46 protein-coding genes and 2 pseudogenes (2 of these 48 cut by a window edge) are annotated in these 57671 nt (G+C 67.5%); 20 read left to right on the top strand and 28 right to left on the bottom strand.

What is annotated here, in order from left to right; all coding sequences use genetic code 11:
• Positions 1–743 carry the 5' portion of a GGDEF domain-containing protein gene (locus LAJ19_RS16235; protein ID WP_225523908.1) on the bottom strand. Its footprint begins 163 nt before the window's first position, so 743 of the gene's 906 nt are visible here — the first part of the coding sequence; the start codon lies at positions 741–743; its stop codon lies off the left edge, out of view.
• A 536-nt stretch (positions 744–1279) separates the two neighbouring features.
• Here LAJ19_RS16235 and LAJ19_RS16230 point away from each other — a divergent pair.
• The 6 genes and pseudogenes from LAJ19_RS16230 to LAJ19_RS16205 all read left to right on the top strand — a co-directional run.
• Positions 1280–2641: a S8 family peptidase gene (locus LAJ19_RS16230; RefSeq protein ID WP_225523907.1), complete on the top strand. Its 1362-nt coding sequence runs from the start codon at positions 1280–1282 to the stop codon at positions 2639–2641.
• Between the two features lie 249 nt (positions 2642–2890).
• Complete coding sequence (locus LAJ19_RS16225) at positions 2891–3625, top strand: hypothetical protein (protein ID WP_225523906.1); 735 nt, start codon at positions 2891–2893, stop codon at positions 3623–3625.
• A 319-nt stretch (positions 3626–3944) separates the two neighbouring features.
• Positions 3945–4466 carry a hypothetical protein gene (locus LAJ19_RS16220; protein ID WP_225523905.1) on the top strand — a complete coding sequence of 174 codons (522 nt, stop codon included), beginning with the start codon at positions 3945–3947 and terminating at the stop codon, positions 4464–4466.
• On the top strand, positions 4463–4624 hold the full coding sequence (locus LAJ19_RS16215; RefSeq protein WP_225523904.1) for a hypothetical protein: 162 nt from the start codon (positions 4463–4465) through the stop codon (positions 4622–4624). The genes LAJ19_RS16220 and LAJ19_RS16215 overlap by 4 nt, the downstream gene beginning before the upstream one ends.
• Before the next feature lie 11 nt (positions 4625–4635).
• Positions 4636–4857, top strand: a complete 222-nt coding sequence (locus tag LAJ19_RS16210; RefSeq protein WP_225523903.1) for a hypothetical protein — start codon at positions 4636–4638, stop codon at positions 4855–4857.
• A gap of 81 nt (positions 4858–4938) precedes the next feature.
• Positions 4939–5190: pseudogene (locus tag LAJ19_RS16205) on the top strand (IS6 family transposase); the annotation flags it as partial.
• 615 nt (positions 5191–5805) lie between these two features.
• Here the strand turns inward: LAJ19_RS16205 and LAJ19_RS16200 are convergent.
• The gene (locus LAJ19_RS16200) at positions 5806–6444 is read right to left on the bottom strand and encodes a hypothetical protein (RefSeq protein WP_225523902.1); all 639 of its coding nucleotides are present in this window, start codon (positions 6442–6444) and stop codon (positions 5806–5808) included.
• Positions 6445–6536: 92 nt separating this feature from the next.
• Positions 6537–9848, bottom strand: coding sequence for an ATP-binding protein (locus LAJ19_RS16195; RefSeq protein ID WP_225523901.1), 3312 nt, complete (start codon positions 9846–9848; stop codon positions 6537–6539).
• A 69-nt stretch (positions 9849–9917) separates the two neighbouring features.
• Between LAJ19_RS16195 and LAJ19_RS16190 the strand changes: the two genes are divergently transcribed.
• The 4 genes from LAJ19_RS16190 to LAJ19_RS16175 all read left to right on the top strand — a co-directional run bounded on the left by LAJ19_RS16190 (position 9918) and on the right by LAJ19_RS16175 (position 15851).
• Positions 9918–10112, top strand: coding sequence for a hypothetical protein (locus LAJ19_RS16190; RefSeq protein WP_225523900.1), 195 nt, complete (start codon positions 9918–9920; stop codon positions 10110–10112).
• 78 nt (positions 10113–10190) lie between these two features.
• The gene (locus tag LAJ19_RS16185) at positions 10191–11879 is read left to right on the top strand and encodes a thiol-activated cytolysin family protein (RefSeq protein ID WP_225523899.1); all 1689 of its coding nucleotides are present in this window, start codon (positions 10191–10193) and stop codon (positions 11877–11879) included.
• A 1763-nt stretch (positions 11880–13642) separates the two neighbouring features.
• Positions 13643–15571 (top strand): hypothetical protein, encoded by a 1929-nt coding sequence (locus LAJ19_RS16180; RefSeq protein ID WP_225523898.1) that lies wholly within the window; start codon positions 13643–13645, stop codon positions 15569–15571.
• Positions 15572–15710: 139 nt separating this feature from the next.
• Positions 15711–15851 (top strand): hypothetical protein, encoded by a 141-nt coding sequence (locus tag LAJ19_RS16175; protein WP_225523897.1) that lies wholly within the window; start codon positions 15711–15713, stop codon positions 15849–15851.
• 494 nt (positions 15852–16345) lie between these two features.
• Here the strand turns inward: LAJ19_RS16175 and LAJ19_RS16170 are convergent, their stop codons facing one another.
• From LAJ19_RS16170 to LAJ19_RS16100, 14 genes are all read right to left on the bottom strand, one after another.
• Entirely contained in the window at positions 16346–16891 is a 546-nt protein-coding gene (locus LAJ19_RS16170) for a DUF2087 domain-containing protein (protein ID WP_225523896.1), read from the bottom strand.
• Positions 16892–17538: 647 nt separating this feature from the next.
• Positions 17539–17877, bottom strand: coding sequence for a hypothetical protein (locus LAJ19_RS16165; protein ID WP_225523895.1), 339 nt, complete (start codon positions 17875–17877; stop codon positions 17539–17541).
• 567 nt (positions 17878–18444) lie between these two features.
• Positions 18445–18918 carry an ATP-grasp domain-containing protein gene (locus tag LAJ19_RS16160; protein ID WP_349774853.1) on the bottom strand — a complete coding sequence of 158 codons (474 nt, stop codon included), beginning with the start codon at positions 18916–18918 and terminating at the stop codon, positions 18445–18447.
• 130 nt (positions 18919–19048) lie between these two features.
• Positions 19049–19444 carry a GNAT family N-acetyltransferase gene (locus LAJ19_RS16155; protein WP_225523893.1) on the bottom strand — a complete coding sequence of 132 codons (396 nt, stop codon included), beginning with the start codon at positions 19442–19444 and terminating at the stop codon, positions 19049–19051.
• 177 nt (positions 19445–19621) lie between these two features.
• On the bottom strand, positions 19622–19972 hold the full coding sequence (locus LAJ19_RS16150) for a GNAT family N-acetyltransferase (RefSeq protein ID WP_225523892.1): 351 nt from the start codon (positions 19970–19972) through the stop codon (positions 19622–19624).
• A 523-nt stretch (positions 19973–20495) separates the two neighbouring features.
• On the bottom strand, positions 20496–21866 hold the full coding sequence (locus tag LAJ19_RS16145) for an RtcB family protein (RefSeq protein ID WP_225523891.1): 1371 nt from the start codon (positions 21864–21866) through the stop codon (positions 20496–20498).
• 503 nt (positions 21867–22369) lie between these two features.
• Entirely contained in the window at positions 22370–22939 is a 570-nt protein-coding gene (locus LAJ19_RS16140; protein WP_225523890.1) for a hypothetical protein, read from the bottom strand.
• A 522-nt stretch (positions 22940–23461) separates the two neighbouring features.
• Complete coding sequence (locus LAJ19_RS16135; protein WP_225523995.1) at positions 23462–24307, bottom strand: proline iminopeptidase-family hydrolase; 846 nt, start codon at positions 24305–24307, stop codon at positions 23462–23464.
• Positions 24308–24535: 228 nt separating this feature from the next.
• A complete protein-coding gene (locus LAJ19_RS21860) occupies positions 24536–26419 on the bottom strand; it encodes a M14 family zinc carboxypeptidase (protein ID WP_285892311.1) in 1884 nt (627 codons plus the stop codon).
• 80 nt (positions 26420–26499) lie between these two features.
• Positions 26500–27369: an ABC transporter permease gene (locus LAJ19_RS16120; RefSeq protein WP_225523888.1), complete on the bottom strand. Its 870-nt coding sequence runs from the start codon at positions 27367–27369 to the stop codon at positions 26500–26502.
• Position 27370: 1 nt separating this feature from the next.
• Positions 27371–28294 carry an ABC transporter permease gene (locus tag LAJ19_RS16115; RefSeq protein ID WP_225523887.1) on the bottom strand — a complete coding sequence of 308 codons (924 nt, stop codon included), beginning with the start codon at positions 28292–28294 and terminating at the stop codon, positions 27371–27373.
• A gap of 6 nt (positions 28295–28300) precedes the next feature.
• A complete protein-coding gene (locus LAJ19_RS16110) occupies positions 28301–29809 on the bottom strand; it encodes an ABC transporter substrate-binding protein (protein ID WP_225523886.1) in 1509 nt (502 codons plus the stop codon).
• 891 nt (positions 29810–30700) lie between these two features.
• Positions 30701–32080 (bottom strand): APC family permease, encoded by a 1380-nt coding sequence (locus LAJ19_RS16105; protein ID WP_225523885.1) that lies wholly within the window; start codon positions 32078–32080, stop codon positions 30701–30703.
• Positions 32077–32991 carry an acetamidase/formamidase family protein gene (locus LAJ19_RS16100; protein WP_225523884.1) on the bottom strand — a complete coding sequence of 305 codons (915 nt, stop codon included), beginning with the start codon at positions 32989–32991 and terminating at the stop codon, positions 32077–32079. The genes LAJ19_RS16105 and LAJ19_RS16100 overlap by 4 nt, the downstream gene beginning before the upstream one ends.
• Positions 32992–33350: 359 nt before the next feature.
• Here LAJ19_RS16100 and LAJ19_RS16095 point away from each other — a divergent pair, with 359 nt between their 5' ends.
• From LAJ19_RS16095 to LAJ19_RS16085, 3 genes are all read left to right on the top strand, one after another.
• Positions 33351–33818, top strand: coding sequence for an Lrp/AsnC family transcriptional regulator (locus tag LAJ19_RS16095; RefSeq protein WP_225523883.1), 468 nt, complete (start codon positions 33351–33353; stop codon positions 33816–33818).
• Between the two features lie 219 nt (positions 33819–34037).
• Positions 34038–35357: a glutamine synthetase family protein gene (locus tag LAJ19_RS16090; protein ID WP_225523882.1), complete on the top strand. Its 1320-nt coding sequence runs from the start codon at positions 34038–34040 to the stop codon at positions 35355–35357.
• A gap of 1 nt (position 35358) precedes the next feature.
• Positions 35359–36495, top strand: coding sequence for an amidohydrolase family protein (locus tag LAJ19_RS16085; protein WP_225523881.1), 1137 nt, complete (start codon positions 35359–35361; stop codon positions 36493–36495).
• Positions 36496–36671: 176 nt separating this feature from the next.
• Here LAJ19_RS16085 and LAJ19_RS16080 read toward each other — a convergent pair whose 3' ends face one another.
• Positions 36672–37067 (bottom strand): OsmC family protein, encoded by a 396-nt coding sequence (locus LAJ19_RS16080; RefSeq protein WP_225523880.1) that lies wholly within the window; start codon positions 37065–37067, stop codon positions 36672–36674.
• Between the two features lie 513 nt (positions 37068–37580).
• On the opposite strand from LAJ19_RS16080, the gene LAJ19_RS16075 reads away from it, so the two are divergent.
• Positions 37581–38327: an IS5 family transposase gene (locus LAJ19_RS16075; RefSeq protein ID WP_225523993.1), complete on the top strand. Its 747-nt coding sequence runs from the start codon at positions 37581–37583 to the stop codon at positions 38325–38327.
• Positions 38328–38382: 55 nt separating this feature from the next.
• Positions 38383–39554: pseudogene (locus LAJ19_RS16065) on the top strand (IS3 family transposase).
• 95 nt (positions 39555–39649) lie between these two features.
• Here the strand turns inward: LAJ19_RS16065 and LAJ19_RS16060 are convergent.
• Positions 39650–39946 (bottom strand): immunity protein TriTu family protein, encoded by a 297-nt coding sequence (locus tag LAJ19_RS16060; protein ID WP_225523879.1) that lies wholly within the window; start codon positions 39944–39946, stop codon positions 39650–39652.
• A 551-nt stretch (positions 39947–40497) separates the two neighbouring features.
• Complete coding sequence (locus tag LAJ19_RS16055; protein WP_225523878.1) at positions 40498–41067, bottom strand: GNAT family N-acetyltransferase; 570 nt, start codon at positions 41065–41067, stop codon at positions 40498–40500.
• A 924-nt stretch (positions 41068–41991) separates the two neighbouring features.
• Between LAJ19_RS16055 and LAJ19_RS16050 the strand changes: the two genes are divergently transcribed.
• From LAJ19_RS16050 to LAJ19_RS16040, 3 genes are read left to right on the top strand one after another with little or no spacing between them, the layout of a single operon-like run.
• Positions 41992–43044, top strand: coding sequence for a hypothetical protein (locus tag LAJ19_RS16050; RefSeq protein WP_225523877.1), 1053 nt, complete (start codon positions 41992–41994; stop codon positions 43042–43044).
• The gene (locus tag LAJ19_RS16045) at positions 43041–44573 is read left to right on the top strand and encodes a vWA domain-containing protein (RefSeq protein WP_225523876.1); all 1533 of its coding nucleotides are present in this window, start codon (positions 43041–43043) and stop codon (positions 44571–44573) included. Before LAJ19_RS16050 ends, LAJ19_RS16045 begins: the two co-directional genes overlap by 4 nt.
• Positions 44560–45198, top strand: coding sequence for a hypothetical protein (locus tag LAJ19_RS16040; protein ID WP_225523875.1), 639 nt, complete (start codon positions 44560–44562; stop codon positions 45196–45198). Before LAJ19_RS16045 ends, LAJ19_RS16040 begins: the two co-directional genes overlap by 14 nt.
• Positions 45199–45251: 53 nt before the next feature.
• Here the strand turns inward: LAJ19_RS16040 and LAJ19_RS16035 are convergent, their stop codons facing one another.
• From LAJ19_RS16035 to LAJ19_RS16010, 6 genes are all read right to left on the bottom strand, one after another.
• Positions 45252–47774 carry a WG repeat-containing protein gene (locus tag LAJ19_RS16035; RefSeq protein ID WP_225523874.1) on the bottom strand — a complete coding sequence of 841 codons (2523 nt, stop codon included), beginning with the start codon at positions 47772–47774 and terminating at the stop codon, positions 45252–45254.
• A gap of 548 nt (positions 47775–48322) precedes the next feature.
• A complete protein-coding gene (locus tag LAJ19_RS16030; protein WP_225523873.1) occupies positions 48323–49579 on the bottom strand; it encodes a DUF945 family protein in 1257 nt (418 codons plus the stop codon).
• 610 nt (positions 49580–50189) lie between these two features.
• A complete protein-coding gene (locus tag LAJ19_RS16025; protein ID WP_225523872.1) occupies positions 50190–51059 on the bottom strand; it encodes an MBT domain-containing protein in 870 nt (289 codons plus the stop codon).
• Positions 51060–51162: 103 nt separating this feature from the next.
• Positions 51163–51717, bottom strand: a complete 555-nt coding sequence (locus LAJ19_RS16020) for a hypothetical protein (protein ID WP_225523871.1) — start codon at positions 51715–51717, stop codon at positions 51163–51165.
• Positions 51674–52837: a diaminopropionate ammonia-lyase gene (locus tag LAJ19_RS16015; protein ID WP_225523870.1), complete on the bottom strand. Its 1164-nt coding sequence runs from the start codon at positions 52835–52837 to the stop codon at positions 51674–51676. The genes LAJ19_RS16020 and LAJ19_RS16015 overlap by 44 nt, the downstream gene beginning before the upstream one ends.
• 10 nt (positions 52838–52847) lie before the next feature.
• Positions 52848–53981, bottom strand: coding sequence for an ArgE/DapE family deacylase (locus LAJ19_RS16010; RefSeq protein ID WP_225523869.1), 1134 nt, complete (start codon positions 53979–53981; stop codon positions 52848–52850).
• 48 nt (positions 53982–54029) lie between these two features.
• On the opposite strand from LAJ19_RS16010, the gene LAJ19_RS16005 reads away from it, so the two are divergent.
• Both LAJ19_RS16005 and LAJ19_RS16000 read left to right on the top strand, forming a co-directional pair.
• A complete protein-coding gene (locus LAJ19_RS16005; protein WP_225523868.1) occupies positions 54030–54698 on the top strand; it encodes a GntR family transcriptional regulator in 669 nt (222 codons plus the stop codon).
• Positions 54699–54710: 12 nt separating this feature from the next.
• Positions 54711–55190: a sensor histidine kinase gene (locus LAJ19_RS16000; RefSeq protein WP_349774852.1), complete on the top strand. Its 480-nt coding sequence runs from the start codon at positions 54711–54713 to the stop codon at positions 55188–55190.
• A gap of 504 nt (positions 55191–55694) precedes the next feature.
• On the opposite strand, the gene LAJ19_RS15995 is transcribed toward LAJ19_RS16000, so the two are convergent.
• Both LAJ19_RS15995 and LAJ19_RS15990 read right to left on the bottom strand, forming a co-directional pair.
• The gene (locus LAJ19_RS15995; protein WP_225523866.1) at positions 55695–56969 is read right to left on the bottom strand and encodes a VWA domain-containing protein; all 1275 of its coding nucleotides are present in this window, start codon (positions 56967–56969) and stop codon (positions 55695–55697) included.
• Positions 56970–57285: 316 nt separating this feature from the next.
• On the bottom strand, positions 57286–57671 hold the final stretch of the coding sequence (locus tag LAJ19_RS15990) for a DUF5682 family protein (RefSeq protein WP_225523865.1). Its footprint extends 1849 nt past the window's final position; only the last 386 of its 2235 coding nucleotides appear in the window; the start codon falls outside the window, past its right edge — the gene reads right to left on this strand; the stop codon is at positions 57286–57288.

Below are 57671 nucleotides of genomic sequence, written 5' to 3'. Positions count from 1 at the left end.
ATGTGAACCGGGCGTTCCAGGGCCTGGAGGAGCCTCGGCGCGAGGGTGTCCAGGGTGTGATCCTCAATAGTCCGGATAAGCACGACAAATTCGTCACCGGCCAGGCGCGCCACCACGTCTCCTTTCCGGACGCACTGGCGCAGCCGCCGGCCCACCTCCCGCAGCAGCTCGTCGCCCGCCTCATGGCCGAAGGCGTCATTCACCGCCTTGAAATCATCGAGGTCCGCGAAACCCACCGCGAACAGGGCCCCGGTCTCCAGGCCCCGGACCGCGGCGTGCAGCGCCTGCATGAAGTGCGCGCGGTTGCGCAGCCCGGTCAGGTCGTCCGTGTACACCTGCTCTTCCAGGCTGCGCTGAAGTTCAATGCGCTGCGTGACGTCCGTCTGGATGCCGACGTAGTGGGTGAGACGGCCCTGCGCGTCACGGATCGGCGCGAGGTTCAGCGCGTTCCAGAAAGGCGTGCCGTCCTTGCGGTAGTTCAGAAGGATCACGTCGGCCGCTTCGCCTGCGTTCACGGCCCGGCGCAGGTGCGCCCGGGTGTCCAGATCGGTGTCCTTGCCCTGCAGGAAACGGCAGTTGCGCCCAAGGATCTCGCTGGAAGCGTACCCGGTCAGCTGTTCAAAGGCCGGGTTGCAGTACACGATGGACAGGTCGCCCTCACTGCGGGTGATGACGATACCGTTGGTGGCCGCCTGCACCGCGCGCATCAGGACGTCAGGCAGTTCGTGCTGATCGAGGGGCATACTGCCCATTTTGATTGACCGGCGGACCCGGCGCCACCAGGGCGTGCCGGACGGTCAGGGAGCGGGCTGCGCAGACTGCCCCGCGTGCCCTCACGGGCTGTGCCGACCAGTCCGGTTACGGGACGTAGCCAACAGCTGACATGGCGTTCCCTGAACACCGGGTATTGGCGTGACCACGACCTCCTACCACCTCCACTCGCGCGCACCCCGGGGTCTCAAGGGCAGGCCACGCATTCACGGAGGGGGAGGTTCTTGGAGACGCGCGGCTGTGCACCTCCAGCGCCGCCGCGGTCGGTTCCACTGAGAGGAGCGGGCCACGTCGGCGGGCTTGAGTTTCCGTTCCGTGCCCAGGGCAGGGTGAGGCAAGCTCACCTCGGCTTACCGCCGGGGTTCCCCGCCCTGCCGGAGGAGGGCGCCCCGCCTGGCCAGTGCTGGCGGATGATCAACGTAGGGTTCTTCACAAAGCCGGGGGGACCGCGTGTCTACAGTTGAAGGGTACCCACAACGCGACTGCACCATGTTCCTCAGGAGGCGTCATGAACCGGACCCGTGTGATTGGCCTGCTTACCCTTACCGCCCTGCTTGCCGCTTGCGGTCAATCACCGAGCAGCCAGGCGCCCGCCGCTCAGACCCCTGAAGTCATCGCCTCCGGACCCCAGTTCGTTGACGGTGAGGTGATTGTGCAGTTGCGTGGCGGCCTGAGTGCTCAAATCGTCACGGCCCTGAGCGCGCTGGGGGTGCAGCGCCTGGAAACCCTGGCGGTGACGGACGGCGCCCCACTGCTTCATGCGCGCATCACGGACGGGCAGAGCGTCAACACCAAAATCAGCCAGTTGCAGGGCAGCGCGCTGGTGCGCTTTGCTGAACCGAACTGGATCTACCAGCATCAGGCGACCTCATCAGATCCGTACTTCACCAACGGATCGTTGTGGGGGATGTACGGCGACGGCAGCACGCCCGCCAATGCGTTCGGCAGTCAGGCCGCTGAAGCGTGGGGCAAGGGACATACAGGCAGCAAGAGCGTGTACGTCGGCATTATCGACGAGGGCTACCAGTTCGACCACCCGGATCTGGCGGCCAACGCGTGGGTCAATACCTTTGACCCTGTCGATGGAATCGACAACGACAAGAACGGGTACGTGGATGACACGCGCGGCTGGGATTTCGCGAACAACGACAACACCATCTACGACGGCGGCACCCGCGGCAGCCTGGACGCGCACGGCACGCACGTGGCCGGCACCATCGGCGCTGAGAACAACGGTATTGGCGTGGTCGGGGTGAACTGGAACGTGACGTTCATCAGCGGCAAGTTCCTGGGTCGCCGGGGCGGTACCCTGACCAATGCGGTCAAAGCCGTGGATTACTTCACGGACCTGAAGACGCGTCATGGGCTCAACATCGTGGCCACCAACAACTCCTGGGGCGGCGGCGGGTTCTCCCAGGCACTCCTTGACGCCATCGTCCGCGGGGCCAAGGCCAACATCCTGTTTGTCGCCGCTGCGGGCAACAGTGGCACTGACAACGATGCCACTGCCAGCTACCCCAGCAATTACGACACCACCGCCGGCGCCGGGTACGACAGCGTGATCGCCGTGGCGGCCATCGACAGGACCGGCGCCCTGGCTTCATTCAGTCAGTACGGGGCGAAGACGGTGGATCTGGGCGCGCCGGGCGTGGCGATCAACAGCAGCGTGCCTTACAACTCGTACGCCAGCTACAACGGCACCAGCATGGCCACCCCGCATGTGACGGGCGGCGTGGCGCTCTATGCCAGCACCCATCCAGGAGCAACGGCCGCGCAGATCAAGGCGGCCCTTCTGAACAGCGCGGCGCCCACGTCGAGTCTGAGCGGCAAGACGGTCACGGGTGGACGTCTGAACGTCAGCGGGTTCTGACGCCCCTTGCATCAGTCGGCACGGGTGGGGCGTGACGCCCCATCCGTTCATCATCCGGCTTTCCGGCCAGCCAACAGAGCGCACCTTGCAGCTCACTTTGCCTGCACAAAATCTCCGTTCGCTCGTTCCACGCACGTTTGGCTGAACTCTCCGGCCCAGCCGCGTGGTCCCTCAACATCTGAGGTTCTACCGCTGATAGCCTGACAAACTCTATGAGAAAGCGTCCCCGATAGGGGACACTTTCTGTTTGTGAAGACCGAAAATGCCACCGGGGACGCTTCTCGACTCTATCAGGCCATGCTGGCTCATCTCCAAACTGGGCTCTGGAACGACATCCGCAACGCACGAACCCTGTCTTGGATGGTCAGTGGACTGCTGCTGTCTCAGCGCAGCACGCTCCCCAACTGGCTGTCGCACATCAACGCTCGAGCGACGTTGGCACAGAGGACAGAACGCCGAGTTCGCCGGTGGCTGGAGAATCCAGCCATCGACCCCATCAAGGTCTATGGTCCTCTGATCACCCGAGCCTTGCGTGACTGGGGCACACACACCCTGATTCTGGCGCTGGATACGAGCGTCCTGTTCGAGACGTTCTGCTTGATCCGCGTGTCTGTCCTCTTCCGGGGACGAGCGGTACCGCTCGTCTCCCGTGTGCTTGAGCATTCCAGTGCCCAGGTCAGCACGGCCCACTTGCTCCCTGTCCTGGCGGAGGTGAAGGGGTTGCTCGATGCCTTGCCCATCCGCGAGGTCCGCCTGCTGGCGGACCGAGGATTCTGCGACACCCAACTGATGGCTTGGCTGCGGGTCTGTGCATGGCACTACCGGATCCGCACCGTTGGCGATGCCGCCGGCGCTGGAGAGGAAGCCGGATCTACCGTGATGCGTTCAGTGGACCGCCGAAATGAGCAAGCGCTTCTGAAGGTGTTTGTGTCCTGTTCTCCGCGCCTGTTGGGAGTGTTTATTGGTAGTCCGCTGACCGGCTGAAACTTGATGGATAGAACCCGTGTTTCTGGGTCCAGCGAGAAACCCAAGAAGTGGAAATTAGCTGTGTTCATCGTCAGTCCTACCAGCCCCAACGGACCACCAATCGTAGATAAGTTCCTCCAAGTACCGTCCCACGATTTCCGCCTGTTCCATAAGGTGCGCCAGCGATGAAGCACCGACCAACGAAAAGCGTCACCCTCCTCCTCCTCTCTAGTCTTTTCGCCCTGACGTCCTGCGGTCAGCAGACCCTGCCTGCTGCGCCAGCCGATCCTGCTCTAGCCTCGATCGACCATCAGCCGCTCTCGCCCAGGGGGCGCGCTTGCACCAGGCCGCGCAGATCTTGGTCCGGTACGGCATCACGCCGCACCCGGCGCAGGCCACCCAGGTGAAGCAGCGTTCCGTGACCTTCTACACTGTGTCCACCAACAAGCCCGACATCGCCGTGACTCTCCTGGCTGAAGGCGAATGCGTCCTGAGCATCAGTGCTGTCCAGACCGCCGGCACCATCACCGTGACGGTTCTGGACACGTCCGCCGTGACGGTGGCCCGCATCCAGGCGGACGGGAGGGCCGTCTCTGAGCAATTCGGGTTCGCCCGGCTCGACACCAGCCTGACGGCAATCGTTGCTCAGTCACCCGTCACCGAGGCAGCCCAGGCGGCCGTCACGGCCCAGGCCGCTGCGCTGGCACAGTGTACCGGCAGCGTCCCCGCCAGTCTTCTGCAGGCCCGGTCACAGGCACAGAACGACTCCTCCTCCTACGACAGCCAACTGGCCATCGCCATTGCCGCTCAGGCCGCGGCCAGCGCGCCGTCGTGGTCATGTGCGGCACGACAATCGTGACCGGTGGGGCCTCGACCCCAGCCTGCATCGCCGCCGCCACGCTCGCCGGCGCGATCATGAGCGTCGAGGTGAAGACCCGACAGCGCCAGGACGCCGCCATTAAAATCGAGTCCGCCCAATTGGCGATCACCCAGTGGAAAAGCGGCGACGCCACGTAAAATACTTGCGTATGGTACTGATTCTTCTTCTCAGCGTCGCTCTCCTCAGCGCCTCCTTCCTTCACTGGCAGCGCAAGCCCGCTGACGTCACCCCCCTCTCCTTTGGGACCCTCGCCGTGATCTTCATGACCTCGCGGCCCGACCAGAGCGGGTACGACCGGTCCATCGTCAGCCTGGTCGTCTCGACTCAGATCCTCCTCTATTTCGTCCAGGCTGCCCGCCACCGGCAGTAGCCTCACCGCCAAATCCCGTTCCTGACCCCCGTGTATGTGCTTGGGGGTTCTGGCAACTGAACGCCAGTACGCTGGCGGGCCGTGACAGACCGGACGCCCTACCGCCACCGTTTTCCCCTGAGCGTGATCGGTGACGCCCTGTGGTTCTCCCACCGCTTCCCCCTCAGCCAGCGTGCTGTGCAGGAACTGCTCCACGAACGTGGCCTCCAGGTCAGCCAAGAAACCTTGCGCCCGTGGACCGTCAAATTCGCGCCCCTCTTGACTGAGGAGCTGCGTCATCGGGAACCCCGGCGGAGTTCTGAAACGCATCTGGACGAGGTGTGCGTCAAGGTCGAGGTCCGACCTTGCACGTTTTCACTGTTTCAAGGCTGGTGCGGGCGCCGCAGCGCCCATGGTGCAGCAGTGCGCCCCTGCGCGCCAGGCGCCGCCCACCCTGTGCCATAGCCGCGCGGTACCCCAGGCCCGCGAGGCAGCTCTCCAGACTATCGTCCTGTTTGTCTTGTGCTGCACGACTGTGCAGAGTCCAACACGTTCGGCATGAAGCGCTCGTTTACCGTCACGGTGCATGGAACCTATTGAACGGGGCGTGCCGGAGCGCCGCGCTGTGCACCAGCGGAGCAGACCCTACCGCCCCCTTGAACCTGTTCATAACGGCGTAAGTTGGCATCATCTCTAGCGACCACCCCCCTCCGAGGTCGCCGCAGCTGTGAGGAAGCGATCGGGGGCACCAACCTTCGTGCACACCGGTGCCGCGATCAATAGGACGACGACCGGCGGCCCTCAAGCAGGGCGGCTGTGGAGGGGGGCCCCCCTGGGCTTCACCTCTGACGGCCCCTTTGGATGCCCCAGCGGGAGCTAACCGGCAGGCGGCGGAGGGTGTGACTGGAGGGTCGGGGCTCTGTCACGCCGTGGGCAGCCAGGGCAGTCCGTATGGTGTCCTCAACCTGGTCACTTCCGGCAGGTGAGATTCACGCGGAAACTGGGGTCGGGCACGGTAAAGCGGGCTTTCAGGGCAGGACTGACGGTCGGTTTGACTTCCAGCAGGAACTTCACGGGGGCGGGCAGCGCCTGACCGCTGGGCACCTGCTGCTCGGAGTACAGGCGGAAGGTGTAGACGGTACCGCCGCCCTGCTGAAGCCTGGCCATGGTCTTGTCCTGCCAGCCGCCGCCGCGCCCGTCACTCCAGCTGTCGCCGCTGGCGAAGCTGACCGCGGCGGCGTTGTCGTACGACAGGCCCGCCTGATCAAGCTGGATGGTCTGGTTGACGCCGTTCTTGAATTCCGCGGTGACCGCGTACCCGGGGTAGGCGCTGCCTTTGTCCTGGTAGGTGACTTCGACTTTGGTCACGCGCATGCGGACGATGCCGTTAAACAGCCACTCGTTGACGCACCCCTCAACGCTGGCCTTCTGGTTTGTGCCGCCTGCGCCGGTCAGGGCGCGTTTGAGGTCATCGAGGAGCACGTAGGTTTTGCCGCCGATGACGGTGGTGGTCAGCGTGGTGGGTTGGCCGTTGAGGGTGAGGGTGACCTGGGCGGCCAGCGCCTGGCCGACAAGCAGGGCAGAGAGCAGCGCCGTTGTCCGTTTCATGAGGTGACCTCCGGGGGGCGGCGGGAGGCGCCGCTCAGGATTTCCTGGAGGGTACGCGGCCTGGCGTTGCAGGGGCGTTGCAGCCCCGGACGTCAGCGGGCCGGGCCGGGCGGGAGCACCGGGATCCGGCTCAGGAGGCGCTCCAGCGCGCCGCCCTGCCCAGGCCAGGCCGCGGTGAGGCGCCCGAGCCGCGCGTCCCGGTCGAGCTGCGCGTGCGGGTCGCCCTGGGAGGCGCGGACGTGGGCGAGCAGCAGGGCGTCCAGGGCGGGCACCTCTTCCTCGATCGTCACGCGGGGTGGATGGGTCCTTCCAGGCGTCACGGCGGTCAGCAGCGCGGCCAGACGCGTGCTCGGCAGCGGTTCGTTCAGCAGGTCCTGGACGCCCTGGTGATCCCCGGCCAGCAGCCGGCCCAGGCCGACCACCCAGGCGTGGCGTTCGCGTTCGTCATCGTTGGGCGTCAGGGCGTCCAGGTGCGCCTCACCCGGTGCGCCGCAGCGCAGCAGCCCGGCCTCCACGCGCACGCAGGTGAGCTGGTGGTGCAGGTCGTCCAGGCCCAGAGTGACGATCTCCCGCTGCAGCTGCCCGAGCTCCTCCAGCGTGGGGAGGTGCCCGCAGCGCAACCGGGCCTCAGTGAGGCGCAGCTGGCGCCGCGCCGCGACGGCCACTTCTCCCCGGTCCCGGGCGGTGGCCACGGCGCTTTCAAGCAGGTGCAGGCCGCGCCCGAGCTCTCCGGCGAGCACGAGGGCCGTGCCCATGTTCGCCTGCGCGGCCGGCTGGGCCTGCGGCGGCAGGTAGGGCATGGCCGCCTCGTACAGAGCCAGGGCCCGGGTGTACCCGCTCGAGGCGAGCATCAGGCCTGCCAGGTTCGCGCGGGCCGGGGCGCCCAGCGCGTCGAGGTGGTGCTGCTCGGCAAGGTGCGCCGCCGCTTCCAGGTGGGTGCGGGCGCGGGTCTCGTCACCCATCACGGCCGCCAGCGTACCGCAGGCATGCTCCGTCTGGAGGAGCCGTTCCGGGCCGCCCAGGACGGTCGCCACGCGGCGCAGGTGCTCGCTCTCGGCCAGCCCGTCGGCGTGCGCGCCGCGGGCGATGGCGAGGCTCACGAGCGTGAGTGACGCTTCGAAGGCCCGGCGGGTGTGGTCGAGGGGATCAACCTCGCGCGCGGCGAGCAGGTCGGCGCGCGCAAGGTCGAACTGCCCGACTTTGACCCGCGCCATGCCCCGCAGGTGCAGCGCCCGGGCCCGCAGGGACGGCGTGATCTCCGGCAGGTCAAGCACACCCTCCGTCAGGGCCAGGGTGTCCGGGTAGGCGGCGTCCATGAGGTGCAGCTGCGCTTCGCGCAGGTTCAGTTCGGCCTGCCGGTGCAGGCTGCCGCCCACCCGGGCGCGCAGGCGCGGAAGCACGCCGCGGGCGTCGGCGGCCCCCCCGCTCATCACGTGCAGATCGTACAGGGCCGTCATGACTGTCCAGTCCTGCGGGTCGTCCAGACCGAGCGTCAGGGCGCGCTCGAAAGCCCGGGTCGCTTCGGCGGGGGCCAGCGCGCTGCGGGCCGCCTCTGCGACCTTCACCCACGCCTGCGCGGCCTGACGGGCGCGGCCCCCGGCCTCGTAGCACAGGGCCACGTCCTGCAGGGGCGCGCCCGTGGCATGCAGCGCCGCGGCGAGTTCGGCGTGCAGCACCTGCGCCTCCTGCTCGGACAGCGCGCCGCGCAGCGCCTGACGCTGCAGGTTGTGCCGCAGAACGTACCCGCCGGCAATTTCATGGGCGAAGCCGCTCGCCTTGAGCAGCGCGGTGTGCTGCAGCACCGCCCACTCACTGAGGTGACTCGCGCCGGCCAATGCCGCGGCGGAAATCGGCCGGGTCTGCAGGCACAGCACGTTCAGGCAGTGCCGGGCGGGGCCAGGCAGCAGGGCCGCCCGGGCCAGAACCGCCTCGGACACGCTGCTGGGCGCCGCGAGGTGCCCGTACCCGCCGTCCGCGTCGAACCGCACCAGCCAGGCGTTCCCGTCTGTGCGGGCCAGGTCGCCGCTGGCCAGCAGGGCCCGCAGGATCTCCTGGAAGAACAGCGGATTGCCGCCCGAGCATTCGTGCAGCCGCGCGGCGAACTGCGCGCCCCCCTGCCCCTGACGGCTGAGGAAGTGCACCAGGTTCAGAATGTCGATCTGCCCCAGAGGCGGCACCTCCGCGCGGTGCAGGGTGCCCCGGGCGCGCTGCTCAGCCACCCAGGCCCCCGCACGGCCGCGCTGCAGTTCGAACGTGCGGGCCGTCGCCACGACCTTGACCTGCTGCGCGGGCGGGCGCTGCGCGTTGAGGTGCAGGAACCGTCCCAGCACCTCCAGCGTGGCCGGGTCCAGGTCATGCAGATCGTCGACCAGCAGGACGTTCCGTCCCGCCAGGGCGTCCTGGAGGGCCTGCGCGAGCCCGGCGTACAACGCTTCACGCACCGACGGGGTGAAGTCCGGTTCCTCCTGTTCCCGCCGCAGCTGTGCCAGGGCCCGCCGGGCGGCCGCGCCGTACGCCACCTCCCCGACTTCCTCCAGGGTAAGCAGCAGGGCCGCGAGCGGCGCGCCGGTCATGGCGCCGGACACCAGCAGCGAGGCGCCCAGCTGCCGGGCGACCTCCACGGCCAGGCGCGTCTTGCCCACCCCCGGGTCGCCGAGCAGCAGCCACGCGCCCGGGCGCAGCAGGTCCCGGAACAGTTGCTCCCGGCCGACCAGCGGCAGCCTCGGCAGGGCCGCCGGGACAGGCGCCGCACCCGCGTCCGTGAGTTGCGACAGCCACGCGCGGGTGTCGGGCCGGGGCGCACGCCCGAACTCGGCGCGGGTCATGCGTTCACACCCGCGGTACGCGCGCCGCGCCGCGCTGGCGTCCCCCAGCAGCACGCACGCGCGGAGCGCCCGGGCGTGGGCGTCCTCCGAGAGGGGATCCACGGTCAGCCACGCCTCCGCCAGCGCGCGCGCCTGCGCGTGCTGCCCCTGCCGCTCGGCCAGGCTTAACGCCTCGCCCAGCCAGCGCAGGTACTCCGCCTCCCAGCGGGCGCGCTCCCTGCCGAGCCACTCCTCGGCCGGGACGCTGCCCGTCACCCACGGCAGCAGCGCCGCACCCACCCGCTCCACGGCGCCCACAAAGTCCCCGGCAAGCGCCCGTGCCCGGGCCTCGTGCACGTCCACCTGAACGGCGCTGCACAGCGCCAGCCGGTCCGGGTCCGCGTCGACGTGCCCGGCGAACGCCCCCCGTTTCAAGCGGTGCAGTTCCACCCGCAGGTTCGACCGGGCGTGCGGGGAGTCCGGCCAGAGCAGGTCTGCCAGGGCGGCCCGCGAGACCGGGCCCTGCAGGGCAAGGACCCCCAGAAGCAGGGGGGCGGTCGGCTCCCCCGGCCTGGGCGCTCGGGTCAGGCACAGCTGCATGACTTACTCTAGTGACATTCACCCCCGCGTGTAACGGCCCCGCAACGCCGCGCCGCCTACCCTCCGGGTATGAGTGACCCGGGCAGTCCCCCCGACCTCACCCTCGACCGGTTTACCGTCGCCGTGCGGCGCGACCACGTGCTGGTACAGGACCACGCCGACCTCAGCACGCACCAGTTCGCTTCCCTGCTGGGGGCATTCGGGTACCTCGAACAGGTCGTGCGCGACCGCCGCAAGGCCCGGCAGGCAGGCGAACTCCTCTGAGCGCAGGGTAGCCCCCGTCCTGCACGCGCCACGGGCCAGCCACGGCCCCCGCCCACTGCACGTCCAGGAGGTTCCGTCATGAACGTACGCCGCGCCCTGACCCTCACCCTGCTGTGCTCCACCGCCCTCGCCCAGGGACCCGTCCCCATTCAACCGGTGAACCCGGTCCGGCCGGGCGTGCCCACCGTACCGGTCGTGCCCAACCCCGGCGTCCAGCCGCCCCAGGTGCGCCCTGGCGTGATCCTCCCGGCCGACCTCGTTACGTACTTCCGGAACCTGCAGCGCAGCAGCCCCCTCACCAGGCCCACCGGCCCGACCAACGGGGAACCCGTCTTCGCCGGCACCAGCGCCGTCCCCGGGTCAGGCGGCGATCCGCTCGCCTGCACCACCCGGAAGGTGAGCATGCAGTCCGCCCCGGAACGGTTCGCCGCGTCCGGATACGACCAGGACAAGCTGTGGCTGGGCTCCCTGCTGCAGGCAAAGTCACTCAAAGACGGCATCGGCGGCCTGCGGGCGGCGTACGTCCCCGAAGACAAGCGCACGCCGCTGCAGATCACGTCCGCTGCGCCGGTGGCCCTCGCCTCACAGACCATCCAGCCCAACCAGTCGGCGTACAACGTGGCCCTCGCCAACATCCGGCAGGGCATGCAGGGCACCGCTCTGGGCTCCACGGTGTCCTACAAGATCACCGAGGAGAAATCCTTCGAGACCAGCGCCCTGAAGCTTGGCCTGAACGCCCATTACCTCACCGCCCGGGTGTCCGGTGAGTTCCAGTCGAGCACCACCACCGCCCGCAACCGCGTGACGGCTGTGTTCATGCAGGAAGCGTTCACGGAGAACGTCGCGCTGAACAGCGTGCCCGCCGCGGGGCTGTTCCGTGACCTGAGCGTGGAAGGCGCGGCGGAACTCGAGAAGACCCGGCAGTGGGGTCCAGGCAACCCGCCCGTGCTGGTCAACTCCATCACGTACGGCCGGCTCCTGTTCGTCAGCATGGAAAGCAACTACTCCGCGGCCGAAATGCAGTTCGCCCTGAAAGCCGCGTACGAGGGCGCCGTGGCCGGCGGGGACGCCAGCCTGAAAGTGAACACCAGCAAAGTCCTCGCGGACTCCACTTTCGACGTGTACGCCGTCGGCGGCGATGAAGACGCCGTGATCTCCCTGATCCGCACGCAGCAGCTGGCCAGCTACTTCGCGAAGACCACCAACCCCACCACCTTCCAGCCGATCAGCTTCACAGTGATCAACCTCGCGGACGGCACCAAGGCCGCCGACCTGCGGGCTGGCGAGTACGCCGAAACCACCTGCAATCTCGCCAGCATGAAGCTGTACCTGAAGGTGCAGGTGTACGCGCAGGACACCGACGACAACACGTACGACGACGTGTACGGCACCATGCACGTGAACGGCACCCAGCTCTGGCGGCGCGGCACTGAGGACCCCTACGAGCTGAACAAGGGCACCACCGCGTACTTCTACCCGGAAGACTCCCGGTACATCTACAACCGCGGCGCCTCACCGTTCACGCTGGACGCCGACATGACCACCGACCAGTACGCGAAGTTCGAGGCGTCCTTCACGGATTACGACGCGACCATCGGCAATGGCAACGATTTCCTCGGCAGCGTGAGCGAGAACATCAACGTCTCCGCCATCGCCCGGTACTTCCGCGACAACCCCGGCGCGGTCTCGTACCCATACCGGGACCTGCCGATGCGCGCGGCAGACAACACCTACCAGATCAAGATCACCTTCTACCGCACCTGGTGAGTGCCACCTGGACGGAGAGACGGCCCAGTCGCCCGGCGGCCGTCAATGTCCGGCCCACGCCGTCGACCAGCGCCGCGATGTCCATGCTTCCACACCCGTCTCTCTGGGCAGTGTCCGCGGCGGTGCGCTCCACCTGAGCCGCGGCAGGACCTGCTGGACCTCCCTGGCGCGTTATCCACCAGGGCCCAACGAGACCGGGCCGAGACCGGGAGGGCTCCGCGCAGGGGGTCTCACCCCAGGGCGGCACCCCGGCGGCGCACAGTATCGGCTTGCGCCTCGTGATTGCTGAGGAGGCCCAGCTGCGAAGCTCGCCAGGAGGCCCGGCCTTCGCAGCGCCAGCCGCACTTTCCTGGAGCGTCCGCTCCACCGGACTGACCGGGTGGCCACCCCGCTGGGCCCCGTGGTGGCCACCTTTGAGCCAGCGCACACCGCCGACTTCAGCCCGGCGCTCCCCCGACGGACATCCCTGGCACAGGCGGTGGCCTGCTCTCTCCCCTCAGGCGGAAGAGGGGCGAGTTCCTCCGCGCGCGCTGGGCTTGCAGACGTTCAGGGGTGGCAGGTCGGGCCCGTTGTGGGGAGCATCGGCGCAATCCCCTGGGAGGCTCCCCGCCGGTGCGTGCTCCGCATGCGCCCGGAGGCACCCCAGGCCGGGTCGTCCCGGCCTTCCCGGACGTGGGCTGCTGGTCAGGTGAGCCGGCGCGCCCGGCGGGGCTCCACTATGCTGCCCGCATGCCCCTGCTCTTCGACTTGCTGCTGGGCGCGCTGCTGGTCATTGTGCTGCACCGCGCGGCCCGCCTGGAGCGCAAACTCGACGAGGCCCTGCGGCACCTGGCCGCCCTTCAGCCAGCGCCGCAGGGCCTCGCAACAGGGCCCGACGCGCCCACAGAACCGCCGCAGGCCGGAGCCCGAACCCCCACCGCGCCCCAGGCGGCCCATGCCCCCAGCCTCCCCGAACGTCCCCGGCCCGTCTGGCCCGAGGATCTGCCGGTGCTTACCCCACCGGTTCAGGGCGCGTTTCCCGGGGCGGCGCCGGAACTGCCCACCGCCGCCGGACATGACGGCCGTCAACCTCGGCCCGCCCGTGTCCGGACGTGGATGCCGGACATCGACCTTGGCGCGCCCGAGTACAGCCGCGCGCGAATGAGCGTGATCGGCGGCGGCCTCGTGATCGCCGGCCTCGCCTGGACCCTCCGGGCGCTCGGCCTGCCCGGCTGGACGACGCTGGCGGCGGTGTACGGGTTCGCTGCACTGCTGTGGCTGACCGCGCGTGGGGTGCCGCAACCTGTCGCCGGCGCCCTGCGGGGCCTCGCGTACGCCGCCGCCGCCCTGGGCCTGGGCGGCCTCGCCCAGCCGCTCGGGGACGCCGGACCGGCCGTCGTGATGGCCGGTCTGCTGGCGTTGTCCGCGGTGATGGCCCAGCGCAGCGTGCAGGCGGGCGAACCGCTGCTCGCGGCGATGGCCACGGCCGGGGCAGCCGTGGCCACCTGGATGCTCACCGACGACCTGGGGGTCTGGTCACCCCTGGCCATGGGACTTGCCGGCCTGATCCCGGCGCTGGCCGTTGCGCCCCTGATCGGCCTGCTGCCCGCCCGGCGCCGCGCCGAGGACGGCGGACCGGCCGGCCTCACCCGCGAGGCCAGCCTCGTCCTGACTGTCCTGGCGGCCGCCGCCCTCCCGGCCGGACACGTGCTCGCGGCCCTCAGCCATGCCGCCGGACCGGGCACCCTGATTCGCGACCTGCACCTCGCCGGCGGGGGCCCTGGGTGTGGGCGGCCGGCAGCGTTCTGGCCCTGGCGACCGCGGCGAACCTTCTGCGCCGCGCCCCGCGCCTCCCCCAGCGGGAGGGGGGTGGGCGCCCCCCGTACCTGGAGCTCGGCACCGCCGCGGCCCTGTGCGCCGCCGCGCCGGCCGTGAGCGCCACCGCGGCGCTGGGGCCGGGGGTCTACGAGCGCCTGCCTCAGGCGCTGGCCGCCACGCTGAGCCTGGCCGGGGTCACTGCCCTGCTGGCCGCCCTGGCCTGGCGAACCCAGCGGCAGGCGACGCGCGCGGGGCGGCCGGCGAGCGCCGCCCTGGCGGGCACCCTCGCGGGCGCAGCGACCGCCGGGACCACTGCCCTGGTCGGCGCCGCCCTCACCGGGGTGCTGGGCGCCCGGACCCGCCCGCTGGCGTACGCGGGGCTCGGCGCAGCGCTGGCCAGCGTGGGCCTGGCTGCTCACAGCCGCACCTGGGTCCGGCTCGGCGCGGGACTCACGGGCCTGAGCCTGCTCGCTGCGGTGGGCGTTGCCGTGGCGGGCGAAGCGCCCACCCGCCCCGTGGCGTGGCTGACCGCCGCGGCCCTGACGGGCGGCTGGCTGCTGGCCCTGCGGGTCAGCCTCGCCGGGTGGCGCGCCGAGGCGGCCCTGCTGTCTCTGGTCACCGGCGCGGCCGCGGCGCTGATGAGTGTGGCTGGGCCGCTTGAGGCCGCGGCCGCCACGCTGCTCCCGGGCGCGCTGCTGTGGGTCATGTCCCGGAGGCCCGGGCCCGCCGCATCAGGCCCGGGCACCGCCTTCACGCCCCTGCGGGCGGGGTTGCAGGTCACGGCCACGGCCGGCGCAGTCGCGAGCGCCGTGACCAGCCTGACGGACGGCCGGACCGGCGACCCTGCCGGCGCGGGCCTGCTCGTGGCCGCGCTGCTCGGCAGCGTCCTGGCCCTCCTCGCCTCCCGTGCCGACCCCTCCCCGGCACCGGTCGGTGGGCCAGGACCCCAGAGCCCCACTCCAGGGGAAACAGACGCTCCGCTTCGTGCGGCATTGCCGCCACTGGCGCCCCTCGCCCAGCATGCCGCCTGGGCCGCCACCACGCTGCTCCTTATCAGCATGACGGACGTCGCTGGGGCCAGCGCCGGGTCCGGCGCCGCCCTCGCGCTGGCCGTCATGGCTGCCGGCACCCACCTCAGCGGACTGCGCCGCGGACCCCTGCTCTCGAGCCTGGCGCTGGCCACAGCCGCCCTGCTGGTCAGCGCCGACTCCACCGACCTGGTGGTCAACCACCTCTGGCCGGCCCACGCGGGGCGGCCAGAGGTGAGGTCCACACGTCCGCTGACCTGGCTGCCGGTCGCCGCGTGGAGCGTGCTGGGCGTGTGGGGGCTCCTGCACACCCCGACCGGCCGTTCCCTGTGGGTCCGCTGGACCCAGCGCGCCGCACTGGCCACCCTGCCGGTCATGCCTGCCCGGATCCTGCGGGCGCCCGTGATCGCTGCTGGGCTGGCCCTGGCCTCACTCACCGTGTGGGCCTGGTTCCCGCTTGCCCTCGCCGCCCGTCTGGACGGCCCCCTCGCGACGCTGGGCAGCCTCGGCGCCCTGGGCACCGGGGTGCTGGTCGCCCTCGGCGCGTGGCGCTGGGGCGGCGTCGGCCGCGGCGGCGCCCGCCCGCTCTGGGACATGGGCGTGGGCATCGGGGCCGCGGCAGGCGCCAAGGCGGCCGTGCTGGACGCGGCCCTGTACGGCAACGCACGGGCCGCCAGTGGCCTCGCCGTTCTGGTCACAGGCCTGGCCCTGCTGCTGCTGGCGGTGCGCGCACCCCGTCCTGGACCGGTGGAGGGAGAGGATGGAACAGAGCCGGACCCCGGAGCGGCGCTGACCGCACGCGTGCAGAGCAGCCGTGGCGATCGCCCGGCTGAACCGCCCGCAGCGCCGCCGCATGCCAGCGGGTAAGCGCACGCCACCTGCCTGGCGGCGGACGTCGTGTTCGGCGGACACGTTCACAGGGACGCGCCCGTCAGGCTCGTGGCCTGCACCACCGCGCCTTCCTCCACGAGGCTCTCCGGGACGCGCTGTCCGCCGGACTCACTGCATGTCCCTTCACCGTGAACAGGCGGACCTGACCCGCACACCCCGGTCAGTGACCCCTGCCGGGTGGGCGTCCCGCCTGCCGTTCCCTGCCGCCGTTACCCGCGTCAGCCGCCGCTACGCCCCCGGCGTGCAGCCAAATTGACCGTGCGACCGAAATGCATTCCCAGGCTGAACAGATGGCCCCGGCCCAGCGTCTGGGGGTTCACCTTGTGCCGCCCTTCAGCTGCCGGCAGCGGTTTCTGAAGCTCAATGTCTGCTCTGAGCACCACAGGCGCAGACCCGATCGGTGGAGAGCGGCTCTTGAACACCGGGGGACGCATGTGGCATCGACGTCTTGAGCCGTGCCCGGTGCGGCCCTTCAAGCGCGCGCTGAGGGACACCCGCAGAGGCGCCCGGCATGGGTGCATGCGTGGGCGGCCCGTATCTGGGTTCAAGCGGCACACCTGCACCGCGCGCCCCGGCGACAGCCTGATGACCCCGCCGTTTCTCAGGTTATGCGTTGAAACGGAGTCAGGAGGGCAACCAGGGGAAGGCGGGACACTTCCTTGCAGTCAAGCTTTGGGCCCATGGCCTGGACCGCGGGGCGCACGCCCGGTCGCGAGGTGATTTCAGCGCGTCACTTCCTCACGACACACGTCACCAGCTGGCACCGGGACGGGCCTCCCGGTCCACCCGCCAGTACGCGGCGCCATTGGGCGTTCTCGCCAGCCAGCGGTACTCAATCAGGGTGCGCCGGACTTCTGCGACGTCGCCAGCCGCCAACCAGGGCTGCAACACGTGCGTCACCTCCGCTTCGGTATAGGTCCGCTGCCCCTCAAACAATTTCGCCAGATACGGGAGGAGCGCTTCAAGCGCGCGAGTCTTGCGCGTCCAGATCCGCACCTGCCCCTCCCCGCTCAGGTACCGCCTGAGCGTCCTGACCTCAGCCTCGTGCTTCTCCAGAACATCCAGCATGGCGGTGTACAGGAGCGCGTTGGGATTGCCCAGAAAGACGCGGGCTTCCTCATGCACGGTAGCGACCTTCAGAAGGGACAGCGCCAGGTGATGGTCCCGGAACGCCTGGTGGCGGGGCTGAAGCCAGGCTTGAAGCCGGACGGCCGCCAGGTCGGGACTGGGCTGGTCTGCGACGAGCGCCTGAATGGTCTCCTGGAATGGCCGAAGATCAGGCTGAACGCCGAGCACCTCAGTGAGCGTTATGGTCTCAAGGGCGGTCCCGATGGGCCCGGCAAGGGCTGCGAATGCGGGTCCATCCAGCACACCCGACCACACGGTCCGGGCACTGAGGTGTCGCCACACTTCAGGATGTTCGCCTCTGAGCAGGGCATACCAGAGCTGAGCGGCGGCGCGGTTCTCGTCGTAGCTAAACTGCTTTGCCGTCCGCAGCGCCCAAAGGATCCAACCACGTGCTTTGCGCGACGCCACAGGCGTGGCACGTTCGAGTGCCTCCTGAAAACGAGAGGAGGCCTGAGCATCGTCTCGCCCGGACACCCCGGGCGCCCCTCCGTCCCGGCTGATGAGGGCACTGAGCCTGTGGGGCACGTCCACAAGGAGCGCGATCCCTGGCTTGTCTTTCCACTCCACCGTCATGGTTGAACCTCCGGCGCGCTGGAAAGAGCGCGGTCAAGCAGCGGTTGCGTGTGGATGGAACGTCAGGAGACGCGGATTGTTCCAACGTGTCTGACAGGGTGTTTCAAGCCCCGCGTGGACCCGTTGGGGGTACAGGGCCAGCATTCAACCTGCGGTTTGGCTCGGTCACGGCTTGCCCCGAATGACCGAAACGTTCAGGAACGACTCCACCCACGTGCTATGGAGGGGTTGGGCATGGCTGCCTACACGTACCTCCGGTGGAGCGGGCGACCATCCACGACGATCCTGATTTTGACGGTGAAGATCGCCCGGGCAAAGACCTCGATCTTGCGCCGCTGGCCGTTGGCGTCCGTCACCTCCGCCGTGAGGAGGGGAGGTGGGCCTCCCACGGCCACCATGCGGTTCGTCGAGGCGAGGCACTCCTCGCCCACAAACAACGACAGGCCCGAGCGCCAGCCATTGACGACACGCCCGTGGAGGCCAGACTGCTCGAAATGCCATTCCTCCTGCGGATCCGCGCGGTTGAACAGGTAGTGGAGGTAGGCCGTCGGGAAAGAGGGGGAGCGGGTCTTGTGAATCACGTCACCGAGCATAAGGAGTGCCGCTGGGCAGCGTACAGGGTTAATGGGCAGAGGTGAACGAGATTGAGGGCGAGAAGCGTCCTCCTCATTCACCCTCCTCAGAAGGCGTCGTGGCCTGTGGGGAGGGATCACCACCGCTCCACCGCTTGTCCGTGTGCAGCACCCCCGGCGCCACGTCATTCCTCACGCCTCCGTGGATGACCCCTTTGACGACCTCAGTTTCCCGGTCTTCTTCAAGGACCATGCCCAGTTGACGCGACGACCACAGGCCGCTCGGGCGGCAATGCATCCGCGGACGGGGACCGCACCGGTGCCTGTCCCCCGCACCAATGTCCGGCTGGTGATTGCCCGCCCCTCTGGGCTGACGAAGCGCACGGGCATGAACGGCACCCTCAGGCGTGCATGCCTGCCCAGCAAAAGTCGGTATCACCGGAGGGAGGACGATGCGTGGAACATCGCTGCGGTCGACCTGCACGTTCAGCAGGTGTCCGCCTGGCTGACCCGAAGCGCCGCCACAACCCCGCGCGGTCCTCCTCAGGGGCTGTGCCTCCCTGGGGAGAACCGGAGTCACGGCCCGGCGAGCCGCGAGCGCGTCACCGAAGCGCCTGACCCCTCGGCCCGCTCCGGCGGTCCGGCCACCTGGTCGTCACCGAGATTCACGCTCCGCCACTCGCTGCCCTCACGCTGAGCGATCGCCATTGTGAACAGCCGGCGGTCAACCTGCTGGCCGGTCTCCTCAGGGAGGCTCAGGTGGCAGCGCGGCGTCCGCAAAGTTGCCTTCCTCCCCGTCGAGCCCACCCATCGATCAACGAAGAACAGCCGGTTCTTCCGGGTCAGCAGCCTTCTACTCCTGCACTGTGTAGTGAGCGCCGCGAACGGCCCGAACGCGCGCAGCACCACGATGCCCCGAAGGCCCTCACCCTGGCAGGGCAGGAAAGTCCCCACCACCTGCGTCGCCGCCCCCACGTCGGACGCGCTGGGGATGCAATACGCCTTTAGCCCCTCGTGCATGCGGCGCTTTACATCCGCCCTGACAATCACTGGGGGAGCCCCGAAGGTTGCGAGTGCAGTGCGCACAGCAGCGCGGCGACTGATCCGAGCGTAAGTCCGGAGCGTTTTTGAAGGGTGGCTCGCTTGATTGCTCCCGCAGGCACACCGCAATGCCTAACGCTCAATCCAGACGCCGCTCCCAGGTCACCCACATCGGCTCCGTCCGGTACCCCAACCTGGTGTTCACCCGCAGCATCGGCAGGTTGAGCACCGTTCCCCCCGTACCCGCCCGCACATACCCTTCGTGCTGCGCCCACCTGAGCGCGTGTGCCTTCACCAGGGTCGCCAACCCCCTCGCCCGGTGCGCAGCGTGCGTCGTCGTCAGGTCATTCGACACCGCCCCTGCCTCCTGGAGCCCCTTGCCACGAGGGAGTGTGAGCCGGGTCAGCGCCACCAGCGCCTCTCCACGCCGGACGACAAAGACCACCTCCTCGCGCCTGACCACCTCGCGGAACGCCTGCAGATCCAGCGGAGTAGATGACGTGGTCGGGTTGCGCGGCACGTCCTGCTCACCCAACTGGTGAAGTGCATGCAGAGCCTGCCACGACGCCTCTGGGGCCTCGTTCTGCCACTGCTCCACCTCATAGCCCTGGATGAATAGCCGCTTCTCCAGCGGCCGGAACCGTTCGAAATCCCAGGTGCTCAGGTCCAGGTGCGCGCCCCAGGACTGCCATGCGTTGCGGAATCCGGCCCTCTAGAAGAAGGTCAGGTCGGTGAAGTCCTCACGCGTCACCCCTAGCAACTGTGGGTAGCCCACAGGACACACGGCCAGCAGAGCGAGGTAAAGCGGAGTGAATGCCTGCGGGTCTCCCGCAAGATCCAGGCGGAGGGCGTCGGGGGCACTATCGCCAAAAGGCGCGAGTGACGCCGTGGCAACGACGTCCTTGTCTCTCAGGGCGACCAGGCGCCGGCGCGCTGGATCGGTGCTCTCACGGAAGTGCTCCGGACGGTAGGTCCACTGCCCGAGGACGCTTGCGGTATGGAGCTGGGCCACGACGTCCGCATCGTGCAGTTGGAAGGGTCGGATGTCGAGATCTGGGGTCACCCGGGCATGGTGTCAGCAAGGGCACGACCGGCGCGAATTCGGAGGTTAGGTGAAATAGCCTACTGCTCAGCCCCCTTGATGCACCGATGGCGGGTCAAGCGCCTGCCGTTCACGCGCCTGCATGCCAGCGGGAGCATCAAGCGAACTGCTCCACAAAACTGCTCCGGACTTACTCAGATCAATACCCTCTTCGGGCCTGGCCCCGGCGAGCCACAGCGTCCAGCCCCGCTCCTCCAGGGCCTGGCAGAGCGACCCGGGGACGTCAGGAGGCAGCAGCCAGCCGCGGTAGACGCGCCGTCCATGTTCGCCTCGAGATCCAGCCGGGCCGCCGGCAGCGCCCGCCGCTGCGCCGCCCGGCGCACGGCCGGCAAACGGTCAGGCAGGGTGCAGCAGCAGGCCAGCAGGGGACCGCGAAGGCTGTTGGCGCCAGGGTGGGCCCTCAGGGCCGCTACGCCCTGGTGCCCCACAGACGGCTCCTCACACTGAAGCTGGCGTGCACCGGGGCAAACGCACACACGTCCGGTCAGCCCTTGACGGTCAGGAGGGGACGGAGTTCAGCCACGGACCGCGCCATCCCGGCCTCGTTCAGGGTCTCGATGACCGGACCGATCTCCTTGTACGCAAAGGGCGCCTCCTCTTTCAGCTCTGCGAGCTTGCGCTGCCGGATGTCCTGACGGGCCCTTTTCCAATCCAGCGGCGTCACGACACGGAAGTCCTCAAGGAACTGCGCGAACGCCTGATCGTCCCCGTCCATGGCTCCGCCCCGGGTGCGTTGCCGCCCGGCACCGTGACTGGCACTCCACAGCGCCTCCGTGTTTTCCCGGCCGGCCAGGACGAAACTGCTGGCACCCATCGACCCGGGCACCAGGACAGGCTCCCCGGTAGAGGCGAACGCGGTGTTCTGCAGGTCGCCGAAGCCCCTGGCCGGGGTCGCTCCCTTGCGGTGAATCCAGCGGTCCTCCCTGGGCCAGATGAAGGTATGGGCCGCGTCGTAGAGCAGGGGAAAGTCAAGTTCACGGGTCAACCCCTCCAGCGCGCCCTTGACCATCAGGGCCAGCCAGAGCCGGTTGACGGCCGCGAAATGAGCCGCGGTCTGCAGCACGTTCAGGGCGTCTCCGAACGCCTGCGGCGCCTCAGCGTGCACGAGGGGGCACAACGCACCGGCCGGCGCGCCTTTGCTCCACGCGTCTCGCGCCAGGCGCTGCGCCATCTGGCCGGCGAAGTGCCCGACCCCCAAAGCGCCGCTGTGAATCATCACGCTCACCATCCCTTTCTTCAGTCCCCACTGGTGGGCCGCCACCGGGTCCAGAATCCGGTGCACCACCTGAATTTCAGCGAAGTGGTTGCCTCCACCCAGGGAGCCACTCTGGCTGTCGGACGTCACGTCATGCGGCGCGCCGATCCAGTCGCGCAGGCCGTAAAGCTGGGGCACCTGGCGCCGCGCGGCGGGGTCGCCGTGGTCGAGTTCGCGTTGCCAGTCCTGACGGCGCAACTCGGCCCAGAGACCACCCTGACCGGGCACCTGCAGCAGGCCACTGACGCCTTCAAGCAGGACCGCCTGACGCTGGACGCCCGTCAGGGCGATCTGCCGCCGGCCTTCAAAGAACAGGGCGCGCAGCTGGTGTTCCAGGGCGTCCAGGTGAGGTTCGAGCGCATCATGGGTCAGTGAGGTCAGGTGCAGGCGCATGCCACAGCCCACGTCGTGGCCGACCGCTGCGGGAGGGATGAACCCGCCGGTCTGCATGACGGTCCCGACGGGGATGCCAGCACCTTTATGAAAGTCGGGCGTGACGGCCACACGCTCAATGCGGGCCGGTAAATCAGAATCCTCAAGGGCGCGTTGAATATCGAGGACCTTCAGGAGTTCGTTGACCGCACGCGCCTCAAGAGGCACCCGCGTATTGGCGAACAGGGAGGCAGGAAACGCGTGGGCGTGCTGAAGGCACAGCCGGGTGTCGCTGACGCGGGTTCATCGTGGATGAGACATGAGGTCCTTTTCGGGTAGTACGGGAAGCACAGGTCGGGGCCGCACATGCACGGATCTCATGTGCGGGACTGAACCGCCGCAGCAGCCTTCCAGGCAGGGTGCACTGAAGCTACGGGACCTGCCCGCTGGCCCGCATCCGCCGGATGGCCAGCGGCGTCGCCCTGTCCTTCACAGAGAAGCACGAGCCTCGTGGACCGTCATGGGCCCTCTGTGAAAGGCCCTCAGACCGCTCCTGGCGGTTCGTGAACGCGGGACGACCCGTGAGGACACCCCCCGCCTCGCACGGACCGGCCGGAAGGAGAGGTGCGTCCACGAGGGCTTCTTCTGAAGCTCAGCCGCTCGTGGACACGGCCCGGATTGTCATTGCGTGCCGCCAGCAGCCCCAGAGAAGCAGGTGGGCTCCCGGCGCCTCAGGTCGCGGCGAATCCAGCGTCACTGTCCGCCAGGGTTTTGACCTGCTGGAACGCCTCTGATTCCGGCGTCCAGTCTGCTCCCAGCAGCTCCAGCGGCGTACCTCCCCCCAGGCGGCGCCGCGGTCGCGTCCACCAGCGCCTCACGCCCGCTTCGGTCAGCGTGCCCTGCAACCGCTCGCACACCCCCGTCACCGCCGCCAGACGCGCGCCGGCCTCCACCGTCAGCAGCGTCCCTGACGGAAGCCCCAACTGCGTGACAAGCGCGTCCCCCAGTGTGAGCCGGACCGTGTCCGCAGGCAGCACGAACCCGCTCAGGGCGACCAGCATGGTTTCCGCGTCTTCCTCGGACACCGGTTCCGGCGCGTGCCCGTCAGGCGCGGCAGCCACGTCATCCGGGACTGCCTGGCCCACCTCTTCGGGCTTCACCGGCATGGTCGGGGTGGCCACGTACGCTTCCAACACCCCGACCACCAGCGCTTCCACGGTGCAGGCCAGCTCCTGAGCGCGGACCGTCAGCGCCTCCAGGAGGTCTGCACGCACCTGCACGGATACGATTGCGTCAGCCATGCCTCAGCCTACGCGCTGCGGAAGCAGGGCTGAGTTCAAAGGCACACCGGCCCGTGCACTCCCGGGGTCACACCTCGGCGGCGGTCTTCTGACTCTCCGGAGGAGCTCTGCGGCGGCCCGTGCGCTCTTCGCGCACCATGACGGGCGCAAACGCCTGACGCTGCTGACCGTCGTGCTATGCGCGGCCGCGCGACGTTTGGACGGCCGCCTCGCGCAGGAGCTCACGTTCCCGGCGGACAGTGACGCCCCCTCACGACCCCGCCGCACCCGTCTCAGGGATGTCAAGGCCATCGAAACGCGCAACGAGAACCGGGGGGAACTTGATGGCCGTGATCCTGACCGCCTGTCTCGCCTTGTGGTTCTGAGGGCCAGGGCCGGCTCAGCGGCCATCTGCTGTGAATGTCCCGGTGTTCGATGACAGTTGGGAGCTCAGCCCTGGTCACGACTGCCGCAAGGGATCTCATGGACGCCCCAGATTTTCTTCTGTGCGGTGATTCATCTCTGCTTCCATGACCTGACGATTCAAAGAAGGTCATCTCCAGCAGGGCGGGTGAGAAACGCCGAGACGACGTGCAGGAAATCTGCAGTCTGCTCAAGATGCACACAGTGCGTGCCCCCGTCAAGCACGCTGACGTGTCCATGGGTGACCCTGTCGGCGTACCGCTTGAGTGTCTCAGGCCGGGCTTCGTCATGGCTGCCACACGTGAAGAGCACGGGGCAACGGAGCGTCTCGAGCACACCGGAGCGGTCGACCCCGGCCAGAGTCCCAGTCTGGGAAAACTCTGCAGGGCCCCACATCAGGTGATACGCGGGAGAGACGGCCATCTCTTCGGCGGCGGCCAGCAACAATGGAGGCCAGGGGTCAAGATTGCAGAAATGGGTCCGATAAAAATAGGTTTCTGCCGCCTGGTAGGCCGGGTCATGGGCCGGTTTGCAGATGTCGGTCTGGTAAGGCTCCGGCAGGGCGGCGATCAGCGCGGCCATGTCGCTCATCCAATCAGGCGTGGCCACCAGAGGGCTGGCCAGCACCAGCGCACTGGCAGAGTGCGGGTGGTGACGCTGGTGTTCAAGCGCCAGAAGCGCACCGAATGAGTGACCCAACAGGACAATTGAGGTGATCTGCAAATGGTCGAGCAACGTCTGGAGATCCGCAGCGAATCCACTCAGCGTGAGCGCCGCCTCAGCCACCTGCCGGGTCGAACGCCCGCACCCCAGCTGATCGTAGAAGACGACTGTCGCCATGTCGGCCAGAGCACTCAGTGGGTGCAGGTAATCACTGGGACATCCCGGACCCCCATGCAGAACAATTACTGCGGGACGAGCTTCAGGACCAGGATGAATGCGGTACCACAACCGACCGTGTTCCACGGGGCACCAACCGTCCCGGGGCGTGCGGGACCGCGCACTGACGTCGTTCTTCACGATCAACCTCAATCTGCTTCTGAATGAAGCCTCTTGGCGTGGCACCCGACTGGGCCGCCACGCCACTGTTCCAGCGTGCTCTGCCGGCCCGGACACTCAAGGCACGTGAGCCCCCTCAAGGCTGCAGCGCTGCGCCCCGGATGCCAAAGAAGGGCGCAGGGACGGACCTCGAGCCTATTCCGGGCGCGCTGATCCGTCAGGCGCAGGCTCGTTGAACGTGCCGTGGAGACCGTGCTGAAAATGCGTGACCGCCGCCTTGCAAACGCTCAGGTGCGCCTGGATCCACAATTCGAACCGGGCACCGTAGACGGTTTCGTCCGGCGCTTCCGTGATGACTGTCAGGGGGCACAGCGCCGCTGGTTGCTCGGTCAGAATGAAGGGAAGGCCACCAATCACCTCATAGTGAGGCGTCAGGACGTGCGCTGTACTGGCCCGCAACGCCGCTTGTGTGTGCTGCACCACCCCAGCGACCGCCTGGAGGTCGAGCGCGATCGCTTCGGCCAAGCGCCGAGCCGCTTCAGCGTGGCCTGGCCAGTACCAGACAATCGTGACGAAACCAGCGGGCAACGCCCAGGATTCAAACCCGTGGGGGGCGTAGCCGCTGTACGGCCGGACCCACTCGTGCGCAGGATACCCGTGCAGGTTGAGGTGCAGGCCGGCGCCGACCTGATCCTGAGCCCAGGCGCGTGCCCCGGCTTCCCAGCGGCGGTCGCCCTGCCGCAGGCGCCACTCCAGGTCGTCTCCCAGTGACGTGTAGCGGGCGGCGTGATGCATATGGTCGGGCGCCACCTGAATCAACGCCTGGTGCAGCAAAGCCCCGTCCGGGTTTTCCAGTGGAAGCAGCGCGAAGTTCAGGGACGTCTCCACCAGCTGGGGCAGAAAGTTGAGGGCCGCCACGGGACCGGTGGCTTCGTTGGCGTGCTGGCCGGCAGTGACCAGGACGCCCCCAGGGCGGTCACCGTCCTTGCGCAGGACCACCGGGACAGGGCGGCCGTCCACACTGTGTGCCGGTACGTGCCATTCCAGACGGTGCTCGTCCGCGAGGGCACGGGCGTGCGCCCAGGTCCGGCTGGGGGGCGCCGGGCGGTCGAGCAGGACCGTCCCGGGGGTGCCCCCGGGCGGTGGCCTGACCAGGGCGTCACGGTGCGCCTGAGGAGGTCTGGCCCACTCGGTCAGGATGACCCGTGCCCACCCGTCCTGACCGGAAACCGCATGAGCCACCGGGACGATCCGGCCAGGCGTCAGGGTCCGGGTGCCGGCCGGCATCGAGGCGTGACGCTTGAGGGCGTCCACGGTCCCAAAGTACACCTCTTCGGTCAGCGCTTCAGTCATGCTGATCCGCTCGTCAAGCACATCGAGCGCCAGGTCCGGTTCGGACAGTTGCAGGGTGACCGCCAGGTTCTTGAAGACGAGCCCGTCGGCCCTGCGGTCTGCGAGACCAAGGACGGTCGGTAGCACCGTCTCCACATACCAGTCCCAGAAGGCCTCGCCGTCGGTCGGCAACCGCTGATCAGACAGCTCGGTTGAACCGGCCCGGACGGTGAGCCACCCCGTCGGGCTCAGCACGGAACGTCCGTCCGGGGCCTGCCGCTGGGCCAGGGGTGTGAAGCAGCGGCCGGACCAGAGTTCCTGCTCACCTCGCCACAACGTCGCGTGGTAGTAGGGCTGACCAGTCGGCCCCGGGAGAAACTCGGCCTTGAGCCTGGCCCGTTCGAAGACGGCCGCGAGTGGGTACGCTTCTTGCAGGAAGCGGCCAAACGGCGCCTCGGACAGGACCGGGTAGGTCAAGGTGATTCGGTCGGCCTGAGCCCGGCGCCAGAGCGGCTGGACTTCTTCCGTCATCCAGAAGTAGGCGGTTTTGTAGGCGCTGCGGATCCGCGCCGTGCGTCCTGGACCACCCTGCTGCAGGACGAGCTTCCGCAGCGCCGTGCGGCTCTCCAGAGATTCGGACACGTACGCCAGGACGTGATGCGCCGACGCACCCAGGTCAAGGGAGGCGAGCTGCGCGAGCAACCGGTGTCCCTCCCAGGGGAAGTGCTGCTCCCAGGTGTGCGCCACGCCGGTTCTTCCCGGGCGGCCACGCTGGTGGGCAGGCTGTTCGGGCGGCGCAGGGGATTCAGCGGGGGAACCTGACATCGTCATGTGTGCCTGCCTTGAGGGTCGAGATGATCGCGGAGCCAGTCGCCCAGCAGGTTGAACCCGAGTACCGTCAGGGTGATGGCCACGCCGGGGAACACCGACACCCACCAGGCGCTCTGCAGGTAGGTGCGGCCATCGGCCAGCATCCCGCCCCACGAGGGCACCTGCGGGTCTACCCCCAGGCCGAGGAAGGTCAGCCCGGATTCCAGGAGAATGTTGTTGGCGATGTTCAGGGTGGCCAGCACAATGACCGGGCCAAGGGCATTGGGCACGATATGGCGGAAGATCAGACGGCTGTTGCTGGCGCCCAGGGCGTTGGCAGCTTGAACGTACTCCCGCTCCCGTAAGGCCAGGACCTGTCCGCGCACCAGCCGGGTGTACTGGGCCCACTGGGATGCCACCATGACGGCAATCAGTTTCCACAGGCCGGGGCCAAGAATGGCAATCACCGTCATGGCCAGCAGAATGAATGGAAACGCCAGCTGAATGTCCGCGAGCCGCATCAGGAACGCGTCCAGCCGTCCGCGGTAGAACCCCGCGAACAGGCCGAGCAGGATGCCGATGACGGCCGAGAGTGAGACCGACACGATGCCGACCAGCAGGGAGATGCGCCCGCCGTACACCACCCGCGCCAGAACGTCCCGGCCGATCGGGTCAGTGCCAAGAGGATGCGTGCCTGAGAAGGTGGGAGGGCTTAACCGCGCTGTGAGATCCATCGTGTCTGTGCCCGCCGGGAACAGGAGATGCGCGAAAAGGACAGCGGCCAGGACACCGCCCGTGAGCACAAGGCCGATCACCAGGTCGGGCGTCCACTGCCGGAAGGCCTTCCGGGTCCGGGTGGGTGGGGTGGCAGGGGCAAGGTCAGTCATGTCACTCCAGGCGCACGCGAGGATCGAAGAGCCCGTAGGACAGGTCGACCAGGAGGTTCACCAGCACAACGAGGATGGCGAGGACGGTGACTGTGCCCTGAAGCACCGGATAATCCCGGTTCGAGATGGCGTGCAGAGCGAGGGAACCCAGCCCCGGCCAGGCGAACACCTGCTCGACGATCACCACCCCGCCGATCAGTCCGCCGAATTGCAGGCCGATGTAGGTGACGATGGGGATCGCGGTGTTGCGCAGGGCGTGCTTGTACAGCACGGTCCGCTCGCTCAGGCCCTTGCTGCGCGCCACGGTCACGTACTGGCTGCCCAGCACGTCAAGCAGCGCGGCGCGCAGCAGGCGGACCGTCGTGGAGGTCAGGATCAGGCCCAGGGTCAAGCTGGGCAGGATGAGGGACGCGGCACCCTCATACCCGGAGACGGGCAGCCAGCGCAGCGTCACCCCGAAAATCAGGGCGAGCATGATGCCCAGCCAGAAGTTGGGGAACGAGAGCCCCAGCAGGGAGACAAACCGCACCGCCTGGTCTGCCCCACTGCCTTTATGCACCGCCGCGTGGATCGCCAGCGGCAGGGAGAGCGCCACCGAGAGCCCGAGTGAGCACAGCGCGAGCAGGAGGGTGGGGGGCATCGCCTGGGCAATCAGGGTCCGCACCGGGGTCTCACCCCGGAAGCTGGTGCCCAGGTCCCCCCTCAGGACGCCGGAGAGAAAATCCCAGTACTGCACCAGAAAGGGTCGGTCCAGCCCCATGGCCCGGCGGATCTCCCGGAGTTGCTCCTCTGTGGGGGCTGAAGCGCCCTGAAACTGGGCCACAGCGGGGTCTCCGGAAAACCGGAGCATGACGGCCACCACCAGCGTGACGAACACCACGACCAGGACAGCCTGGAAGAATTGGGAGACCAGGTACCGTGCCACGGGCCGTCACTTCACACTGACCGTGTTCAGGTGCAGCAGGCTGTCACTGGGCGCCTGGAACCCCTGCACGCGCTTACTGACTCCCCACAGGTCCTGCTGGTTGTACAGCGGAATGTCGATGGCCTCGTCATGGGTGAATTTGGCAATACTGCGCAGGATCACCTGGCGCTGTGCCTGGTCGCTGAGTTTGTGCTGCTTGTCCAGAAGGGCGTCCAGCTCTTTGCTGGTGTAGTCCGGGTTCCAGAACTGCTTGCTGTGGTAGAGCAGGTACGCCGTATTGTCAAAATCAAAGGTCCAACCGCCCCATCCCATCTGGTAGGCGTTGCTGGTTTTGTTTTTCGGGATGATGTCGCTATAGAAGGTATTGGTCTCGTAGGTTTTCAGTTCAGGTTTCAGGCCCACGGCCTGGAAAAACCCGGCGATGGCCTGCGCCACCTCCCGGAACACGGCGTCCGTTCCGATGAAGTCGATGCCGATCGGCGTGCCCGGCTTGATGCCGGCCTCTGCCAGCAGCGCCTTGGCTTTGACAGGGTCGTACGGGTAGGACTTGAGCGCCGGGTCGTAGCCAAACGACTGCGAGGATTGCAGCGAGGCAATCGGGCTTGCGTAGCCCTGCAGGATGCTCTTGATGATGGCGTTCGTGTCCACCGCGTGGTTGAGGGCCCTGCGAACCCGGACATCACTGGTGGGGCCGTGAGTGACATTAAAGCGCAGCGCCTGAACTGTGGGGCTCGCCACGGCCTGGAGCGTGAGTTTGGTATTGCTCTTGACCGTTGCGGCCTGGGCGACCGGAATGGCGGTAGCGATGTCCACGCGTCCCGCCTGAAGTTCGGCCACACGGGTGGCTGGCTCTTCGATAAACCGGAAGTTCAGATTCGCCACTTTCGGCTTTCCGCCCCAGTACTCTGCAAACGCCTGAAGCTTAATAGATTCACCGTTTTTGTAGGACACGAACCTGAACGGTCCGGTCCCCACGGGGTGCGTGTCAAAGTAGGCGCCGCCTTTTTCCTTGATGTACTTCGGCGGAACAATCATGGCCCCGTAGCCGGCCAGCTTGGTCAACAGGACAGGATCCGCCTGAGCGAGGATGAAATCGACCGTGTACGGGTCAACGACTTTCACCTGTTTGATCGAGGTGTAATTGGCCTGTTGAGGACCCTTCTTGCCCTCGGCACCCAGCAGGCGGTCGAAGCTGAACTTGACCGCAGCGGCGTTGAACGGCTCGCCGTTATGGAACTTGACGCCTTTTCTGAGCGTGAAGCGCAGGGTCTTGTTGCCGTTCAGGTAGGTCCACTTGGTCGCCAGCCCCGGCTGGAGCTTCAGGTCCGCGCTGCGGATGATCAGACCGTCGTAGATGTTATGCGCGACCGTGCCCCAGGCCACCAGAAACGTGTCGATGGGATCCCAGTTCTGAGGGTCCTGCGCGGTGGCGACCGTCAGTGTGCCACTTTGAGCCAATGTGGAGCCCACAGTTCCAAGCAGCGCGGTCAGCAAGAAAGCGTTCAGTCGTTTCATAGCGTCCTCCATGGTGGCCGTGCGGGGCAGGCCGGTGGGTGGGGCCGTCTCAGGCGTCGGGTGCGGCAGGCGCCGTACCGGGGAACCGGCGGGGCCAGAGGTGGTCGGCGGACCGCCCACCGTCCGCGCAGACAGTGATGAAGCGACCGGCGCCGGGGCAGGCAAGCGGAGTGGGCGGGTCTGGGAGCACCGTGGGCGTGGTCATGTGGACGTCTCCTCCTGGGCCGGGCAACGGCGGACACACTTTCTAGGAAGCAACTCCATGCTCTGGCCAGGCGGGTCCAGGGGTCTCCGGAGCCCGGCTGGGCCATCAACCTGCCGGTACGCGTCCGGCGGTTGCGGTTGAGTGTGGAGTTGCGGCGAATGTAACTCAAAATTCCCAGGATCACAAGACTTGGAACAAAACATGCCTGACTTAGGCGTATAGGTGAATTTCTTTCCCTGTTGAGGTGGCGTTCCGTGGTGCCGGAGATGCATCGGTGGACACGCGCGTCTGCGTCCCCGTGGTGCTCTGCCCTCTGTTGTTGGACCTCATCTGTCTGTCCCGGGACGGACAAACGGCGTCACCCTGAGGGCCAACGATGGAGCTGGAATCAGCACACGCCGTCCCGGCCTGAAGGACACAGCTGTCATCAAGGTCCGGTCCGCTCCGGAAGAGGGCGCCTGTTCGGCAGGGACGCCCTCTTCCGGAGGCAGCCAAACAGCAGGCGGCCCACAAGTAGGGCCGCCCGCTGGAGTGATGTGCCTGAGTTCGACTGGGTCTTGACAAGTGTTCAGGCGCCTCGGGATGGCCTGGAGTCCGCTGGCGGGATCTGCAGGCCACAGGGAGTCGCGCACGGCGGGAAGGGAGCAGGTTCAGGGGTTGACTGGAACCGCCGGGTGTATCACTGGTCAGACCTCAAGGGTCGTCTGGCGCTGCAGGACCAGGGTGAGCACAAGGTAATACACCACGCCGATGGCGAGCCAGCTGAGGCCGAGTACCCAGGTGGCAGTGCCCATGGTGTACAGCACATACGCGATGATCGCGAACCCGAGCCCAGGAAACACGAGGTGGTTGAGGTAATCACGCGACCGCTGGCGAACCAGGAAGTGGTACATCACGCTGAAGTGCAGAAACAGGAAGCCGGTGAGCGCACCGAAGTTCACGAAGCTGGTCAGGGTGCCGACGTTGTTCATGAAGCCCAGCGCCACCACGATCGAGATGGCCACAACAACGAGGATGCTCACGTAGGGGGTCTTGAAGGTCGGGTGAACGCGGGCCAGCGGGGCGGGCAGCTGCCGGTCACGGGCCATGGCATACAGGATGCGGCTGATGGCCGCCTGCGACACCAGGGAGTTCGCGACGCCCCACGCGATTGCGGTGGCCCAGGCGGTGACCTGGTACAGCCACTGGCCGCCGGCAACACTGGCCGCCTCGTAGAACGCGGTGTCGAGGGTCTTGAAGCTCAGCCCTTTGGACAGGTCCGCGGCCACCCAGGTCTGCAGGATGAAAATGCCGCCCATCAGGAAGAGGGCCGCGAGCGTGGCGCGTCCCACGCTGTTGCGGTTGCGGCTCTGGACTTCCTCGCTGAGGGTGCTGATCGCGTCGAAGCCCAGAAAGCTCAGCGCGCACACTGAAACGGCCGCGCCAATGATGGCGGGCGTGACGACACCCGGCTGATAGAGCGGCGCGAGGGTCAGCCCGCCGGCTCCGGCGCCGCCGTACAGGGCGCTGAGACCCACCACGAGGAACGTGACAAGCACGGCGAGTTCGAGCACCAGGAACACGCGGTTGGCGCGGGCGGTGAGTTCCACGCCGCGCAGGTTGATCACCGCGCCAATGGCGATGAAGCCGAGAATCCACGCGGCCTTGGGCACGGCCGGAAAGAGGGGGGCCAGGGCGGCGGCGCTGACGACATACAGCAGGGCAGGAATCAGGATGTAGTCCAGCAGGATCAGCCAGCCGGCGAAGAACCCAGCCGTCTGGTTGATGCCGCGCTGCGCGTAGGCGTAAACGCTGCCGCTGACGGGAAAATCGCGGGACATGGCGCGGTAGCTCATGGCGGTGAAGAACATGGCGATCATCCCCACGAGGTACGCGAGTGCGACCATGCCTTTGCTGGCGTCCATGACGTACCCGAAAATCCCGAACGGGGCAATCGGGACCATGAAGATCATGCCGTAGATCAGCAGGTCGCGGAACGACAGGGCACGTTTGAGTTCCTGGGTGTACCCGAAGGCCTCCACGCCGGCGTCGTCGGGGGTGACAGGAGAAACGTGCGGGCCGCTCACGCGGGCACTCCAGGCAGGGCCACGTTGAGCTGGCGGAGCACGTCAAGCGACAGTTCGAACCGGCAGGTCTTCAGGGGATCAACCACCTGGCTGATCTGCAGGTTGCCGGCGGCGCTGAGCAGACCGATGGCGTCGGCGCGGCTCAACTGCGCTTCGGTCTGCACAATGGCGCTCATGTGCTTGGTGGCGCGCGTGGCGGCCTCGTCCAGGGTGAGGGCGCTGGCAATGGTGTACAGGTGTTCATCGGTCACCACCATCGGCAGGGGCCAGCGGCACTGCTTGAGGACGGTGACGCGCAGGGTCACTTCGCCGGGGACTTCCAGGCCGCAGACGCTGACCTCACCGTCGCCCATTCCGGCGTGCAGGTCGCCGAGCGCGAGCAGAGCGCCGTCCACGTTGACGGGGAGGTAGAGGGTGCTGCCGGCGCGAATGACGGTGGTGTCCATGTTGCCGCCGTGGTCACCGGGGGTGCCGTTCGGGACAGGCTCGTCGGCGGGGGCCGTGCCAATTACGCCGATCATGGGGCGCAGCGGCAGGCGGACACCACTGACCGTGACGTGATCGCCGTCGATCGGGTAGACGCGCACCGCGGGCTCAGTGAGGCGGTCGCCTTCCACCCCCAGGTCCGGACCGGTGACCATGACGGCCTGTGAGCCGACGCGGATGTCGATGATCTCGATGGCAAGGGCGTCACCGGGCTCGGCGCCCTCGATGTGAACGGGTCCCGTGGCGGGGTTGATCCGGTTCCAGTCGAGCGCCGTGAACTGCGCCTGGGCATCCTGGATCTGGTCTTCGAAGCAGTCGCGCGTCTGGAAGACCAGCGTGCTGCCGCTGGGTGCCCGCAGAACGGGTGGGTTGGCGCGGTCCATGGCGTAGATCAGCTGGTCACGCGGCACTGTGAGTGTGGACATACAGGTCTCCTGGAACTGGGCCGCCAGGACCGGGTCCCGGGGCCTCGAGAAGGATGATCCCCTCGGTGAGGCGGGGTTTCGGGCGGACACATCGCGGTCTGAATTGCGGCGAATACTAACTCAGATTCACCAGAACCTCAAGATAAAGAACGAATCGTTCCGTATTGGTGGCCGGACGTGAGATTTCCTCTCTGAGAGGCCAGGGAAAAGATCTCAGCCTCGCGATCAATTCCGGTTGCGTTTCGGCGGCGTTAGTGTTAAAACATCACCAAAATAGCTCAATTTGTATCTAGAAATAACCGATTTCGACGGTTTGGTAACCGAAACGCCCGCCGCGACCTGCTGGCGAAGGAGTGCTTATGGACGACACCGACACGCAACTGCTGCGCCTGATGCAGCGGAACGCCGACACCAGCCACGCCGAGCTCGGCCGGCAGGTGGGCCTTTCCGCCACCGGCGTTCACAAACGCCTGAAGCGCCTGCGGGAAAGCGGCGTCATCAAACGCACCACCGTCGTGCTTGACCGCGCCAAACTCGGCCTGGACCTGATGTGCTTCCTGAAAGTCAACTTCAAAAACAACCTCGCCTCCCCCAACCCGGATGAACTCCATGAGGCCCTGCGCACCCTTCCGGAGGTCCTGGAGTGCTACACCCTCACCGGCACGAACGACGCCATCGTCAAGGTGGCTGTTCGGGACCACGTGGCGCTGCGCGAGTTCCTGAGACGCTTCAGCGAGGCGCAGGGCATCATCGACCGCGTGGAAACCTGCATTGTGCTGGAGGAACTGCGTGACGGCAACGACTACGCCGTTCGGGCCGACGAATGATCCGCCCGCCCAACAGCCTGCCTGAGAACAGGTTGAGCCGGGTGCCCCCTCTCGTCCCGGCACTCTGCCTGGCCCAGCGGCCCGACCGGCGCAGGGGACCAGCAGCGGCCACGGTAGTGCTCTGGGAGAGCCGCACGTGAACCCGGCCGGGACCCAGAGGTGGAGGGCCGCCCGGCCGGAATCCGGGCCGACCCCAGAGGGGCCCTGCGGGAGGACGCCATGAAGCTGCAGGACCTGCGCGGGGCCGGCGTCCAGTACGTGCGCATCGTCTGGTGTGACCACGCGAACCTGATCCGCGCCAAGGCCGCGCACATCCGGATGCTGGTCGACGGCCTGCCGGGCGGCGTGGGCATCGCCGCGGCGCAGCAGGCCCTGCCGGTCATGGCCGACGTGGTCGTCCCGGGCGCCGGGCTCGGCCCGGTCGGGGAGGTGCGGCTTGTCCCGGACTGGAGTACCCTCACCGTTCTGCCGTACGCCCCCAGGCAGGCGCAGGTGCTCGGGGACATGATGCTGAACGGTGAGCCCTGGGCCCACTGCCCGCGCGCGTTCCTGCGCGAGCAGATCCGCCGCGCCGCGCAGCGCGGCCTGAGTGTGAACGCGGCGTTCGAGAACGAATTCTTCCTGCTGCGCCGCACGCCGGGCGGCTACGAACCCGCCGACACGACCGTGTATGCCCACACCTCCGGCTTCAACCGGCACGCGGGCTTCATGCTTGACCTGACGGCGGCGCTCGAGGCGCAGGGGTTACAGCCGGAGTTCTACTACCCGGAAGCCGGCCCGGGCCAGCAGGAACTGTCCGTGCAGTACGCGAGTGCCCTGCGCGCCGCTGACCAGCAGATCACCTTCCGGGAAACGGCGCGCGGCGTCGCCGAGGCGCACGGTCTCGTCGCGTGCTTTCTGCCCAAACCTTTTGAGCAGGCTGCCGGAAGCGGGTGCCACATCAACCTCAGCCTCTGGGACGGCGGGCGCAACCTCCTGGCGGACCTGTCGGAACCGACCGGCATCAGCCGGCGCGGGCAGCAGTTCATCGCCGGCATCCTCACCCACCTGCCGGCCCTGTGCGCCCTGACCGTGCCCAGCCCGAACTCGTACCACCGCCTGCGCCCGCACTTCTGGGCCGGCGCGTACACGGCGTGGGGCTACGAAAACCGCGAGGCGGCCGTCCGCGTCAGCCGGAACGAGGCGGGATGCAGCCGCTTCGAACTGAAAACGGCGGACGCCAGCGCCAACCCCTACCTCGCGCTCGGCGCCATGATTGCCGCCGGGCTCGACGGCCTGGACCAGGCCCTGCCCCTCCCCCCCGAAGCGGAGGGAGACCCGGCCCTGATGACGGACGAGGCGCGGCGCACGCGCGGCATCACCCTGCTCCCCCAGAGCCTGCAGGCGGCCGTCGCGGCCCTCGAGGGCGACCGCGTCCTGCTGGGTGCCCTCGGGGCCGCGCGCGCCCAGGCGTACCTCGCGGTGCGCCGCGCGGAGTGGGCGGCGCTGCACGAACGGCCCATTCCTGAGCAACTCAGCCTGCTGGCGGAAAGGTACTGACATGACGCTGACCGAGATCCCCATCTACGACCACCACGCCCACGCCCTCCTGCACGAGCCCCTCTGGCGGGCTGGGCCCATCGAGCCGTATTTCACCGAAGCCACCGATCCGGACATCCTGACGCACTTTGCCCGCGACACCCTGTTTTTCCGGCGCTCCATCCGTGACCTCGCCGGGTACTACGGCTGCGCGCCCACGCCGGACGCCGTGCTCGAGGCGAGGCAGACCTACAGTTATCAGGCGCTCGCCACCGAGATGTTTCAGCGGGCCAACATCACCACCCTGCTGATCGACGACGGCATCTGGCCCGAGCGGCTGTGGAGCGTGCGCGAAAGTGCGCAGCGCCTGCCCTGCACCGTCGAGCGCGTGCTGCGTCTCGAGACGGAGGTGGCGCCCCTCATCGCCGGGCACGACAGCGCCGCGGCGCTGCTCCAGGCCTTCGAGACGCACCTGCGGGCCGCCGCACCATTCCTGGCCGGCCTGAAAAGCATCGCCGCGTACCGCACCGGACTGGACATCGCCCAGCACGAGCCGCGAGACGTAGAAACCTCGTTCAGCACCCTCAAACGCACCACGCCGGCCGGCCAGGTGCCGCGCCTGAACAGCAAGCCGCTGCTTGACGCCGTGTTGTGGACGGCGCTGCGCGTCGCGGCCGACACGGGCCTGCCCGTACAGTTCCACACCGGGTACGGTGACCCGGACCTCGACATGCGCCTCGCCAACCCCCTGCATCTGCGCGCGGTGCTCGACGCACCGGACCTCAAGGGCCTGAAGGTGGTGATGCTGCACTGCTACCCGTACCTGCGCGAGGCCGGGTACCTCGCGAGCGTCTACAGCGGCGCCTACCTCGACCTGGGGCTCACCATCCCGTACACCAGCGTGCACGCCATGCGCACCGCCGTGCATGAGGCGCTGCACCTGTCGCCGGTCACGAAGGTGCTGTTCAGCACGGACGCGCAGCGCACCCCGGAGATGTTCTGGCTCGCCGCGACCTGGGGCCGGCGCGTCATGGCCGAGGCGCTCAGCGCCACCGTGCAGGACGGTGACCTCAGCGCCACCGAATCGGAGTGGGCCGCCCGGCGCCTCCTGCACGACAACGCCCAGGCGCTCTACCCGAGCCCTCAGCCCAGGCCCTGAACCGCCGGTCTGAGCGCCAGCGGGTCAGCCGCCGTCCTCCAGACCCGTGTTCGACGAAGTGAGGGCCTTCAGGCCCGTGTGTCTTCAATAGCCTGCCCACGCCCCTGGGGGTTCAGCACACGCCGGGCCTCCGGGGTCTGGGCTGAACCGCAGCGCGACCGACAACCGCCCCGCTGTCAGGCGAGGCGAAAGTGAAGATCAACCGCCAGCCGCAAGGTGTTCGAAACGATACACGCGCGGTCTGCGATCTCAACCAGTTTTTCCAGCATCGCCCGGTCATCTGTATCGGCCGACACCAGCACATCGATGGCGCCGAAGCGTGCCGGCGCAGCGCTCAGGTGACCGGTAATGCTGAGCCGGACATTGTCTGTCGCCGCCCCGCGCGCCTGAATGGCGGCCAGCAGGTTGCTCAGAAAACAACCGCCCAGCGCGATCAGCACATGCTCACCGCCCATCATGCCGCGGTCCTCTCCTCCTTTGTCCAGGGGACGGTCAATCAACACGTGATGTGAACGGGCCGTACCCTGACCGGTGGTCCGGCCGACCTGAACAACCTGCACTTCAATGTCCATGATGCTCCTCCTGTGGAACCGCCCGGCAACGAACCGGTGAGGGGTCAAGGGTCTGGTACAGCCTGACTGGCCTGACTTGAGCAGGCGCCCTGATTCCTTCTGGACGGACCCTTAGCGCCATGAGCGCGTTTCACCTGCCCCGGGAAGCGATGACGGGCCGGCCGCCAGACGATATGTGCCTTATGCTGCCTCCTCAACATACCTTTAAATGGGCGGTGTGCTCCTTGACGACCTGAGGCGGGGAAGCGGCGTTCCCAGAAGGGCAACCACAACTGGAGCCGTAGGTCTGACTCAGGGGAGGCGACTTTCACGGCCTGCGCCGTGCGGGGCCTCAGGCGAGACGGCCGTTCCAGGCCCAGAAGCAGTGGGGCCAGGTCAAGGAACCTTGCTTCTGTCCCGGTACGTCTACAGCCGCATCTGCCGGTCAAGAGCCACCTTCGGGGAGGGTCCAGCCTGGTCCTAGGGCGTGTAGGCCAAGGGTAGGAACCGAAGGCAATGACGTATCTTTTCGTGCTGTGGCGCGAAGAAATCACGGATGAACAATGGGCACGTCTGGAGCCTCTCCTGCCACCTCTGGTGGGTCTTGGGCGTCCCTATCTGGCGCATCGCCCCGTCGTGAGTGGCATCGTCTGGGTTCTGCGCACAGGCGCGCCGTGGCGGGACGTCCCTGAACGCTTCGGGAAGTGGACGACCATTGCCAGCCGGTTTCGTCGTTGGACGGCCAAAGGTATCTGGCAGACGATTTGGGCAGAGTTGCAACGTCTGGCTGACATGCAGGGCCAGCTCGACTGGTCCATGCACTTCGTGGACGGCACCGTGGTGCGAGCACACCAATGTGCTGCCGGCGCACGAGGCGGTCAAGCCGATGAAGCGCTCGGACGATCACGCGGTGGATTCAGTACGAAGATTCATCTGCGTGCGGAAGGGCACGGCAAACCCATGGTCTTTGTTCTCAGCGGCGGGGAGCGACATGAGTCCAAATTCCTGCAGCCGTTGGTCGAAACTGGCGCTGTGAAGCGTGAAGGACGAGGACGACCACGAGTTCGCCCTGACCGTATCGTGGGCGACAAGGGCTATAGCTACACGACGACTCGGAAGTATCTGCACAGCCGTGGCATTCGGGTCACGATACCCAGGCGCAAAGATCAGGGGGACGATCTCTGTTTCGACGCGGTCGTGTACAAGGAACGGAACAAGGTCGAACGTCTGGTCAACCGACTCAAGCGCATTCGGCGCATCGCCACGTGCTATGACAAGTGAACTGGATAGAGTTTGGTGGAGGGTAAGTTCAGTGTGATCCACACTGGAGGACAGAATGTCCGTACCCAAGCAGAAATTCACCGCTGAGTTCAAACAAGAAGCCGTCCGGCTGGTCCGCACGACCGGAAAGAGTTGCGCCCAGATTGCCCGTGACCTTGGCGTTCCCCCTCACTACGTGGTCCGGTGGAAGCAGCAGCAGGACACCCAGACGGCCGCTGGCCGCCCAGCCTTCACCGGGCGGGGAATCCCCGCCCTTTCACCACAGGAGGCTCGACTCAAGGAACTGGAGCGGGAACTGGAAATTGCACGACAGGAACGGGATATTCTGAAAAAAGCACTGGCCTTCTTCGCGAAGCAGCCCTGATCTTCAAATTCATCGAGGGGCACCAGAACGAGTTCCCAGTGGAACTGATGTGCCGGGTTCTCGAGGTGGGCATCAGCGGGTACTACGCTTCGCGGGGAAGGCCGGAGAGCAAGAGGATCACAAAAGACCGCGTGCTGATCGAGAAAATCAGGACCAGCTTCGAGGAAAGCCGGGGAACATACGGGGCGCTGCGCATCCAAGCCGACCTGAAGGCACAGGGAGAGCAGGTCAGTCGTCAGCGGATCAGGCGGCTCATGCGACAAGCCCTGCTTGTCGCACGTGGGAAACGGAAGTTCCGTACGACGACCAAAACGAAATCTTCGCGTCCAGTCGCAGAAAACATTCTTGATCGGGCATTCACTGCGGATGCCCCGAACCAGAAGTGGGTCACGGATATGACGTACCTACCCACCCGTGATGGCTGGTTGTACTTGGCAACGGTCATGGACCTGTACTCGAGGAAAATTGTCGGCTGGGCGCTGAATGAGCGACTTCAGACGCCGCTGGTCACAGCGGCGTTGGAGATGGCCGTAGCGCGTCGGAAACCACCAGGCGGACTCCTGCATCACTCGGATCGAGGGAGCCAGTATACGAGCGATGTGTACCAGCAGGCGCTGGACAGACTGCAGGCCGTTCAGAGTATGAGCGAGGCGGGGGATTGTTGGGATAATGCTGTCCAGGAAAGCTTTTTTGCGACATTGAAGACGGAGATGGGGCTTGGTGAAGCGCAGTGGGACCGTGCCCAGACACGGACAGAGGTGTTCGAGTGGATTGAAGTGTTCTATAACCGTCGCCGTCGTCACTCGTCGTTGGGGTATCAGTCACCGACGGCCTTCGAGGAGCAGGCTTACATCCTGAACTGAGGCTCCACCAAACCCTTGACAGATCAAAGCGAGCCGCGAGCTATCAATGCTGGTTGACATTAGCCGCTGTCCTGCTCTGGCTCTAACCTGACCCATCATGGCTTGAATAGCTGAATGATGGGGCTGAATATCTCGTCAAAGTTGCTGTTGTGCACCTGAATCCGATCAAGAACCACAGGTGTATTTGATGCCGTTGAGACGGCATGGATTTCTGCTTCCTGCAGGCTAAACCAGATGCCAATCGTGGCGATCACCGTGTCGGATTCCAGGTCGAATACGATGTCAGGATCCATGCCGAGACCATCACCTTGGATGATCTTGGCCTTGACTCCGTGTGTGATCAGGCCTTGTTTTGACGTGTTCAGCCAATGTTGGAGTTCATCGAGGTCCATAGCTACCGATGAGCGTATTTCATGCTCTCCTTGGCCGACACGCCCTAGGCCCTTCCCTGGTGAAGCACCTCCAGAAGTACGGGGGCGCCACCATCTGCTCACCTGTGCCGGGTGCAGGGGTGGGTGCAGATGCGACGCCGCTGCCGGCAGGTCGTGCCCAATGCGGACTGCTGCGCCCCTTCTGGACAAAGGGCTTCCATCGGCTTCAAACGCCACGCCTGGGTATGCCCTGATGGCCGGGTCCTGCCTCACGTGACGCAGCCGGTGACCCTGCACAAAACAGCGTGGCCAGGCGTGACCTGGTGGGTGGCTGCGCTCCGGCAGGAACGGGCACAGCGTTGGGTGTCGTCCTCTCCGGTCGGACCCACGGCGTCCCACCAGGTGACGGGAAGAGCATCGACTGAATCCCGGCCACCCCGTTGAAGATGCCTGTTCTCCGCTGGTCCGTGCTCAGCTCTCCTCTCAGACCGGGACGCTGCCCTCACTGCCGGTCATCATGGCCGTCCTCCTCACAAGTGGATGCCCCCTTGGACGGATGCCAACCACGACCCTCAATGCGGACGCCCGGTGTGGTGCTCTGTCTCGTCAGTGCGCAGCCTCGCATACATGATGAGGTCCTCAAACGTGTCGCCCTTTCGTGCGAATCCGCGCAATACGCCTTCCCGCCGGAAAGCGGATTTTTCCAGGACTCGCGCTGACGCCCGGTTCCGTGGAAAAACCGTGGCTTGAATGCGGTGGAGCCCCAGATGGTCGTACCCGAACTCAAGGATGACTGGCAGGGCCTCGGAGGCGTAGCCGCGCCCCCAGAACGGTACGCCGAGCCAATACCCGAGCTCGGCGCGCGTCCGCCCCGGGTCGGGGCTCAGGGTGACCCCACCCAACAGCTGGGACGTCTCCGCCAGCGTAATGGCCCAGGACAAGGCCTGCCCCTGTTCGGCCGCTGCCGCCCGGGACAGAATCCAGGACCGTGCCAGCTCCGGCGGATACGGTGAGGGGATGGACAGCATGCCGTCGGCCACCTGCGGCGACCTGAGCAGGTCAATCAAGCCAGGCTCATCGGGCTCGGCGAAGGGCCGAAGACGCAGGCGATGGGTGGTCAGCGTGGGGATAACCTGACTCATGGTGCAGTGTAATCAGAAGCCCCAGGAAAAGGGGCGGCCGACACTCAGCTTCGAGGCGGGCCGGTGAAGCGCCGCAACCGGTGCCCCCCGCGTCCACCGCGCTCCGCTCCAAGGTGCCGAAGAGGCGAGAAGTCCAGCCGCTCCAGCCCATCCTGAGCGACTGCGTGAGCTCTGCGCTGTACGGCACTTCCCGCGACGCGCCGCCGTGACATCTGGCAGGCGCGGCGGGATTGGCGTCGTTCTCGACCGGAACCGGACAGCCCGGGCTCCGGGTCAGCAGGGCGTGCTGCCGCGTGTGGTTCAGACCAGGACGACCCGGGAAGATTGTCTTCAGGCCCGGACGACCGGGCCAGGGGGTCCCACTCGGGCTCAGAGCGCCTGACGTCATGCCTCAGGTTGCGCTGCGATGGCCGCGTCCTGCCGTGGTGCCCGCGCGGATGCGGCCAGCACACCTGAAGGCGCGGCCATTCTTGAATTCATGGACATACCCGTGTGGAATTGATGCCTGGTTCAGTGCCGCTGCAACCCCAAGCGTGGGTCATGACAGCGGATGACCCTGGTTGGGCTCCGGTCAGGTTGGGCCCGACTCAGGCCGCTCCACGCGCCCAGGTGCCCCCGACCCGCCAGGGCTGTCGGGGGCACCTGAGCACGCCGCGCACGCCCGCTCAGGGCTGGTCACGCAGAATCTGACCGCTGAGGCTGGCGTGTCCGGTCTGGACACAAAGCGCGTCAAGACACCCCGCTGACACACTGCGCCTGTGCCCAGTTCCGCCCTGGTTGGGCTGACACAACGGTGACACGGCCCCTGCACCATGAATTCAGGATGAGCGCACCAACGATCCAGAAAGGCCCGGCAACGATGACCAGGGCCTGCGCCGGAGCCCCGCACGACGGGCTTTCCCTGAGCTTCCACCGGAGCGCCGGATGAAACGCACCCTTGCTCCCCTCCTCAGCGGCGCGCTGCTGCTCGGCGCCGCCTACGGCGGCTACCGCAGTTACGCTCAGCAACACCCCCGCATCACGGTCCTGAAAGGCCTGATCGGTTCGGAGAAGGCAGATTTCTTCGCGGATCCCGCCGTAAAAGCTGCGTTGAAAAAGCGTGGCTTGACCGTCACCGTGGAAACCGCCGGTTCCCGCGACATCGCCGCGCGCACGCTGAGCGGCTACGACTTTGCCTTTCCCTCCGGCAGTGCGGCCGCGCGGCAAACGGCCCTCAGGGCAGGGCAAAACGCGCAGGTCACTGACATCTTCTACACCCCGCTCGCCGTGGCCACCTGGGCGAGCCTGCTGCCCACCCTGAAGCGCGCCCGGGTGCTGGACAATCAGACGCTCAACGTTGCCCGGCTGCTTGACTTCTCCCTGCGCGGTCAGCGGTGGCGGGACCTGCCCGGAAGTCCTTTCAAGTCCGCGCGAACGGTCCTGGTGTCGACCACCGACCCGAGAACGTCAAGTTCCGCAGCGGCCTTCCTGGGCGTGGCGGCCTTCACGCAGAACGGTGAGCAGGTGCCGGACGAACACAGCGTCCCGGCGCTGCTGCCCAGGCTCCGCCCGATGTTCGCGCTGCAGGGGTATCAGGACGCCAGCAGCCAGGGTCCGTTTGAGGACTACCTCGCTATCGGAATGAGCAAAGCGCCACTGGTGCTGGTCTACGAAGCGCAGTTCATCACCGCCGGGCGGGCCCGGCGCCTCAATTCCGCCATGCGCCTGGTCGCCCTGACGCCCAACACGTACACCCGGCACGCCCTAGTGTCGCTGAGTGACCCGGGCGCACGTCTCGCGCAGGCCCTCACGGAGCCCGAACTGCAGGGCCTCGCCGCGCAACACGGCTGGCGCACCCTTGATCCCCGGGTGTTTGCCAGCGCCATGAACGCCGCCGCCAGGGGCGCGGTGGCGGCGTCCGCAGGTGACGCGATTGACCTGCCCGCCGCCGCGGTCCTCGACGCCCTGGTGCAGGGCGTCAGTGGAGGCGCGCAGTGAAGGCGGCCACGAAAACGCTCAGCCGGGTGCTGCTCAGCGGCCTGCTCCTGGGCTGCGCCCCTGCCGCGCGGGAGCAGACGCTCGACGTTCTGGCCGGTTCGGAACTGAGCGACCTTGAAGGCCCGGTGCTCGACGCCATTGCCAGGAACACCGGTGTCCGGCTCAAGCTCCGCTCTACTGGCACCATCGACGCGGCCGAACGCATCGCTGCCGGTCAGGGGGCTGACCTCGCGTGGCTGTCCAGTGACCGCTACCTGCAGCTGCACCCCGGCGCGGCGCGGCGCATCCTCGCGCGGACGCCCACCATGCTCAGCCCCGTGGTTCTGGGCGTGCGTCAGGACCTCGCGCGGCAGTGGGGCTGGGAGAAGGGCGTCTCGTGGAAAGACGTCGCGGTGAAGGCAGGAAACGGGGAATTCAGCTACGCCATGACCAACCCGGCGGCGTCAAATTCCGGTTTCAGCGCGCTGGTCGGCGTGACGTCCGCCCTGGCCGGTGGCGGTGACGCGGTGGCCCTGGAGAAGCTCGACACGCCGGAGGTGCGCGGCTTTGCGCGGGGTGTGGCCCTGAGTGCCGGGTCCAGCGGATTTCTCGCGGACGCCTACGTGCGTGATCAGGACACGCTCGGCGGCATGATCAACTACGAGAGTGTCATCACGCAGCTCAACGCCTCCGGGCGGCTGCGTACCCCCCTGACGGTCCTGATGCCCGAGGAGGGGGTCGTCACCGCCGACTACCCCTTGATGCTGCTCAACCCTGACGCCCGCGCAGCGTACGGCCGCGTCACCGCCTACCTGAAAACCCCGCAGGCGCAGGCGCTGGTCCGGGAGCGCACCGGCCGGCGCACCCCCGGTGGGCAGACGGACGCGCCACCCGAACTGGCGTTTCCTGGTTCGCTCGGCGCGATTGACGCGACGCTGCGGGCCTACCTCGACGAGAACCGCCGCCCGGCCAGCACCACCTTCGTCCTGGACATCAGCGGCTCGATGCGCGGTGAGCGCCTGGCGGCGCTGAAACGCGCCTTGCAGGCCCTGGCCGGGGGGGACGTCAGCGTCACCGGCCGGTACGCCCGCTTCGCGCCGCGCGAGCAGGTCCGGCTGATCACCTTCGCCGACCGGGTTCATGACCTGAAGACCTTCGAGGTGGGCCCCAGCGGCAACGAAGGCGCGGCACTCCGGCAGATTCACGACTATGCCGGACGTCTCGAACTGCAGGGGGGCACGGCCATCTACGCGGCCCTCAACGAGGCCCTCAGGCACCTGAAGGCCGAGGGGCCGCAGCCTGAACGGATCCGCACGGTGGTCCTGATGACCGACGGCGAGAACAACGAAGGCCCGGAACTCGAGGCGTTCCTCGCGCAGTACGCCACTCAGCCGGCGCATGTCCGGGCGGCGCGCATCTTTCCGATTCTGTTCGGCGAAGCCCGCCCTGACGAGATGGCACAAGTCGCCCGGGTGAGTGGCGGGCGGGTGTTCGACGCGCGCTCCACGCCGCTGCCCATCATCTTCAAGGACATCCGTGCGTACCAGTAACGCCGCGCTGTACCTCTCCTCCACCAAGCACCTCGCGGGCACGGCCCTCGCCCTGGTGGGCCTGACCCTGATGCTCGCGGGCGTGATCGGTCCAGGCTGGCCGGTCATTACCCTCGCCCTGTACGCCGCCGGTGCGCTCGCCATGCCGGCCACGCCCCGCACGGCTCGCCCCACGGCCACACCCGTTCACACCGCCGACGTTCTCGCCCGGCTTCAGGCCCTTGAAGGACGAACCCGTGGCCGGCTGCCCCGTGAAGCCGACACGCACCTGCACGCCACCATCCGTGCCCTGCGCGAAGCCCTCCCGCGGCTGCGTGAACTGGAAAAACGGGGGGACCAGGGCGCGTACCTGGTCCGTGAAACCGCGCTGAGTTACCTGCCTACCACGGTCGAGTCCTACCTCGCGCTTCCGTCCGTTTACGCGCGCCTCCACCGCCGGCCCGACGGGCGCACGCCGGCCCAGGCACTCACTGAGCAGCTCGCCCTGCTCGCCCGCGTGATGGGTCAGGTGGTGGAGGAGCTCGCCAGCGACGACGCGGCGGCTCTCGAAATGCACGGGCGCTTCCTTGAGGACCGTTTCCGCGCCGCTGAGTTACACCTGACGTCCACCGGCCAGCACCCCTGATCCGGCTGGGGCGCTGGCCGCGCGGAGCAGGGAGCCCGCAGCGCGCCCGCCACCTACCGTCTTTTGCGGCCTTGCTTACGTGGCGTGCGGCGTTGGGCCTGCGCTCCCCCTGCCGGTCGTGAGCGGCTGGGGTCTGCGGGTACAGCGGCCGCGGGCGCCGGCTTCCACCACCGTGCAGTGAACCCCAGCGTCACCACGCCCAGGATCACCAGCAGCGCCAGCAGCCTGCCGTTGATCCGGGCCTGACGCCGCTGCTCCATGTCGGCGATGGCCTCACCGATCCTGGTGATCTCCTGCGGTGGTGGACCGGTCATCAACGTTTCCAGGGCGACCGGGGCCACCGCCTCACCCACCTGGTGGTCCTGGTAGCGGTGCCCCGGCACAAAGTGGATCTGCCCGCTGAGCTTCAGCACGTCCTCCTGAAAAAGCTCGAAGTGCATCGCCTGCAAAGGAGAGCGCCACACCGTGGAGAGAGCGACCACCTCACGCCGCCCGAACAGCGCCACGTTCAGGACGTCCCGGCGCCCGCTCACGTCAACAGGCGCGTCGGTGTAGGCGTACGTCAGCTGCGGGCGCACCGGGTCCAGCCGAGGCGGGAGCAGCCACGCCAGGTGCCGGAAGCTGGCAGCGCCGGTCCCACCGGCCAGCGACCCGGCGGTGTAGACCTTCATGGTCTCCAGCAGCTCATCCGCGCCCGGCAGCGGCTGCGTGAGGTCCATGTGGCCGCGCTGCACCACCGAGATCTCCGTGCGCCAGTGTTCATGTGGGCCCAGCAGCCAGCCGGTGCGCACGGGAACCGCCCCTGCTGGAGCCGGCGCAGCGCCGTCGCTCAGCCGGCGTCTCAGCGCCGCGAGCGCCTCAGCCGGTAGATAGCGGTAACCGGCCGGCACCGACAGCCGCACACCCGGGCTCAGTGAGACGTCCTGTGGGCCGTCGAGCCAGTCCGCCTCACGGATCAGCCGCTCGGCCCGCTGTTCTTCCGGTGACGCCACCCAGTCGAACACAGTCCGTTTGCCCTGCGCCCTCAGATAGGCCTGGTCGTTCAGACGGTCGCGTTCAAAGGCGTGCTTGTGGTCCAGCAGGGCCTTCTGAGCCGGCGTCAGGGCACCGTACTCTGCAAATCCGGCGTCATTGACCCGGCAGACCCCGGCGCTGTCTGCCGGCCAGATGCGCTGCCCTTTGCGGTTGAACGCTTCGTCAATGGCGCAGCGCCTGCTCGCGCGCACGCGCAGAAACGGCCGCCCGTCCAGGTCCGTCCAGACCACCTCGTCCTGATCGGTGGTGACTCTGGCCGCGTTGCGGCGCACCGGAGTCTGAACATCACCTTCCCAGGGAGCCAGTTCAATGCTCGTGGGCCGCAGCGCCTTGAAGCCGGGGAGTTCCTGTCCCTGCAGGTTCAGCACCACCGGCCGCCCTTCACCGCTGGGGGGTGCCGGGGGTAGGGTCACCATCACGCGGCCGTGCTGGAATTGACCTGAGCTGGCATACCGGGCCGGGATAACCGGACGGCCCGAGGAATCCAGGAACCCGTAGACCGTCTGCCCGTTCTTCTCCCGCCGGTACGATACGCGCCCCTCACCGTGAAACCCCAGGTGCTGACCTGCGCGCGGGGCGATCAGGACCCGGCCGGTGCGCAGGTCGAGCAGGCCGCTTTCCTGACCTGTGCTGAAGACCCCCAGGCCAGTGACCGGGCTGCCTTCAGGGTCACCGTGGATGTAGGCTTCCTCCCCCTGAACCGCAAACAGGGTCCGCCGGTTGTTGCGGTCGACCAGCCGCGTGACGTCGTCGCTCTGCACTGTCCACCCGCCGCCCGGCACCACCGTCACGGCGCAGCTTTCCTTGCCTGTCGTCCGGACGAGTTCACGGCCCCTCCGGTCAATGCCGGTGCAGACGGTCGCGGCATGTTCGGAAACCCGGCGCATGACCGTGGTCCGTCCATCCACAAACGGTCTGTCGGACCACTCCAGGGTCGGGATGACGGTCCGCCCACGCGGGTCAATGTAGCCGGAACGCTCCCGTGCGCCTTCGGTCCACTGCACGCTCGCCAGGCCTTCACTGAAGGCCGTGGCGGCGGTGAACTTCGGTGGAATGACCCAGCGCCCCGAGGTGCCGATATACCCGTACTTCGCGTCCTTGCCGTGCAGCCTGGCCGGCGCAAGCCCACCGGCGAACTGCCCGATGAATTCAAACCGCGGCTCGATGACAACTGTGCCGTCCGCCCCGAGCCACCCCGTGAGACCCGACTGCTTCTCTACGGTCCAGCCGCCGCCGTTTTCACGGATGTCCGTGTACCAGGGCCGGACTGTCCAGTTGCCCCCGCGGTCGACCAGGCCGCACCCCTGGTACAGCGTCGTCACGCAGACGGGCACGAGCTTTATCTGTACCAGGGGGCCGGCTGCTGCCTGCGCCACCTGTCCCAGGCCCAGCACAACGAGCAGTGCGCCCACCCACGGCCGCCGGTTGGCCCGGCCCTGGAAAACCGGGAACACAGCCCGCCCCCGCCACAGTGCACCGGGCCAGGGGCTGGTCAGGGGCGGCAACTGCGCAGGCAGGAGGGAGTGAGGATCAGAAGGCATGCATACCAGCTGTCGAGTGTAGCGGCCTCGTCTCCATCGGCCTGCACCATTTCAACAGCAGCCATTCCAGGACGCCCGGATCATGATCTGCCAGATACCTGGCGCGCCGGCACGAACCTTGAGGACCAGGGGCTCCCGGCGGGCACATGGTCGTGTCCGTGCCGCCAGCGTGTGCGCTTCCAGGCAAACTGGTGTTCACCCACTGCCACCAGATCTCGCCGGCGTCCTCCTGCGACGCGAGTCAGAACGCGGGTCTGAAGATGAGCCGGACACGGTCGAACTGGCCGACCAGAACCCCCTCCGGAGTAAGGGGGTGGGAATGGGTTGCGCTGACGCCCGTTCTGCTGACGTGTGCAGCTGCCCCGGTGCGGTGGGTGCGGTGGTCTCTGAGCCACTTCCCTCCGGTCACCCTGCTGGTGGTGTTCTCCTGCTGGCACCGGTGGTCTGTGGGGCGCCCGGTGCGTCACCTCAGGACAGGTGCGGCGCGCCGAGAATCGCCTGGTGCCGCGGCGTGTACGTCTCGGCGGGTGGGGTGCCGCTGACGGCCGTTACTGGATCGGCACGCCGTTGACCTTCACGCCGCTGTCGTCGAGCTGCACGTCGGTCACGAGGCGGCTGCCCTTCTTGAGAAGCATGCCCTGCTCCTGGCTCATCTGCAGCATGGCGCTGACCTCCTCCTTGCTGGGGGCGAACCGGGCCCCCAGCGCCTCGATCGCCTGCGCCTCCCCTTCGGCGTGCGCCTGGACCTTCACCATGGACATCAGCGCCTCAGGGTTGAGCATCAGGTCGCTCCAGTCGACGTTCGCCTCCGCCTTCAGGGCCGCCTTGGCATTGAGTTGCACTTCATCCTTGCCGCTGCCCACCGAGAAGCGGTCGATCGACAGGGCTGGAGCGCCCTTCAGAAGCGCCTCGATGATCGGATTGATGGCCTCCGGATCGAAGTTCTCGTCCTCGACGTCGAGCCTGCTCAGTTGCGCCAGGGCCTTGCGGTCCAGGCGGCTGAGCGTGAGGTTGAGGTTCAGGTTGTCGAGGGTCTTGTCCTCGAAGGCGGCCTGGGCGACGTGGTAACGCACGCTGCTGGACACGAATTTCGCGTCGCTTTTGATCTCGCTCTCGGCTTTGACCGGTCCCAGGCGGAACAGCGTCTTGCCATCTTCGGTGCCTGTGATGTCCCCGACGTTGATGGTCGCCGCGGCGTTGCCCAGGCCGTCCGGGGCGTTCTCGCCGGTCATGAACCAGGTGGACGCGCCGACCGTCACGAGGCCGCTGTCACCCTTCATGGTGAGGCCGGGCCACTGACCGTCGGACCGGACGCGGTCGCCTTCAGCAGTCACCGTGCCGCTGGCGGCTTTCCAGGTGGCGGTCATCCCGTCATCGGTGAACTGGCCCTCCGGCACCCGGTAGGTCGTGACGCTGTTTCCCCCGAACTTGACGAGCGTGTTGAGGCTGATCTTCTGGCCCCCGAAGGCTTTGTCCAGTTGCGTCTGAACCTCGGTGGGAAAGGTCACGTCGGTGGTGACACTGGCCGCCCCAAACATTTTGCCCTGGGGGAAGGGGCCGTTGTGGACGTGGCTGGTCAGGGTGATCACGAAGGGCTCGTCACTCTCGGGCATCAGGGTGATGGTGGTGACCTGCGTGCCGCCCAGGGCGTTGCCTTCGTACGGGCTGCTCACCATGGTGGCGACGCCGGAGTCCTCCAGGGCTTTTTTCGTGCGGCCGAGCTGTTCCTGCACGTCACGCTGGGTTTGTTGACCGGCCACCACCGCGAGGCCGGCGCCTCCGAGGAGGAGGGCGGCGGTGGTCATCAGGGCGATTCTGGCTGGGGCGTTCTTCATGGTCGTGTTCATCCTGGACGACCGGTGGGTGGCTGGATGCCGCAAGTGTGGACGGAGGCCTCTGAAGCCACGATCAGCAGCGGTCGTCAAGCACGAACGCGTCGCAGGTCACCGGGTTGTCCTGCCTGCGGATCGGCCGAAACCGGGATGCAACACGCCTGACCATAAGCACGCCCAGGATCCTCCGGTTACCTGGGCGACGGGCCTCAACCCTTGAGGCAGGTTGTTGGCCTCAGAGAGACGACAGAGCGTCAGCAGCGCAGGCGGCCTCAGACTCAGGCCACCTGCTGCCCGACTTCACGCCACAGCCGGAGCATTCATCGCTGGTGACAGTGACAGTCGTCCGCGGGAAGAGTCGAGCAGGCCCGAGAAGGCAGATTCGTGCTGTACGCGTGCACACCGAGAATGCCCAGTGGTCGTCGCTCGGCGTAGCCTCCGCACAGCAGGAGTCGTTCCTCAACGTTCCGGCCGCATCAACGTGAATCGGTGAGCCACGCGGACGGCCAGAGGGAACCAGTGCCCTGGACGCTTCTGTCCGCTGAGCACCCTCCTCGCTCCACTGGCCACGACCCTGGCGGTGTCAGGAAGCGCCGCAGGCCCAGCGCTCGCCAATGCGCGGCGCGGTGAGGTAGAAGCGGCCCAGACGCTGCACCATCGGCGTGGCCACACCCCCGCTCAGGTGACCGCCCTGGAACGAGACCGTGCGGGAGGCACTGTCGGTTTTGAAGGTGCCGGTGCTGGGCGTCTGGAACCCCAGGTACTGGTACGATCCCTTTGCCGAGAGGACCACGCTCCCCTTGGGGTTGAAGACCGTCATCTGACTGGCCGTGTCGTACGACTGGGTATTGCAGGCGTATTTTCCAGGTTTAAGCGGGGCAGTGACGTGCGGACCGCCCGGAAAGAAGGCCAGGTTCCGGGCGGTCAGCCAGGCGTCCGCGCTGGCGCCCTCGCCGTCGAAATGCACCTTGAACTGCCCGCCCTGCGCGGCAACGATGCGGGCGTCGTACCACTTGCCGCCTCGCTGGGCGCGGACCTCGTCGCCGACCCGGAAGCCGCGGGTGGCCGCCACGGACGCTTTGCCCTGGTCCCCGGGCTGGTAGCCCAGAATCTCCTGAGCGTCGGCGTACGTGACCCAGGTGGGGCCGAAGCCGTCGTAGTGCACCTCGTAGCGGCCGTTCTGAAGGCTGACAATATGAGCGCGGTAGCGTTTGTCGTCGTCCAGGTAGATGACGGCGTCGCCCGGCTGGTACTGCCCGCCGGGCGCTTTGACCAGGGTGACGCCCTGAAGGGCGGCGGCAGTTTCACGGGCCGCTTCGCCCCAGGAGCCGTACGGCACGGCGGGGTCGCGCAGCGTCTGGGCGCTGGCCGTACAGGCCACCAGGGTAAGGATGAGTGTCATCAGGCGGCGCAGGGGCCGCGGACGGGGTAGGCAGCGCAGCGTGTGGGTCATGAACGGCTCCGGGGTTGAACAAGGGCGGTGAGTCGTCTCCTCCTGTCAACGCAGGTTGGCGCCGGGGTTCAAGGCGGCACAGGCAGGTGCGAGCGGACCGTGATCAATGTGCAGGTCGGTCTGAGGCAGCGCGGAGAATCTGCGGCCTGCCGTGATTCCCGCCCGCCTTGAGCCTGAAGAAGCTCTCCGGTGGAAGGTTGCCCAGCATGTCGCGGCCGGCGTTGGGGGCGTACAGCGTGCCCCCAAACCAAAGCGGCTCTCCTCGTCTGTCCAGTCCGCCAGGCGCAGCGTCACCGGGTGGGGGACAGGCATTCTGCGCGTGAAGGCGCCGCAGGACTTCCCGCCCGGCAAACACGTTCAGGTACCCGTCAAGCCAGCCGCCGTCCGGGACGCTGTCCAGGTCTCCCCCGCTCCACACCTCCTGATCGGATTCGCCCGGCAGGGTCGGCCAGAGCTTCCCTGAGGGATCAGTATCCACCGTGACGGGCAGGGCGGTGAGTTTCTCGCGCAGGAAGTCGCGGGCGGCCTGCCAGGGTCCGGTGAACGCGACGCGCTGCGCACCCAGTTCATCGCTGGTGGGCCGGCGAGGTTGATCCAGTGCGGCGGTGGTCCGCTCAGGGCCAAGCGTGGTTTGTGCTGGCCTGGATGATTCGGGCATACGCCTCCGGATCGGTGTCACCTTCCGTGGAAATGACCAGCACTGTGCTGTGCGGTGTCAGGCCCACGGCCGTGCGGGTGGCATGCGCGCCGTCGCCGGTGAGCAGCGCCAGCAGGCCACCCGCGCCGGCAGCGCCACTTTCTCCTGAAACCACGCCGTCCCGGGCCAGCAGGCGCATCGCGTCTTCCGCCTGCCGGTCGGAAATGGCGACGGCCGCGCTCAGCCCACCTTGCAGGTACGGCCACGCGAGGGGGGAGGTGTTCCCGCAGTTCAGCCCCGCCATGATCGACACGTGCGGCCCCGGCACCTCGGTCAGCTCGCCCGCTTCCAGCGAGCGCAGCACACACGCGGCGTGGGTGGGCTCGACACCGACGACCCGCGTCTCGCGGCCTGGGGCGCGGTAGTGCTGCACGACCGCCATGGCCAGCGAGCCGACGCCCATCTGCGCGGCGACTACATCCGGCTGCTGACCTCCCTGTTCCGCCAGTTGCCGGTCAATCTCCTGGAAAATGGTGCCGTAGCCTTCCACCACCCAGCCGGGCACGCGGGTGTACCCGTCCCAGGCGGTGTCACTGATCACCAGGTGCCGGTCGTCCGCGCGCCGGGCCGCGGCCGCGACCGCCTCGTCGTAGGTGCCGTGGATAACGTCCACCCGCGCGCCTTCCCCCTCGATGGCCTGGATGCGGGCGGGCACCATGTCCTCCGGGACCAGGATGTGCGCCTCAAGGCCCAGCCAGCGCGCGGTGCGGGCCACGGCGCGGCCATGATTGCCGTCCGTGGCGGTCACCAGCGTGAGAGGCAGATGCTTTTGAAGCTGCGCACGCAGCTCCTTCAGGGTGGACCAGGGCGTGAACGGCCCGTAGCGGGTCTCCAGTTCGCGGTACACCGCCCAGGACGCCCCGAGAATCTTGTAGGCGGGCAGGCCCAGCCGGTTGGCTTCGTCCTTGACCCAGGCGTCCCGGACCCCCAGGGCCTGCGCGAGCTGGGGGGCGCGCACCAGGGGGGTGGGGGCGTAGCCGGGCAGCCGCTGGTGGAACGCCAGCAGGGCGGGGTCGGGCGGAGTGGCCACCGTGATGGCGGGGGCCGGCTTGAAGTACGTGCGCACAGTGTCCATGGTCATCGGGTTCCTTTCAGGCGCAGAACGCGCGGAGGGTGGCGGTCAGGATCTGCCGGCACTGCTCGGCAGAGGCGAGGTCCACCCACTCCTCGGTGGCGTGGGCGCCACCACCGCGTGGGCCGAACACCACGGTGGGAATGCCTGCGGCGGCCAGGAAGGCGGAGTCCATCCAGAAGGTCTGGCCGATCACGGCGGGCGGGGCGCCGAGCTGCTGCTCAGCTGCACGCTGGAGGATCTGAACGATGGGCGCGTTCGGCGCGACGCCGAACGGGTCGCGGGCAAGTGTGACGCGGTGCTCGGCGTGGAAGGTCGGGTCGGCCTTCAGGTCCGTCAGCAGCGCCTCGATCTCCTGCGTGACCGCTTCAGGGGTCTCGCCGGGCAGGGTGCGGCGCTCGACCTGCAGGGTGCAGCGCTCGGGGTAGCTCGACAGTTCCTGGCCGCCGGTAATCAGGGAGGCGTGCAGACTGCCGTGGCCCAGAAGAGGGTGTGCCGGCCGGGCTGTCAGCGCCTGACCGAGGCCTTCGAGTTTCCCCAGGACGCGGCCCATGTGGGCGATGGCGTCCACGCCCAGGTCGGGCCGGGAGCCGTGGGCGGCGCGGCCATGGGTGATGATCTCGTGCCAGGTAAAACCCTTGTGCGCCACGCAGACGCACAGCTCGGTGGGTTCGGTGACGATGGCGGCGTCGGCCGTGACGCGCCGCAGCACGGACTGCATGCCGAGGCTGGCGTGTTCCTCATCGGCGACGGCGGTCAGGATGACGTCGCCGCGCAGAGGGGTCGCCTTGGCGTCGAGGAGCGCCATCAGGCAGGCCGCGAGGCCACTTTTCATGTCGTAGGCGCCGCGCCCGGACATGCGGCCGCCGCGCACCACGGGGTCAAACGGTGCAGTCATGCCCTCAGTGCCGACGGTGTCGAGGTGGGCGTTGAGCAGCAGGGTGCGGCCGCCACCAGTTCCTTTGACCGTGGCGATGACGCTGAAGCGGCCGGGGGCGGCTTCGTCAAGTTCGGCGGGAATGTCATGCTCGGTGAGCCACTGAACGACATAGCGAGCGATGACCGCCTCGCCGGCACCCCCGGGGACCAGGGCGGGGTTGGTGGAGTCCAGGCGGATCAGGGCCGCCAGCAGGTCGGTCAGCGTCTCAGGCACAGTAATATATTATATGTCACACGCCAGGAAGTAAACTGAGGAGTAAGGATGCCAATCCCTCCCACCGCCCCGAAACACACCCGCTCGCTCGCCCGCGAGGACGTTTACAGGCAGCTCAGCACCTGGATCATCGACGGCACCCTCGCGCCTGGAGAGCCCCTGCGCGATCAGGACATCGCCGCACAACTCGGCGTCAGCCGGACCCCCGTGCGGGAAGCGCTGCGCCGGCTTGAAGACGAAGGGCTCGTCGAGACGGCCCTGAACCGCTGGACGCGCGTAGCCGCGCTGCGCGACGAACAGGCCGCCGAGCTGTATCCCGTCGTGGAGGCGCTGGAGGTGCTTGCGTTACAGCTTGCCGTTCCACATCTGACCGAAGGTGATCTGGAGCGCCTGCGCGACCTCGACATGCAGCTGCGTGAGGCCCTGCACCACCGGGATGCCCGCGGAGCCGTTGAGGCCGACACCGCCTTTCACGACATCTGGATCACAGCGTCCGGCAACCGTGAACTTCAGCAGACCTTGCGCGCGCTGAAACGCAAGCTCCGCCGCATCGAACTCGCGTACTTCAACGCCGCGTCCTGCGGGGAAGCGTCACTGCACGAACATGCCGCCATCCTCGGCGCCCTGCGCGCAGGAAAGACAGAGTCAGCTGCACGCGCCCTCCAGGCAAACTGGTTGGGCAGTCTGCGTCGTCTGGAGCACCACGTCACGTCCTGACCCCTGTCCGCTGTGGTTTTACCCCATCAAGCTCGGCGCGTGGACAGCTTCTCGAAAGCGAGTCCTCCGCGGCCACACGGCCCACACCAGCGCCCCTCAACCTGCGCGACGACATCGAGGATCTCGTTTTCGCTGGACTGCTTGTGTTTCAAGACCCCTCCCTGGAGACGATCTGGGCTCATCCGGAGAGGACTGAAATACCATCGCCCCGGGGTCGCGCCGCACGTTCAGGTGATGGCCGAGCGGAAACAGGGCGAGTGGCGCTTCACGGTGCAGGACAACGGCCTGGGTAGCGGGCCGCAGTACCAGGAACGGATTTTCGAGATGTTCCGGCGCCTGCACCACCGTGACGAGTATGAAGACACCGGGGTCGGACTGGCAGTGTGTCAGAAAATCGTGAACCAGCACGGCGGCCACCTGTGGGTCGAAAGCATCCCAGGTAAGGGCAGCGCGTTCCTGTTCACGTTGCTGGGAGGGGACCTGGTGCTGTGACGGGGGCTTGCGTGCCACTGTCCGCCGTGAAGAGGTGGTCGCCAAGCGGCACTAACTTCGCAGCGCACGTGTCGACCCTGGCGTGAACGACGTTCTGGCACGCGATTTGGCCCGGTCCTCCCGGAGGAGTCCTGGAATTGCCGAACCGCGGATGTCACCGTGATGGTCGGCATCGGGGTGGACGGTACCGCCCCGTACGTTCAGTGGGGTGGCAGTCGCTGCGCCGCTGGGTGCGACGCGTTGCATAGGAGCCGCAGCTCTGGCGAGCTGCTTCTGGCACCGTCGCCGGCCTCCCCCAATTGTCCAGCGTGAGGAAGGCTGTGGGCGCAGCCCTCTCCCCCGTCGTCACCGCTGCTGGCCGCTCCACAAGGACGGGGCGGGCAGTCTGTCCGGAAGTAGCAGGAACCGTCCTGGCGGGGGGTGCCACACCCGGCAGGCTTCAGAACAAGCCGCCCACCGGCCTTCAGTGGGCCGCCCTGCGCCCTTTGCCGGCCGCCGGCTCCTTCAGTGGTCTACTGGCCCAGGCGGTGCATTCTCCTTGGCGCGGGCGGTCACGATGCCGCGGGAGGCGGCCCAGCTTCCGATATCCCCGCCCTGCAGGGCGGTGGCCATCAGGTCGGGGAAGAACTCTGGCGTGCAGGCGAATACCGGAATCCCCAACGTGGCCAGGCGGGCCGCGTTGTCATGGTCGTAACTGGGCGTGCCGTCGTCGTCCAGGGCCAGCAGCACGATCACTCTGGCGCCCATCTCACGGAATTCGTTGAGACGGCGGATCATTTCGGCGCTGCCCGATCCCTCGTACAGGTCGGAGATCAGGACGAACGTGTGCTCTTCGGGGTTGGTGAGCAGGCCGTGGCAGTACCGCAGGGCCAGGGGCGTGTCGTTTCCACCGCCAAGCTGCACGCCGAACAGAACGTCCACCGGATCGGCCAGGTGGTCGGTCAGGTCCACCACGGCCGTGTCGTAGACCACCACGTTTGTCTTCAGGGCCGGCAGGCTGGCGAGCACCGCACCGAAAATACCGGCGTACACGACGCTGGACGCCATGCTGCCCGACTGGTCCACACAGAGGGTCACGGCCTTCAACTGCCGCCGGGCGCGGCCGTAGCCCACCAGATGTTCAGGAATCACGCTGCGGCGCGCGGGGTCGTAGGTGCGCAGGTTCCTGAGCAGGGTCCGTCCCCAGTCCACTTCATTCTGGCGTGGCCGCAGGTTGCGCTGGGCGCGGTTGAGGCTTCCCGTCACTGCGCTGCGCAGCGGCTCGGCGAGGCGCGACTGAAGATCAGCCACGACCTTGGCGACCACCTGACGCGCGAGCGCCTTGGCCTGGTCCGGCATGGCGTCTTTGAGGCTGATCAGGGTGGCGGCCAGGTGCACGTCAGGCTGCAGGTGCTCCATCAATTCAGGTTCCAGGAGCAGGGCGGACAGGTTGAGCCGGTCGACGGCGTCCTGCTGCATCACCTGCACGGCCGACTGCGCAAAGAGCTCCCGGACCTCACCCAGCCACGCCGCCACCACCGGCGCACTCTTGCCGAAGCCCACGTTGCGGTGCGATTTGCGGCCTTTTTCCGGTCTGCTCGTCTGCACGGCAAAGGGGGCGCCGTCGTACAGCGACGCCAGCGCGGCATCGAGGCGGCGGTCCTGCTCACCGAGCGTGCAGCCGGTGCCATCGGCACTCTCGCCCCGCGCGGTCTCGCCGCCCAGCAGCAGCCGCCAGCGGCGCAACCGTTCCAGCTCCGGCGTAAGGTGCTCTGCGAACGCTTCTGTTGCTCCTGTCACGCTTCCTCCATGGTGTGCCCTTCAACGCCCTGGGGAGGCGGACCGTCATCCTGGCCTTCCAGGGTGTCCAGGCGAGTTTCCCTGCGCCCGGGCGTGGCCTGTATCGTCGCGCCGGGCGTCAGGCCGTCTCCATCCGCAGGGGACGGGGCGCACAAGCCGCAACCCGGATCCCAGGCCTGACCCTGTGCCACTGCCGGACGTCGGGGCTGGTCCATCAGCCACTGCGGACGTTGCCGGTCCTCCTTCGGTCCGGTCCACGCCACAGGCCAGGGCGCGGCGGCGGCAAGGAACGAACCCGTCATGTTTGGGGGCCGGTTCATGATTTGTCCGCCCCCAACAGCCGCAGGACCACCGGCACCACCTGGGCGCCCAGGTCGTCATTGACGGCCTTCACGGTATCGGGCTTCTCCAGGCCCCGCAGTGCTTCGCCCAGGTTCCGGCGCGCGTGCGGCTCAAGTTGCGCCAGGGCCCGGCGCAGGGGCGGCAGCACTTCGGTAAACGCTTCGCCGTCCAGGGTCACGACCCACGCATCAAGCAGGGGAAGAACCGCCGGATCGTGACGCAGGGTCTGCCCGTCCTCGCCGATAAAGCCCACCAGCCACGCGGCAACGTTCAGCGGTGGCGATCCAGGGGCGAGCGCCGCGGCCAGGCGGGCCTGAACCTGCTGGGCGTTCAGGATGCCCCGGTCACGCAGGCGGTTCA

Source organism: Deinococcus taeanensis, from assembly GCF_020229735.1.
Classification (GTDB): Bacteria; Deinococcota; Deinococci; order Deinococcales; family Deinococcaceae; genus Deinococcus; species Deinococcus taeanensis.
The sequence above is the reverse complement of the archived record's forward strand: the minus strand, read 5'-3'. Positions and strand labels throughout refer to the sequence as shown.

Excerpts from the sequence above, each read along its gene's own strand:
- LAJ19_RS16230 (WP_225523907.1), top strand. The coding sequence starts at position 1,280 with ATGAACCGGACCCGTGTGATTGGCCTGCTTACCCTTACCGCCCTGCTT.
- LAJ19_RS16210 (WP_225523903.1), top strand. The coding sequence starts at position 4,636 with ATGGTACTGATTCTTCTTCTCAGCGTCGCTCTCCTCAGCGCCTCCTTC.
- LAJ19_RS16200 (WP_225523902.1), bottom strand. The coding sequence starts at position 6,444 with ATGAAACGGACAACGGCGCTGCTCTCTGCCCTGCTTGTCGGCCAGGCG.
- LAJ19_RS16195 (WP_225523901.1), bottom strand. The coding sequence starts at position 9,848 with ATGCAGCTGTGCCTGACCCGAGCGCCCAGGCCGGGGGAGCCGACCGCC.
- LAJ19_RS16190 (WP_225523900.1), top strand. The coding sequence starts at position 9,918 with ATGAGTGACCCGGGCAGTCCCCCCGACCTCACCCTCGACCGGTTTACC.
- LAJ19_RS16185 (WP_225523899.1), top strand. The coding sequence starts at position 10,191 with ATGAACGTACGCCGCGCCCTGACCCTCACCCTGCTGTGCTCCACCGCC.
- LAJ19_RS16175 (WP_225523897.1), top strand. The coding sequence starts at position 15,711 with ATGTCCCTTCACCGTGAACAGGCGGACCTGACCCGCACACCCCGGTCA.
- LAJ19_RS16140 (WP_225523890.1), bottom strand. The coding sequence starts at position 22,939 with ATGGCTGACGCAATCGTATCCGTGCAGGTGCGTGCAGACCTCCTGGAG.
- LAJ19_RS16120 (WP_225523888.1), bottom strand. The coding sequence starts at position 27,369 with ATGACTGACCTTGCCCCTGCCACCCCACCCACCCGGACCCGGAAGGCC.
- LAJ19_RS16110 (WP_225523886.1), bottom strand. The coding sequence starts at position 29,809 with ATGAAACGACTGAACGCTTTCTTGCTGACCGCGCTGCTTGGAACTGTG.
- LAJ19_RS16100 (WP_225523884.1), bottom strand. The coding sequence starts at position 32,991 with ATGTCCACACTCACAGTGCCGCGTGACCAGCTGATCTACGCCATGGAC.
- LAJ19_RS16095 (WP_225523883.1), top strand. The coding sequence starts at position 33,351 with ATGGACGACACCGACACGCAACTGCTGCGCCTGATGCAGCGGAACGCC.
- LAJ19_RS16090 (WP_225523882.1), top strand. The coding sequence starts at position 34,038 with ATGAAGCTGCAGGACCTGCGCGGGGCCGGCGTCCAGTACGTGCGCATC.
- LAJ19_RS16085 (WP_225523881.1), top strand. The coding sequence starts at position 35,359 with ATGACGCTGACCGAGATCCCCATCTACGACCACCACGCCCACGCCCTC.
- LAJ19_RS16080 (WP_225523880.1), bottom strand. The coding sequence starts at position 37,067 with ATGGACATTGAAGTGCAGGTTGTTCAGGTCGGCCGGACCACCGGTCAG.
- LAJ19_RS16060 (WP_225523879.1), bottom strand. The coding sequence starts at position 39,946 with ATGGACCTCGATGAACTCCAACATTGGCTGAACACGTCAAAACAAGGC.
- LAJ19_RS16055 (WP_225523878.1), bottom strand. The coding sequence starts at position 41,067 with ATGAGTCAGGTTATCCCCACGCTGACCACCCATCGCCTGCGTCTTCGG.
- LAJ19_RS16050 (WP_225523877.1), top strand. The coding sequence starts at position 41,992 with ATGAAACGCACCCTTGCTCCCCTCCTCAGCGGCGCGCTGCTGCTCGGC.
- LAJ19_RS16035 (WP_225523874.1), bottom strand. The coding sequence starts at position 47,774 with ATGCCTTCTGATCCTCACTCCCTCCTGCCTGCGCAGTTGCCGCCCCTG.
- LAJ19_RS16030 (WP_225523873.1), bottom strand. The coding sequence starts at position 49,579 with ATGACCACCGCCGCCCTCCTCCTCGGAGGCGCCGGCCTCGCGGTGGTG.
- LAJ19_RS16025 (WP_225523872.1), bottom strand. The coding sequence starts at position 51,059 with ATGACCCACACGCTGCGCTGCCTACCCCGTCCGCGGCCCCTGCGCCGC.
- LAJ19_RS16020 (WP_225523871.1), bottom strand. The coding sequence starts at position 51,717 with ATGCCCGAATCATCCAGGCCAGCACAAACCACGCTTGGCCCTGAGCGG.
- LAJ19_RS16015 (WP_225523870.1), bottom strand. The coding sequence starts at position 52,837 with ATGACCATGGACACTGTGCGCACGTACTTCAAGCCGGCCCCCGCCATC.
- LAJ19_RS16005 (WP_225523868.1), top strand. The coding sequence starts at position 54,030 with ATGCCAATCCCTCCCACCGCCCCGAAACACACCCGCTCGCTCGCCCGC.